This window comes from Catenuloplanes japonicus (assembly GCF_000717135.1).
GTDB lineage: Bacteria > Actinomycetota > Actinomycetes > Mycobacteriales > Micromonosporaceae > Catenuloplanes > Catenuloplanes japonicus.
The window spans coordinates 1-57,671 of record NZ_JNXY01000045.1; the positions used below are offsets into that span (position 1 = coordinate 1).

46 protein-coding genes and 3 pseudogenes (1 of these 49 running past the window's edge) are annotated in these 57,671 nt (G+C 71.8%); 24 read left to right on the forward strand and 25 right to left on the reverse strand.

Going from position 1 to position 57,671, the window contains the following annotated elements:
- The 3 genes and pseudogenes from OP04_RS55125 to OP04_RS56220 form a co-directional block, all read left to right on the forward strand.
- Nucleotides 1-781, forward strand: a pseudogene (locus tag OP04_RS55125) (hypothetical protein); the annotation flags it as partial.
- A 9-nt stretch (nt 782-790) separates the two neighbouring features.
- Nucleotides 791-1,669 carry an LLM class flavin-dependent oxidoreductase gene (locus OP04_RS44670; protein WP_033346136.1) on the forward strand — a complete coding sequence of 293 codons (879 nt, stop codon included), beginning with the start codon at nt 791-793 and terminating at the stop codon, nt 1,667-1,669.
- 1,066 nt (nt 1,670-2,735) lie between these two features.
- A pseudogene (locus OP04_RS56220) lies at nt 2,736-2,981 on the forward strand (hypothetical protein); the annotation flags it as partial.
- 87 nt (nt 2,982-3,068) lie between these two features.
- Here the strand turns inward: OP04_RS56220 and OP04_RS44680 are convergent.
- The gene (locus tag OP04_RS44680) at nt 3,069-3,641 is read right to left on the reverse strand and encodes a TolB family protein (RefSeq protein ID WP_051800021.1); all 573 of its coding nucleotides are present in this window, start codon (nt 3,639-3,641) and stop codon (nt 3,069-3,071) included.
- Between the two features lie 88 nt (nt 3,642-3,729).
- Here OP04_RS44680 and OP04_RS44685 point away from each other — a divergent pair, with 88 nt between their 5' ends.
- The gene (locus OP04_RS44685; protein ID WP_033346137.1) at nt 3,730-4,035 is read left to right on the forward strand and encodes a hypothetical protein; all 306 of its coding nucleotides are present in this window, start codon (nt 3,730-3,732) and stop codon (nt 4,033-4,035) included.
- A 123-nt stretch (nt 4,036-4,158) separates the two neighbouring features.
- Here the strand turns inward: OP04_RS44685 and OP04_RS56925 are convergent.
- A pseudogene (locus tag OP04_RS56925) lies at nt 4,159-4,260 on the reverse strand (TRIC cation channel family protein); the annotation flags it as partial.
- 89 nt (nt 4,261-4,349) lie between these two features.
- Between OP04_RS56925 and OP04_RS44690 the strand changes: the two are divergent.
- Nucleotides 4,350-5,621, forward strand: coding sequence for a multidrug effflux MFS transporter (locus tag OP04_RS44690; protein WP_085067281.1), 1,272 nt, complete (start codon nt 4,350-4,352; stop codon nt 5,619-5,621).
- Between the two features lie 94 nt (nt 5,622-5,715).
- On the opposite strand, the gene OP04_RS44695 is transcribed toward OP04_RS44690, so the two are convergent.
- The 3 genes from OP04_RS44695 to OP04_RS44705 are packed head-to-tail and all read right to left on the reverse strand — an operon-like array spanning nt 5,716 to nt 7,663.
- On the reverse strand, nt 5,716-6,276 hold the full coding sequence (locus OP04_RS44695) for a hypothetical protein (RefSeq protein ID WP_033346138.1): 561 nt from the start codon (nt 6,274-6,276) through the stop codon (nt 5,716-5,718).
- Nucleotides 6,273-7,016, reverse strand: coding sequence for a hypothetical protein (locus OP04_RS44700; protein WP_033346139.1), 744 nt, complete (start codon nt 7,014-7,016; stop codon nt 6,273-6,275). Before OP04_RS44700 ends, OP04_RS44695 begins: the two co-directional genes overlap by 4 nt.
- On the reverse strand, nt 7,010-7,663 hold the full coding sequence (locus tag OP04_RS44705; protein WP_232323984.1) for an ABC transporter ATP-binding protein: 654 nt from the start codon (nt 7,661-7,663) through the stop codon (nt 7,010-7,012). Before OP04_RS44705 ends, OP04_RS44700 begins: the two co-directional genes overlap by 7 nt.
- 154 nt (nt 7,664-7,817) lie before the next feature.
- On the opposite strand from OP04_RS44705, the gene OP04_RS44710 reads away from it, so the two are divergent.
- From OP04_RS44710 to OP04_RS44725, 4 genes are read left to right on the forward strand one after another with little or no spacing between them, the layout of a single operon-like run.
- Nucleotides 7,818-8,687, forward strand: coding sequence for a sensor histidine kinase (locus OP04_RS44710; protein ID WP_051800022.1), 870 nt, complete (start codon nt 7,818-7,820; stop codon nt 8,685-8,687).
- Nucleotides 8,684-9,343, forward strand: coding sequence for a response regulator (locus OP04_RS44715; protein ID WP_033346141.1), 660 nt, complete (start codon nt 8,684-8,686; stop codon nt 9,341-9,343). The genes OP04_RS44710 and OP04_RS44715 overlap by 4 nt, the downstream gene beginning before the upstream one ends.
- 53 nt (nt 9,344-9,396) lie before the next feature.
- The gene (locus tag OP04_RS44720; protein WP_033346142.1) at nt 9,397-9,999 is read left to right on the forward strand and encodes a TerD family protein; all 603 of its coding nucleotides are present in this window, start codon (nt 9,397-9,399) and stop codon (nt 9,997-9,999) included.
- A 26-nt stretch (nt 10,000-10,025) separates the two neighbouring features.
- Complete coding sequence (locus OP04_RS44725; RefSeq protein WP_157241185.1) at nt 10,026-10,481, forward strand: Rv0361 family membrane protein; 456 nt, start codon at nt 10,026-10,028, stop codon at nt 10,479-10,481.
- A gap of 152 nt (nt 10,482-10,633) precedes the next feature.
- Here the strand turns inward: OP04_RS44725 and OP04_RS44730 are convergent, their stop codons facing one another.
- Nucleotides 10,634-14,089, reverse strand: a complete 3,456-nt coding sequence (locus OP04_RS44730; RefSeq protein WP_033346144.1) for a S8 family peptidase — start codon at nt 14,087-14,089, stop codon at nt 10,634-10,636.
- A 112-nt stretch (nt 14,090-14,201) separates the two neighbouring features.
- Complete coding sequence (locus tag OP04_RS44735; RefSeq protein WP_033346145.1) at nt 14,202-14,732, reverse strand: hypothetical protein; 531 nt, start codon at nt 14,730-14,732, stop codon at nt 14,202-14,204.
- 75 nt (nt 14,733-14,807) lie between these two features.
- Between OP04_RS44735 and OP04_RS44740 the strand changes: the two genes are divergently transcribed.
- Together OP04_RS44740 and OP04_RS44745 are read left to right on the forward strand one after the other, a co-directional pair.
- Nucleotides 14,808-16,724, forward strand: a complete 1,917-nt coding sequence (locus tag OP04_RS44740) for an acyl-CoA dehydrogenase family protein (protein ID WP_033346146.1) — start codon at nt 14,808-14,810, stop codon at nt 16,722-16,724.
- Nucleotides 16,725-16,731: 7 nt separating this feature from the next.
- Entirely contained in the window at nt 16,732-18,261 is a 1,530-nt protein-coding gene (locus tag OP04_RS44745) for a family 43 glycosylhydrolase (protein ID WP_033346147.1), read from the forward strand.
- 21 nt (nt 18,262-18,282) lie between these two features.
- Here OP04_RS44745 and OP04_RS44750 read toward each other — a convergent pair whose 3' ends face one another.
- Nucleotides 18,283-19,449, reverse strand: coding sequence for a S8 family peptidase (locus OP04_RS44750; protein WP_033346148.1), 1,167 nt, complete (start codon nt 19,447-19,449; stop codon nt 18,283-18,285).
- A 139-nt stretch (nt 19,450-19,588) separates the two neighbouring features.
- Entirely contained in the window at nt 19,589-20,524 is a 936-nt protein-coding gene (locus OP04_RS44755; protein WP_033346149.1) for an ABC transporter substrate-binding protein, read from the reverse strand.
- A gap of 249 nt (nt 20,525-20,773) precedes the next feature.
- On the opposite strand from OP04_RS44755, the gene OP04_RS44760 reads away from it, so the two are divergent.
- Together OP04_RS44760 and OP04_RS44765 are read left to right on the forward strand one after the other, a co-directional pair.
- On the forward strand, nt 20,774-26,833 hold the full coding sequence (locus OP04_RS44760) for an RHS repeat-associated core domain-containing protein (RefSeq protein ID WP_051800023.1): 6,060 nt from the start codon (nt 20,774-20,776) through the stop codon (nt 26,831-26,833).
- Nucleotides 26,834-26,836: 3 nt separating this feature from the next.
- The gene (locus tag OP04_RS44765; protein ID WP_033346150.1) at nt 26,837-28,030 is read left to right on the forward strand and encodes a hypothetical protein; all 1,194 of its coding nucleotides are present in this window, start codon (nt 26,837-26,839) and stop codon (nt 28,028-28,030) included.
- Here the strand turns inward: OP04_RS44765 and OP04_RS44770 are convergent.
- Both OP04_RS44770 and OP04_RS44775 read right to left on the reverse strand, forming a co-directional pair.
- Nucleotides 28,027-28,797 carry a sulfite exporter TauE/SafE family protein gene (locus tag OP04_RS44770; protein ID WP_198154232.1) on the reverse strand — a complete coding sequence of 257 codons (771 nt, stop codon included), beginning with the start codon at nt 28,795-28,797 and terminating at the stop codon, nt 28,027-28,029. The genes OP04_RS44765 and OP04_RS44770 overlap by 4 nt on opposite strands.
- Complete coding sequence (locus OP04_RS44775; protein ID WP_033346151.1) at nt 28,797-29,708, reverse strand: NAD(P)/FAD-dependent oxidoreductase; 912 nt, start codon at nt 29,706-29,708, stop codon at nt 28,797-28,799. Before OP04_RS44775 ends, OP04_RS44770 begins: the two co-directional genes overlap by 1 nt.
- A 369-nt stretch (nt 29,709-30,077) precedes the next feature.
- Here OP04_RS44775 and OP04_RS44780 point away from each other — a divergent pair, with 369 nt between their 5' ends.
- The gene (locus OP04_RS44780) at nt 30,078-30,521 is read left to right on the forward strand and encodes a GNAT family N-acetyltransferase (protein WP_033346152.1); all 444 of its coding nucleotides are present in this window, start codon (nt 30,078-30,080) and stop codon (nt 30,519-30,521) included.
- Here OP04_RS44780 and OP04_RS44785 read toward each other — a convergent pair.
- Nucleotides 30,514-31,371 (reverse strand): alpha/beta fold hydrolase, encoded by an 858-nt coding sequence (locus tag OP04_RS44785; RefSeq protein WP_033346153.1) that lies wholly within the window; start codon nt 31,369-31,371, stop codon nt 30,514-30,516. The two genes, OP04_RS44780 and OP04_RS44785, sit on opposite strands and share 8 nt — an antisense overlap.
- Nucleotides 31,372-31,591: 220 nt before the next feature.
- Nucleotides 31,592-32,284, reverse strand: coding sequence for an SDR family oxidoreductase (locus OP04_RS44790; protein ID WP_033346154.1), 693 nt, complete (start codon nt 32,282-32,284; stop codon nt 31,592-31,594).
- Between the two features lie 57 nt (nt 32,285-32,341).
- Here OP04_RS44790 and OP04_RS44795 point away from each other — a divergent pair, with 57 nt between their 5' ends.
- Nucleotides 32,342-32,704, forward strand: a complete 363-nt coding sequence (locus OP04_RS44795) for a MerR family transcriptional regulator (RefSeq protein WP_033346155.1) — start codon at nt 32,342-32,344, stop codon at nt 32,702-32,704.
- Nucleotides 32,705-32,778: 74 nt separating this feature from the next.
- Here OP04_RS44795 and fdhA read toward each other — a convergent pair whose 3' ends face one another.
- Both fdhA and OP04_RS44805 read right to left on the reverse strand, forming a co-directional pair.
- On the reverse strand, nt 32,779-34,026 hold the full coding sequence (fdhA, locus tag OP04_RS44800) for a formaldehyde dehydrogenase, glutathione-independent (protein WP_033346156.1): 1,248 nt from the start codon (nt 34,024-34,026) through the stop codon (nt 32,779-32,781).
- 86 nt (nt 34,027-34,112) lie between these two features.
- On the reverse strand, nt 34,113-35,969 hold the full coding sequence (locus tag OP04_RS44805) for an alpha/beta hydrolase (protein WP_033346157.1): 1,857 nt from the start codon (nt 35,967-35,969) through the stop codon (nt 34,113-34,115).
- 80 nt (nt 35,970-36,049) lie between these two features.
- Here OP04_RS44805 and OP04_RS56735 point away from each other — a divergent pair, with 80 nt between their 5' ends.
- Complete coding sequence (locus OP04_RS56735; protein ID WP_157241187.1) at nt 36,050-37,867, forward strand: response regulator; 1,818 nt, start codon at nt 36,050-36,052, stop codon at nt 37,865-37,867.
- Nucleotides 37,868-37,875: 8 nt separating this feature from the next.
- Here OP04_RS56735 and OP04_RS44820 read toward each other — a convergent pair whose 3' ends face one another.
- Nucleotides 37,876-38,526 carry a hypothetical protein gene (locus tag OP04_RS44820; protein WP_051800024.1) on the reverse strand — a complete coding sequence of 217 codons (651 nt, stop codon included), beginning with the start codon at nt 38,524-38,526 and terminating at the stop codon, nt 37,876-37,878.
- Nucleotides 38,527-38,575: 49 nt separating this feature from the next.
- Between OP04_RS44820 and OP04_RS44825 the strand changes: the two genes are divergently transcribed.
- Nucleotides 38,576-38,974, forward strand: coding sequence for a nuclear transport factor 2 family protein (locus tag OP04_RS44825; RefSeq protein ID WP_033346183.1), 399 nt, complete (start codon nt 38,576-38,578; stop codon nt 38,972-38,974).
- Here the strand turns inward: OP04_RS44825 and OP04_RS44830 are convergent.
- The 3 genes from OP04_RS44830 to OP04_RS44840 form a co-directional block, all read right to left on the reverse strand.
- Nucleotides 38,964-39,362: an MmcQ/YjbR family DNA-binding protein gene (locus OP04_RS44830; protein WP_033346158.1), complete on the reverse strand. Its 399-nt coding sequence runs from the start codon at nt 39,360-39,362 to the stop codon at nt 38,964-38,966. The genes OP04_RS44825 and OP04_RS44830 overlap by 11 nt on opposite strands.
- Nucleotides 39,359-40,165 carry an oxidoreductase gene (locus OP04_RS44835; RefSeq protein ID WP_033346159.1) on the reverse strand — a complete coding sequence of 269 codons (807 nt, stop codon included), beginning with the start codon at nt 40,163-40,165 and terminating at the stop codon, nt 39,359-39,361. The genes OP04_RS44830 and OP04_RS44835 overlap by 4 nt, the downstream gene beginning before the upstream one ends.
- Nucleotides 40,166-42,026: 1,861 nt before the next feature.
- Nucleotides 42,027-42,593 carry a TetR/AcrR family transcriptional regulator C-terminal domain-containing protein gene (locus OP04_RS44840; RefSeq protein WP_033346160.1) on the reverse strand — a complete coding sequence of 189 codons (567 nt, stop codon included), beginning with the start codon at nt 42,591-42,593 and terminating at the stop codon, nt 42,027-42,029.
- A 67-nt stretch (nt 42,594-42,660) separates the two neighbouring features.
- Here OP04_RS44840 and OP04_RS44845 point away from each other — a divergent pair, with 67 nt between their 5' ends.
- Nucleotides 42,661-43,920 carry an FAD-dependent monooxygenase gene (locus OP04_RS44845; protein WP_051800025.1) on the forward strand — a complete coding sequence of 420 codons (1,260 nt, stop codon included), beginning with the start codon at nt 42,661-42,663 and terminating at the stop codon, nt 43,918-43,920.
- Here OP04_RS44845 and OP04_RS44850 read toward each other — a convergent pair.
- Nucleotides 43,846-44,955: an alcohol dehydrogenase catalytic domain-containing protein gene (locus OP04_RS44850; protein WP_033346162.1), complete on the reverse strand. Its 1,110-nt coding sequence runs from the start codon at nt 44,953-44,955 to the stop codon at nt 43,846-43,848. The genes OP04_RS44845 and OP04_RS44850 overlap by 75 nt on opposite strands.
- A gap of 221 nt (nt 44,956-45,176) precedes the next feature.
- On the opposite strand from OP04_RS44850, the gene OP04_RS56640 reads away from it, so the two are divergent.
- Together OP04_RS56640 and OP04_RS44855 are read left to right on the forward strand one after the other, a co-directional pair.
- Entirely contained in the window at nt 45,177-45,308 is a 132-nt protein-coding gene (locus OP04_RS56640; RefSeq protein WP_269746747.1) for a hypothetical protein, read from the forward strand.
- Nucleotides 45,309-45,343: 35 nt separating this feature from the next.
- Complete coding sequence (locus tag OP04_RS44855; RefSeq protein WP_033346163.1) at nt 45,344-46,582, forward strand: M48 family metallopeptidase; 1,239 nt, start codon at nt 45,344-45,346, stop codon at nt 46,580-46,582.
- Between the two features lie 822 nt (nt 46,583-47,404).
- Here OP04_RS44855 and OP04_RS44860 read toward each other — a convergent pair.
- Nucleotides 47,405-48,232, reverse strand: a complete 828-nt coding sequence (locus tag OP04_RS44860; protein ID WP_033346164.1) for a helix-turn-helix transcriptional regulator — start codon at nt 48,230-48,232, stop codon at nt 47,405-47,407.
- Between the two features lie 426 nt (nt 48,233-48,658).
- On the opposite strand from OP04_RS44860, the gene OP04_RS44865 reads away from it, so the two are divergent.
- The 3 genes from OP04_RS44865 to OP04_RS55135 all read left to right on the forward strand — a co-directional run bounded on the left by OP04_RS44865 (nt 48,659) and on the right by OP04_RS55135 (nt 53,719).
- Complete coding sequence (locus OP04_RS44865; protein WP_033346165.1) at nt 48,659-52,633, forward strand: SpoIIE family protein phosphatase; 3,975 nt, start codon at nt 48,659-48,661, stop codon at nt 52,631-52,633.
- Nucleotides 52,630-52,929 carry an STAS domain-containing protein gene (locus tag OP04_RS44870; protein WP_033346166.1) on the forward strand — a complete coding sequence of 100 codons (300 nt, stop codon included), beginning with the start codon at nt 52,630-52,632 and terminating at the stop codon, nt 52,927-52,929. Before OP04_RS44865 ends, OP04_RS44870 begins: the two co-directional genes overlap by 4 nt.
- 388 nt (nt 52,930-53,317) lie before the next feature.
- Nucleotides 53,318-53,719: an SRPBCC family protein gene (locus OP04_RS55135; protein WP_198154234.1), complete on the forward strand. Its 402-nt coding sequence runs from the start codon at nt 53,318-53,320 to the stop codon at nt 53,717-53,719.
- 588 nt (nt 53,720-54,307) lie between these two features.
- Here OP04_RS55135 and OP04_RS44880 read toward each other — a convergent pair.
- The 4 genes from OP04_RS44880 to OP04_RS44895 are packed head-to-tail and all read right to left on the reverse strand — an operon-like array spanning nt 54,308 to nt 57,245.
- Nucleotides 54,308-54,871, reverse strand: coding sequence for a hypothetical protein (locus OP04_RS44880; protein ID WP_033346168.1), 564 nt, complete (start codon nt 54,869-54,871; stop codon nt 54,308-54,310).
- The gene (locus OP04_RS44885) at nt 54,868-55,389 is read right to left on the reverse strand and encodes an RNA polymerase sigma factor (RefSeq protein WP_051800026.1); all 522 of its coding nucleotides are present in this window, start codon (nt 55,387-55,389) and stop codon (nt 54,868-54,870) included. The genes OP04_RS44880 and OP04_RS44885 overlap by 4 nt, the downstream gene beginning before the upstream one ends.
- A 15-nt stretch (nt 55,390-55,404) precedes the next feature.
- The gene (locus OP04_RS44890; protein ID WP_332309713.1) at nt 55,405-56,580 is read right to left on the reverse strand and encodes a Gfo/Idh/MocA family protein; all 1,176 of its coding nucleotides are present in this window, start codon (nt 56,578-56,580) and stop codon (nt 55,405-55,407) included.
- Nucleotides 56,481-57,245, reverse strand: coding sequence for a ThuA domain-containing protein (locus OP04_RS44895; protein ID WP_198154236.1), 765 nt, complete (start codon nt 57,243-57,245; stop codon nt 56,481-56,483). The genes OP04_RS44890 and OP04_RS44895 overlap by 100 nt, the downstream gene beginning before the upstream one ends.
- A 73-nt stretch (nt 57,246-57,318) precedes the next feature.
- Between OP04_RS44895 and OP04_RS44900 the strand changes: the two genes are divergently transcribed.
- Nucleotides 57,319-57,671: the 5' portion of a M23 family metallopeptidase gene (locus OP04_RS44900; protein WP_033346184.1), read on the forward strand. It continues 247 nt past the right edge of the window; only the first 353 of its 600 coding nucleotides appear in the window; it begins with the start codon at nt 57,319-57,321; its stop codon lies beyond the right edge, outside the window.

Below are 57,671 nucleotides of genomic sequence, written 5' to 3' on the forward strand. Positions count from 1 at the left end.
CCCCGCCCCCACCCCGTCCACCAGCCCGACCCCCACCCCCGCCGTCACCACCCGTCCCGTCACCCTCTACGACGACACCCCGCCGCAGATCACCGCGTTCCTCTCCCCGCCCGCGAACGCCGACGGCTGGAGCACCCAGCCCACCACCGTCCGTTTCACCTGCGCGGACACCCAGTCCCCGATCCTCTGGTGCCCGGCCGACATCCCGGTCATCGCGGACGGCCCCGACCAGTCCTTCACCGGTCTCGCGATCGACGCCGCCGGTAACCCCGCGCTCACCACCATCACCGTCAACCTCGACCGCACCGCCCCCACCGTCACCGCCACCGTCATCGGCTCCCGTACCGCCACCGGCTGGTACACCTCGCCGCCCCTCGTCCGCTTCACCTGCACCGACGCCACCTCCGGCATCACCGTCTGCCCGCCGGACCGCCGCATCACGTCCGAGGGCGCCGCGGTCACGGTCACCGGCGCCGCCACCGACCGCGCGGGCCACCAGGCCGTCACCACCGTCCGCGGACTCAAGATCGACCTGACGGCCCCGCGGACCACGGTGACCGGTCTGGCGCCCTTCGGTCCGTACCCCCGGCTGATCGGCATTGCCCCCGCCTGCGTGACCACGGATGCGGTCTCCGGTGTCGCCCGCCACGCCACGCTCACCATCGGCGTCGCCGCGGGCGGGCGTCGCACCGCCACCTGCTCCGGCGCGGTCGACCGGGCCGGGCGCACCGCCGCCCCGTTCGTCATCACCTACGTCGTGGAACAGCGTCGGCGCCGTTAGAGTGGGCCGGTGACGGACACACGCATCGGGTTCATGTTCGATCGGGACCGTGCGCCGGAGGAGCTGGCCGGCTTCGCCGCGACCGTGGAGGCGCTGGGCGCGGACGATCTGTGGGTGGTCGAGGACCTCGGCTGGACCGGTGCGATCAGCGCGGCCACGGTCGCGCTCGCCGCCACGCGTACCCTCCGGGTCGGCATCGGCATCGCCCCGGTCGCGCTGCGCAACCCGGCCGTGCTCGCGATGGAGCTGGCCACGGTCGCGCGCATCTACCCGGAGCGGCTGGTCGCGGGCCTCGGTCACGGCGTCACGCAGTGGATGCGGCAGGTCGGCGCCGCGCCGGCGTCCCCGCTGGCGCGCCTGGAGGAGTCGATCGTCGCCACCCGCGGCCTGCTGGCCGGCGACACGGTCACGCTGCTCGGCCGCGAGGTCACCATCGACGGCGTGAAGCTGGTCCACCCGCCCGCGGTCGTCCCGCCGATCGTCACGGGCGTGGTCAAGCCCAAGTCGCTGGCGCTGTCCGGTCGCGTCGCGGACGGCACGATCATCGCCGAGGGCAACGGTCCCGCCGAGATCACCGCCGCCCGCGCCCACATCGACCTCGGCCGTGCCGAGGGTGACCGCCCCGCGCACGAGCTGATCGTCTTCGCCTACCTGCACGTCGGCGACGACCCGGCCCTGGCCGCCGCCGAGACCGGCGAGATGGTCTCCGGTCAGGCGTCCTGGCTCGGCGTACCCCCGGAGTCCCTCTTCACGCTCATCGGCCCCGCAGCCGACATCCCCGCCAAGATCAGCGCCCTGCGCGACGCCGGCGCCACCACGGTCATCCTGCGCCCGCTCGGCGCCGACCCCGACGCCCAGGCCCGCGCCGCCCTCGCAGCCCTGGCCTGACGCCCGCTTCCCGGATCACCGGCGAAACCCACAGATCACATTCATCTTCCCGCTTCCGGCGTGGTCCGGCAGCGCTGCTCCCGCGGGCAAACCTCGCGTCGGGCTCCGCTGGCGCTCCGCTCGTCGCGAGGAGCCGGACCCGTCGCTGGTCCCGGAAAACCCGTGTGCGCCAACCACTGTGCGTTCCGGTAGCGAACCGGCCCTCCGCACCGCCTCGACCCGGTCTGGCAACCCGAGTCCGATATTTCCTGATAAGGCGCTGCGCCTGCCCGCCCGCAACGTCGACCGCGGGCATGGTCGCGAGCCAAAGGATCATTGAGTGCCGCGAAGACCAGGTCAACTCGCGCAGTTGACCTGGTCTTCGCGGCACTCAATGATCAGCTCTCGGTGGCTGTCAGCGTTTCCTCACCACGACAGGGGCCAGCGCCGCGGTCAACTGAGCCACGCTGCCATGATGCACCGCAGGTCGTCTGCCATCATGGTGGCCTCCGGGCCTCGAGGGCTTCGACGATGCGGGGGACGGATGTACCGGCTGGCCGCTGTCGTCGCCGAGGCGGGGATGCTGCGGGATCGGGTGGCCGGGACCGGCCACGGAGTCGTCGCGGTGCTTGGCTGCGGGATGGCGATGGCGCCGGTCGGTGAGGCGCTGTTCGAGGAGTTGGCCGGGCCCGCGCGTGGCGGGCCCTTCTCCGCGCGGATGCCGCCGCCGTTCGCGAAGGTGATGGCCGAGTGGTCCGGGCACGGCCCGCTCGCCTTCGTGCAGGCGAGCTTTCACGGCGGCGACGGATACCAGGCCGCCACGGTGTGGCGCGACGGGACGCCGGCCTGGGGGCCGGTCTTCGACGACCGGTTCGACGGTCCGCGGGAACGGTGGCCGATCAACGCCGCGCTGGCGCAGCTCGGCGTGCAGCCGAGCGGCCGCACGTACCCATGGGATCCGGATCTGCCCGTCGACCTGTTCGACGAGGTCGGGCTGGGCCTCGAACGGGACGTGACGGACTGGCTGGCCTACGGTCGCGCCGGCCTGACGCCCGCCCACATCGAGGCGCGGGCGCAGGAGGCGGAACGCCGCGACGCCGAGCGGGCGCTGGCACGGATCCGCCCGGACCTGGACGGGCAGGCGATCATGTCATTGCTGGGCATCCCACCCGGCCCGCTGGTCGGCGCCGCGATGCGGCACCTGCGGCAACTGCACGTCGCGCACGGCCCGCTGCCCCGCGAGGAGGCCGAGGCCGCCCTGCGCGCGTGGGCTCGGGGGCAGGGCATCGACGTCAACCCGGCTGGACCCGCCGGCGGCGCCCCTCCGGCGTGAACGAGAACGATCCCGGGCAGTCGCGGCGAGCAGCAAGGGCGCCGGGTGCACGCCCTGCGGCCCGGTGCCGGCGACGGTAGTCAGGTTCTACCGGCAGCCGGGGGCGATGGCGAAGATGTCGGGGGCGTCGTTGGTGTCGGCGGGGACGAGGTTGGTGGCCCAGGAGCTGAAGGTGAGCAGCGTGCCGTCGCGGGAGAGGTGGCCGACCCAGCTGCTGTCGTCGGGGTCGTGGCCGATGCGGGTGGTGGTGCCGGCGACGCGGTCGCGGACGAAGACGTCGCGGGTGGTGTTGGTGTCGCCGGGCACGATGTTCGCCGACCGGGAGGCGAACGCCACGTACCGGCCGTCGCGGCTGATCGACGGGCTCGTGGCGCCCTGGTCCGGGTCGGTGCCGTCCCAGCCGATGCTGAGGCGGACGGTGGTGCCGAGCTGCCGGTCGCGCAGGAACACGTCCGCGGTGCCGTTCGTGTCACCGGGCGCGAGGTTGGCCGCGTCGGAGTCGAACGCGACGTACCGCCCGTCGTCGCTGACCGTGCCGTCGAAGCTGAGGTCGTCGGCCAGGACACCGGCGCTGGACACGCTGATCAGCTCGATCTCTCCGGCAGGAAGGACGGGGAACGGAAGCACCGCGGACAACGCGATCGCGACGAGAGCCCTCATGGCACTCCACAGTAGAGACATTGACGCGCGGTGATAGTCACATTGCCGACGGTCACACAGAATCCGATCGACGTTGTACGATCCGGCCATGACCTTCAGGGAACGGCAGGTCACGCTCGTCGGTCCGGACGGTGGCGCACCAGGCCGTCTCGCCTGGATACGACGCGGGGACCGCGACTGGGTGGTGTCACTGACCGGCCCGCCCGGCCACACGGAGGTCACCGGCACCGACCTGTTCGCCGCGCTCACCGCACTGCGCGACAGGTTGGAGCCGCACGGCTGGACCGTCGCGGTGCACGGTTTCCGGCCGGGCGCCCGGCCCAGCGGCGACTATCCCACCCGGGTCGAGGTGGGGGAGCAGATCCGCGAGATGCTGGCGGACGCTCAGGCGTGAGCCGTCACGGCCGCGGCGGCGAACGGGATCAGCGGACAATTGACGTTCGTGAAAGCCGCGGGTGGTGTGCCGCCGATGATCAGGTCGCGCGGGATGCCGCCGCCGAGCGTTGGTGAGCACGGCCAGGACCAGGATGCCCACGACGTCGAAACGCTTCTCGATCGCCATCGGGGCGCCGGAGGTGGCGAAGACGGACAGGCCGACAGGTTCGAGCACGGTGATCATGTCCTGCCCTGTCGCCCGATCGAGTGTGACCGGCGTTACCAGTTGGACCGGACCGGAAGATCCTCGAGGTGAGGTGGCTTGTCGAAGTGGTGGCTGAGACTTCAACCCTGACCCCGCCCGTTTCTCCCGGCGAGCGCCTGCCGTTCGGGCGTCGCTTCCGGATTGTCCTCGTGCTCGGCTTCCTGACCGCGCTCGGGCCGCTCACGATCGACATGTACCTTCCGGCGCTCCCGACGATCACCACCGACCTGCAGACGAACGCGGCCGCGGTACAGCTCACGCTCACCGGCACGCTCGCGGGGCTGGCGTTCGGCCAACTGCTGGTCGGGCCGCTCTCCGACGCGATCGGGCGGCGACGGCCGCTGCTCGCCGGCATCGCGGTGCACGTGCTGGCCTCGATCCTGTGCGTGGTCGCGCCGAACCTTGCCGTGCTCGGCACGCTGCGCGTGCTCCAGGGGCTCGGCGCGGCAGCGGCCGCCGTGGTGGCGATGGCGATCGTGCGTGACCTGTTCGACGGGCTGGCCGCGGCGCGGCTCTTCTCCCGCCTGATGCTGGTCGTCGGCGTGGCGCCGATCCTGGCGCCGACCATCGGCGGCGTGGCGCTGAACTGGACGTCGTGGCGCGGCGTGTTCGTGGTGCTCGCCGTGATCGGCGTGGCGATGCTGGGCGCGGCCGCGTTCGTGCTGCCGGAGACGCTGTCCGTGGCGCGGCGGCGCAGCGGCGGGGTGCTGGGGACGGTCCGCGACTACGGGCGGCTGTTCACGGATCGGGTGTACGTGGGGCTGATCCTGGTGACCGGGCTCGCGATGGCGGCGCTGTTCGCGTACGTGAGCGGGTCGTCGTACGTGTTCCAGGACGAGTACGGGATGAGCGAGCAGCAGTTCGCGCTGATCTTCGCGGGCGGCGCCGTGGGGCTGATCGGGGCGACACAGATCAACGTGCGGCTGCTGCGGCGGTGGACGCCGCAGCAGATCATGAGCTTTGCGCTGGTGGCGGGGCTCGGTTTCGGGCTGGTGCTGCTCGTTCTCGCGGCGACGGAGGCCGGCGGGCTGGCGGCGATCCTGGTGCCGCTGTGGCTCGTGCTGACGATGGTGGGGCTGACGATGCCCAACGCGACGGCGCTGGCGTTGTCGCGCCACGGGGAGGCGGCCGGGACCGCGGCTGCGTTGCTCGGGGCGGTGCAGTTCGGGGTGGGGGCGCTGGCGGCGCCGCTGGTCGGCGTGCTGGGGGTCAGTGCGACGGCGATGGCTGTGGTGGTGTTCGGGGGGATGGTCGCGGCGGGTCTGGTGTGCTTCGTGGTGGTGAGGCCGGGGCGGCTGCCGGTGGAGCAGGGGGAGCCGGTGCTGGCGGTCGTGCATTAGGGCTCGGGAGGAAGCCCTCGTCGCGTCCGGGAAGGATGCGGCGAGGGCTTCTGTGCGTGGTGGGCAGGGCCGCCCCGCAGGCCCGCCGGTGCGGCTAGGCGGCGTCGCGGCGGGGGAAGACGACGGCTGCCACGACGGCCGCGGCCAGCGCCCAGACCGCCGCCGTGGTGCCGGCCCCTGCGGGGTCTCCGGGCAGCCAGTCCTTGCGCAGCAAGGGGGTTGCCACGTAGTAGACCAGCAGCAACGGCAGCAGGGACGTGACCGGGTGCCGTACCACCGCGGTCACTGCCCCGGCCAGCAGCGTGGTCGCCATCAGGTAGCCGGTCACCCGCATTCCGGCGCCGCACAGCAGTGCCGCCGATACGGCCGCGGGCAGGGTCATCAGACCGAGCGCCACGGCCTTGGCGGCCAGCAGCGGCAGCCGGCGTGGCAGGGCCAGCAGCGTGGCGCGGATCTGGGCGCCGGCCTCGAACTCCGAGCCGACGGCCAGGACGCCCGCGATCAGGAAGCCGGCCTGGGTGTAGGTCAGCGGCAGCGGACCGTCCGAGCCCACGGCCCAGCGCAGCAGGCCGGTCGCGGTCATGGTCAGCAGGGCCGTCCGGCGCAACGACGGCAGGGTGGCGAGTTTGAGCAGTTCGGCGCGTACGGATCTCATGCGTCGCGCCGGTGGAAGAGGTAGGCGCCGATTGCCAGGAGGAGTGCGATCCAGGCGGTCATGGTGAGGCCGGCGGCGACGGGGGAGATCGGCTGCGCGAAGGCGCCGCCGCGGATGAACATGCGGGCGCCGACGATGTCGGGCAGGTAGTAGGCCAGGTCGGTGACCTTGGTGAGCAGGTAGGAGACGGAGACGAAGGTGCTGTTGATGATCAGGACGGTGAGCGGGACGATGCCGTTGCGGGTGATCAGCGCGATCGCGAACGAGAAGACGGCCAGCAGGACCCAGTAGAGCAGGGCGGAGGCGATCCGGGCCGGCTCCAGGGGCGGGGTGAAGTCGCCGTGCAGGATCTCGTTGAGGGTGAGGACGGCGGTGGCGACCACGACGGCCTGTGCGAGGACGACCAGGACCAGCGCGAGCAGCTTGGCGGTGAGCAGGCGCAGGCGGGACGGCATGGCGGTCAGCGTGGCGTGGAGCTGGGTGATGCCGGGGGAGTGCTCGCCGGTGGGGGTGTATTCGCTGCTGATCGACACGACGCCCAGGACCATCGGGCCGATCAGGCCGATGCCGAGGTCCATCAGGCCCAGGTCGGCGACGTCGCCGTAGGTGCCGTCGACCAGCGCGGCGTGGGTGTAGCGCGCGTTGATCAGCACGATCAGCGGGGCCAGGAGGGTGCCGATGGCCAGGCCGGCCCAGGCGGTCGGCAGGGCGAGCAGTTTGCGCAGCTCGGCGGTCACCATGAGGCACCCGACTCGGCGGTCAGGGCGAAAAAGGCGTCCTCGAGGGTACGGTGACCGTCCGTCACCTCGGCCAGCGAACCCGACGTCACGATCCTGCCCTTGTCGATGACCACCACGTCGTCGACGGTTTCGGCCAGCTCGCCCATCAGGTGGCTGGAGAGCAGCACGGTGCGGCCCTCGGCGGCGCTGTCGCGCAGGAAGCTTCGCATCCAGCGGATGCCGGACGGGTCGAGGCCGTTGATCGGCTCGTCCAGGACCAGAACCTCGGGGTTGCCGAGCAGCGCGGCGGCGAGTCCGAGGCGGCGGCTCATGCCGAGTGAGTAGCGGCCGGCGCGTTTGCGGGCGTCGGCGGTGAGGCCGACCGTTTCGAGGACCTCGTCGGCGCGGGTGGCGGGGATGCCGTTGCTGGCGGCGACCCAGCGCAGGTGGGCGCGGGCGCTGCGGGCCCGGTGCGCGCCGCTGCCGTCGAGCAGCGCGCCGATGCGGGTGAGCGGGCGCGGGAGGTCGCGGTAGCGGGTGCCGCAGACCAGCGCGGTGCCGGCGTCGGGACGGTCGAGGCCGAGCAGGACGCGCAGCGTGGAGGTCTTGCCGGCGCCGTTCGGACCGAGGAAGCCGGTGACCCGGCCGGGTCGCGCTTCGAAGCTCACATCGTCCAAGATGCGGCTTTTGCCCTTGGTTTTACTGAGGCGATCGATGGTGATCATACGGAGAGTCAACCGCCGGGCCGGAGGCCGCACATCGGACCGGGATCGGAATCGCGGGCACGTCTCAGACCTGGGTCCGAGAACTACAGTCGGTGCGGTGAGACCGCGCCGCACCTCCTCCCCCGCGCTGATCGTCGCGGCCGTGACCGCGAGCGTGCTGGTCATGGCCATGTGCACGGTGGGTGTGGAAGGGCCGGCCGTGTTCGTCGTCCCGCCGCTGATCGTCGGCGGGGCGGTGGGCGCGGCGTTCTGGAGCGTGCGGCGGGCGCGGGCGGACCGGGCCGCGTACGAGGCGCGGCTGACCGCGTGGGCCGCGACCGAGGCGGTGCTGGCCGAGCGGCTGCACATCGCGCGCGACCTGCACGACATCGTCTCGCACGGGCTGGGGCTGATCACGGTGCGCGCGGCCGCGACCCGGCACCTGCCGAAGTCCGGTGAGGTGGAGGCGGCGCTGACGGACATCGAGGAGACCAGCCGGCAGGCGACCGCGGAGCTGCGCCGGATGCTGACCGTGCTGCGCTCGCCGGCCACGCACACGCCGGTGGACAGCCTGGACGACCTGCCGGCGATCGTGGAGAACGCGGCGCGTGCGGGGCTGCGGGCCACGCTGACCGTCGACGAGCTGGGCACGGTGTCGCCCGGCGTGCAGGTGGCGGTGGCCCGGACGGTCCGGGAGGCGCTGAGCAACGCGGCGCGGCATGCGGGGCCGACCGACGTGCGCGTGCACGTCTACCGGGACGGGCCGCACGTGGTGACCACGGTCGCGGACGCCGGACCCGCGCCGGGCTGGCGGGCCACGCCAGGGGCCGGGCACGGACTGGCCGGGCTGCGCGAACGCGTCACCAGCCTGGACGGAGTGCTGGCCGCGGGCCGGGTCGAGGCCGGGTTCCGGGTGTCGGCCCGCATTCCGGACGCGGGCATTCCAGATGCAGGCATTCCGGACACGCGCATTCCGGACGTGGCATGACCAGGGTGCTGCTGGTCGACGACCAGCCGCTGCTCCGGCGCAGCCTCGCCATGATCATCGACAAGGAGCCGCTGCTGGACGTGGTCGGCGAGGCCGCGGACGGCGCGCAGGCCGTCGCGCGCGCCCGCGCCACCCGGCCGGACGTGGTGCTGATGGACGTGCGCATGCCGCACCTGGACGGGCTCGAGGCCACGCGCCGCATCTGCGCGGATCCGGCGCTGACGGCCACGCGCGTGCTGGTGCTGAGCATGTTCGAGCTGGACGAATATGTGTACGAGGCGCTGCACGCGGGCGCGTCCGGGTTCCTGCTCAAGGACGCCCGGCCGGCCGATCTGATCGACGCGATTCACCGTACCCACGCGGGCGAATCGCTGTTCGCGCCGGCGATCCTGACGCGCCTGGTCGCGCACTACGTCGGCGCGCCCAGGCCGGGACGGCCGGTTCCGGCGCTGCGGGCGCTGACCGCGCGCGAGATCGACGTCCTGACGCTGATCGGCGGCGGGCTGTCCAACGACGAGATCGCCACCGCGCTGGTCATCTCCGTCAAGACCGTCAAGACGCACATCACGCACCTGCTGGCGAAGCTGGCCGCGCGCGACCGGGCGCAGCTGGTGATCACCGCGTTCAACGCCGGACTGGTCCGGCCCGCGCCCTGAGCGGACGGGCGGTGGCGGCCCGCTGATTCAATGGGGCGCGGAGGCGGTGCCCGATGGCGATCGAGCTGGAACCCGGACAGACGATGGCGCTGCGCGGAATCCGGGGGAACCCCGCCCGGATCCGGATGGGCCTGGCCTGGACCTCGGCGAGGCCGCCGAACGCCCGCTGGTGGCAGCGGGTCCTCCGCTGGCCTCTGGTCGATCTCGACGCGTCCGCGCTGCTGTTCGACGCGTCCGGCGAACTGGTCGACACCGTCTGGTTCGGCCGGCTGGTCAGCAAGGACGGTGCGGTACGGCACAGCGGCGACAACCTCACCGGCCGGGGCGAGGGAGACCTCGAGTCCATCCGGGTCGACCTGGCCGCGCTGCCCGCCGGCGTGGTCACCATCGTGTTCACCGTCAACTCGTTCACCGGCCAGGCCTTCACCCGGATCGACCGGGCCTCCTGCCGGCTCGTCGACGAGACGACGGGCGAGGAGGAGCTCGGCTCGTTCGACCTGTCCGTCTCCGGCCCGCACACCGCCCAGATCATGGCGAAGCTGACCCGGGCCGACAACTCCTGGACCATGACCGCGATCGGCGCGGCGGCCGGCGGCCGGACGTACGACGCCCTGCTTCCCGCGGTCAGAGCCGAGCTCGGCCGCGCTGACGGGTGATTGCGTGCGTGTCGTACCGTGCGCGCGTGACTGCACAGCCTCTGCCGCACAAGCGCCGCTCCGGACTGCACCCGGCGATCATCGTTGTCCTGGTGGTCGCCGCCGTGTGCGCGGCCGGCACCCTCTTCTTCTTCGTGCGGCTCTTCACCAACCTCAAGGCCGTCGTCGACGAGGAGAAGGCGGTCAACGACGCCACGGCCGCGTACATCGAGGACCGCCGCGACGGGCTCGGCGAGGCCGGTTACGCGGCGCTCTGTGACGAGGCCAAGGAGGAGTACGCTGCCGGGACGCTCGCCGTCGCGCCCGCCGGGGACGAGGCGATCACCGGCTATCAGTTCACGCTGGACACCCACGTGCAGCACGAGCGGGGCACGGCGGACGTGCGGGTCGACATCACGCGCGCGGACGGCTCCACCACCGAGGAGATGTTCTTCCTGGAGCAGGACGGCGACACCTGGCGTCTGTGCGGCCTGCCGTTCTGAACCACGCTGGGGTGTGCGTGAGCACGGCGGAACCGGTGCCCGCGGGAGCATGCGGACCGCCACCACGCCGGAAGCGGGAATATCTGCTTGTGAAGGGTTTGTGAAATGCGGGGCGTCACCCACCGGATGTGGGTGACGCCCCGCTGTCGCACTCAGATGGTCTGGTAGGCCCGGATCACGGTCTGGGTGAGCGTGTTGCCGGAGGTGTCCTTCGCGGTGATGCGCAGCGAGACCGGGGTGCGGCTCGGGGCGACCAGCGCGACGCCGCCGATGACGACGGTCTGGTGCCAGGTCTTGCCGTCGTCCGTGGAGACCTCGGCCTTCAGCGCGGACAGTCGCGTGTCGGCGTCGACGTGCACGCCGAACAGGCCGGGCGTGTAGTCGACGCCGATCAGCGGCAGGCCGGCGGTGCCGGACGCGGAGGTGAACGTCCACTCGGTGTCCGTGCGCGTGCCGAACTGCCAGTCCTCGTCGTTGCTGCGATCGGTGGTGACCTTCAGCCTGTAGGCCGACCGGCCCGGCGTGGTGGTGACGTCCGCGGCCGCGTAGGGCAGCTCCGCGATCGTGACGCCGTCACGCCAGAGCGTGGTGGCGGACTGTGCGGCGTAGCTGCTGGTGTAGTGGCCGTCGCCGTCGACGAACTCGGCCACGCGCAGGCGCAGTACGTCGCCGTCCCGGGTCGAGCCGATGTCGGCGGGGCGGACCACCGGCGCGGCCCAGGTCTCCGCGTCCGTGCCGGCCCGGTAGGTGCGGACCGGCTCGTGCAGGCCGCTCTGGAGCGGGCCGAAGCTGTTCCACGGGTAGGCGTGGTTGACGACGTGCTGCCACTGCGAGTCGCCGGCGGAGACCCACTCCTCGCGGACGGACGGCGTGCGGGCGATGCGGGCGGTGTCGTTCCAGGCGAACTCCTGCCAGGGCCGCCAGCCGAACCGCTGCTCCTTGATCCAGTCCAGGCCGCCGTTGTGCGCGTACCGCGTGGTGATCCGCATGCTGTTCGCGGCCGTCACGGTGTGCACGATCCGGTCCGGGATGCGGTTCGGGGAGACCTGGATGACGTCGTAGAGGTACGGGCTGGAGGTGGTCAGCGTGAGGTCGAGCGGGCCCTGCTTGCGCAGCAGTCGCTCACCGTCCTCGTGCGAGACCTGGATCGTGACCAGCGGCAGCTTCTCGGTGATGGACGGGTCCCAGCCGGTCCACGGGTTGTCGCCCTCGGGCTGGATGAGCACGACCGCGGCCGCGCCCGCCTTGACGAAGCGGGTCAGGTCGTCGGTGTAGTCGTTCTCGACCAGCACGGCCTTGCCGCGCAGGTCCTTGGCGCCCCACGCGGCGGTCTGGTAGCGGCGGGTGCCGTCGTAGACCGGCGAGCGGTTGACCAGGTACGCCCCGACCGTGCCCTGCGAGAACGCGGCCTGCACGCGCGGTGCGACCAGCTGCCAGCGGGAGGAGAACTCGAACGTGCCGGTCTTCACGGCCGGCGTCGGCGAGACGTAGATGTCCTTGGTGAGGCTGAAGCGCATCACGCCGTGCGAGATGGACCGGCCGCTGCCGGTGACCCGGTGGATGTAGTAGCTGATGATCGACGTGGGCTCGGCCGGGCGCGGCGTCTCGATCCTGATGGGCGTGCCCTTGCGCGCGTCCAGCAGCACCGTCATGTCGCCGGTGACCTTCAGCTCCGGGATCGTGACGAAGTTGTCCGAGACCTGGTCCTGCTCCAGCGTGGCGTCCAGCAGGTAGGTGCCCTCCTGCAGTGCGATCGTGGTGCCGCTGCCCGGCCCGGAGACCAGGTGGTCGAAGCGGCCGTCGTCGCCGCGCACGTTGAGCACCGGCATGAACGCGGGCTGTCCGTCGCGGTCGACCGCCTTGATGGTGACCTGGTGGACCGGTCCGTCGACGACCGCGCCGACCGCGGTGGTGACCAGCACGCCACCGGGCGCGGTCGCGGTGAGCCAGCCGGTGAGCCGGCCCGTCTCCCGCCCGGCGAACGTGATGCCGACCGAGACCGCGGCGGTCCCGCCGGCCGGCACCGTCACGGAGGCGGGCCCGGTGAGGAACGACGGCTTGCCGAGCGTCAGCGTCACCGCGGCCGTGCCCGCGTTGTGGTAGGTCACGGTCCGGGACGCGGCCGGGCTGCTGACCGTGTTGCGCGCGAAGTCCGCGACCGGGCTGCCGGTCACCAGCTGCGTGGTGGCGCGGGCCAGGTCGACGCGTCCGGCGCCCTGCGCGTAGACGGACTCGCCGGCGATGGTCTTCGCGGTGCTGACCAGCGATTCCTTGATGCGCTGGCCGGACCAGTCCGGGTGCTGCTGGGCCACGATCGCGGCCGCGCCGGCCACGTGCGGCGTCGCCATGGAGGTGCCGGACGCGGCGGTGTAGTTGTCGTCGACCGGCGAGTCCATCGCGGTGCCGGCGGCGCGGGCGGCCACGATGGCCACGCCCGGCGCGGTGATCTCCGGCTTCAGGCCGAGGTCGCCGAGGCGCGGGCCCTTGCTGGAGAAGACAGCAGTCCTGTCGTCGCGGCCGACCGCGCCGACCGTGAGCGCGGACGCGGCCGAGCCGGGCGTGCCCACGGTGGAGTCGCCCTGCTCGCCGTCGTTGCCGGCCGCGATCACGAAGAGCGTGCCGCTGGCCTCGCTGATCTCGTTGACGGCCAGGCTCATCGGGTCGAGGCCGTCGGTCGGGCCGCCGCCCAGGCTCATGTTCACGACCTTGGCGCCGCTGTCCGCGGCCCACTGCATGGCGTTGATGATGTCCGACTCCTGGCCGTAGCCGTCGTCGCCGAGCACCTTACCGATGATCAGGTTCGCGCCGGACGCCACGCCCTTGCGCGTGCCGCCGGACGCGGCGCCGGAACCGGCGACCGTGGACGCCACGTGCGTGCCGTGCCCGTGCCGGTCGACCACGTCCGGGCTGCTGCTGAAGTTGCGCGCGTCGGCGATCTTGCCGGCCAGGTCGGGGTGGGTGGCGTCGATGCCGGTGTCCAGGATCGCGACCGTGACGCCGCGGCCGTCCAGGCCCTTGGCCCACGCGGCCGGCGCGCCGATCTGCGCGGTGCTGCGGTCCAGCGAGGCCTCGACGCGTCCGTCCAGGTAGATGGTGGTCGCGGACGCGGTGCGGGCGGCGCCGGTCTGCTGCTTCCAGAAGTCGGCGATCGCGGTCTTCGCGGGCGCGATCGCGGTGGCGCCGATGCCGGCCACCCGGGCTCCGGTTACCGTGCCGCCGCGGACGATCAACGGCAGCGTGTCCGTCTCGGCGTCGCCGTAGCCCTGGTCGAGCAGGTGTTCCACGTCGAACAGTTCCGCGTCGACGCGCCCGGCCTGGATCAGCGGGACCGCGTCCTCCGGGATGACCTGGAGGCCGGCCTCGCTCTCGTACGTGTGGAACCCGACGCCCTCCCGGCCGGGGGCGGGCGTGACCGTGGCCGCGAACTTCCCGTCAGCGGCCTCGGCCAGGCTGACCGTGTCGCCGGTGATCAGCGTGAGTGCGCGGGCGGTGTTCCCCGCGGGTACGACGGTGGCGGCCGGGGGTGTGCCGGCAGCGGCCGCGGGTGCGGCCACTATGGGTATCGACGTGGTCCCGATGAGGACCGCGCCGAGCAGACGACCGAGCATGGTGGCTCCTTCACGCGTGTATCGCTGCACGCATGATCGTCGCCCTATGTTTACCGGCGTGTTTCCTCGTCCTGCGTCAAAGTTGACATGGCGCAGGATGGACACACGCCCGTCAGTACGCCGTGAGCGCCAGAATCAGCGAGGTGAGCGCGCCGGCCAGCAGCGACGTGCCCGCGCCGACGCCGGTGACCAGGCTGACCGGCAGCTCGCGGGCCCGTGCGACCGGCACCGCGAGCAGCGACACCGCCGTGACCAGCACGCCGATCACGTGGATCAGCGGGTAGTCGAGCGTGGACGCGATCGAGAACAGGTGCACGCCGACCACGAACGCGACCCAGACCGGGATCCACTCCACCCGCTTGAGCGCGCCGAGCAGCCCGGCGCCCAGCCCGGCCACGGTGAACTCGATGCCGACGATGATGCCGTACGTCCTGCTGGTGTCCGCGTCCGCGAACGCGGTGCTGTCCGACCAGTGCGGAATCGCGATCGCCAGCCCGCCGAGCAGCACCAGCACGCCGGCGGCCACACCACCCAGCAGGACTTTGCGGGTACGCGTCTCCTGCGCCCAGCCGAACCAGACCGTCGTGAAGAAGCCGAAGATCACCGCGGTCATCGCGGCGTCGCGTATGTGTTCTGTGAGCATTTGTGTTCTCCCCGTGAGTGTTGTGGCGGAGAGTATCAGGCATGGTCTCCGGATCTTGGGGGCAATATTGCGGGTATGAGCATGTCGGAGAGCCTGACCGAGATCCTTGACGGACGCTGGGCGCACCTGCGCCGCAACGCGCGCGAGAAGCTGGGGAGCGAGTTCGTCACCGTCCCCGGCGAGACCGGCGAACAGGCCCGCGCGCGGATCAGCCGGCTGGTCCGGGAGATCCCGCCCGAGGTCGGCGTCGCGGCCGGGTTCCCGTCCGAGTTCGGCGGCGCGGACGACCCGGGCGGCTCGATGGTCGCCACCGAGACGCTCGCGCAGGTCGACCTGTCGCTGATGGTCAAGGCCGGTGTGCAGTGGGGACTGTTCGGCGGCGCGGTCTTCTCGCTCGGCACCCGCCGGCACCACGAGGCGTGGATCCCCGGCATCATCTCCGGCGAGGTCATGGGCTGCTTCGCGATGACCGAGACCGGGCACGGCTCGGACGTGCAGCGGCTGCGGACGACCGCGGTCTACGACCCGGAGACGGAGACGTTCGACCTGCACACGCCGTACGAGGCGGCGCGCAAGGACTACATCGGCAACGCGGCGCGGGACGGGCGGATGGCGGTCGTCTTCGCGCAGCTGGTCATCGGCGAGCGGCGGCACGGCGTGCACGCGTTCCTGGTCCCGATCCGGGACGACACCGGTGCCGTGGTGCCGGGTGTCACGATCGGTGACGCGGGTGCGAAGGCCGGACTGCTGGGCGTGGACAACGGGCGGATCTCGTTCGACCACGTGAGCGTGCCCCGGGACATGCTGCTCGACCGGTACGGGCAGGTGGCGGCCGACGGCTCCTACACGAGCTCGATCGAGAACGACACGCGGCGCTTCTTCACCATGCTCGGCACGCTGGTGCGCGGGCGGGTCAGCGTGGGCGGCTCCGCCTCCGCGGCGGCGAAGAGCGCGCTGACGATCGCGGTCCGGTACGGCGAGGTCCGGCGGCAGTTCACGGCGCCGGACTCGGGCGAGGAGGTCGTGCTCAACGACTATCTCGCGCACCGGCGGAAGCTGCTGACCGCGGTGGCGCGCTCCTACGCGTACACCTTTGCGCAGGAGCAGTTGGTCTGTGATCTCTCGGACGCGCTGTCGGCCGGTGACGAGCACCGCGAGCTGGAATCGCGCGCGGCCGGGTTGAAAGCGGCGCAGACCCGCAACGCCACGCGCACGATCCAGCTGTGCCGGGAGGCGTGCGGCGGCGCCGGCTATCTGGCGGAGAACCGGCTGCCCGGCCTGAAGGCGGACACGGACGTGTTCACCACGTTCGAGGGCGACAACACGGTGCTGCTGCAGCTGGTCGGGAAGGGGCTGCTCACCGGTTACCGGGACGCGTTCGGGTCGCTGGACGGGTGGGGCAAGGCCACGTTCGCGGCGGAGCAGGTGCGCGAGATGGTGCTGGAGCGCACGGCCGCGCGCACGCTCATCCAGCGGCTGGTCGACGCGGTGCCGGGGCGCGGCGACACCGTCGGGCTGACCGAGCGCGGCTGGCACCTGTCCATGTTCGAGGAGCGGGAGAAGCACCTGCTGGAGGGCGCGGTGCGGCGGCTGCGCAAGGGCGCGGAGACGAAGCGGGACCGGCCGTTCGACATCTTCAACGACGTGCAGGACCACGTGCTCGCGGCCGCGGAGGCGCACGTGGACCGGGTGGTGCTGGAGGCGTTCGTGGCGGGGATCGCCGCCGCTCCGGACGACGAGGCAAGAGCGCTGCTGGAGAAGGTCTGCGACCTCTACGCGCTCAGCACGATCGAGGCGGACAAGGGCTGGTTCCTGGAGCACGAGCGGCTCACGCCGGCGCGGGCCAAGGCGGTCACCGCGGCCGTGAACGACCTGCTGGTGGAGCTGCGGCCGCGGATGACCACGCTGGTCGACGCGTTCGCGATCCCGGACGCGTGGCTCGACGCGGCGATCCTGCGCGAAGAGTCAGATAGGCAGATTTCCATGCAATGATGCGCTGATGAGACGTCCCCTCCTCGCGCTCGCGGTCTCCGCCGTGCTGCTGGCACCGGCCGCTCCCGCGCACGCCGCCGTCGTCGTCTTCAGTGACACCTTCGACCCGATCCCCGGCTGGAACCGGCAGGGCGTGATCATCGCCCAGTCGCTGCCCTGGGAGAGCTCGCTCATGCAGGACCCGGCGATCATCCGGGACCAGGGCGGATTCAAGATGTGGTACGGCTCGCTGACCAACATCGGCTACGCCACCAGCACCGACGGCGTCTCCTGGACCAAGCGCGCCGACCCCGTGGTCAGCCGCACGCTGCCGACCGAGGGCGGCGCGCTCAACCAGCCCAGCGTCGTCTACCGCGACGGCCGCTGGCACATGACCTACTTCGGTCTCGGTGACGACGGCGTCGGCCGGGTGCACTACGCGGAGGCGACGGATCCGGCCGGCCCGTGGACGAAGTTCGGCCCGGTCGTGGTCCCGACCGCGGCCTGGGAGGACGACTACATCTACAACTCGTCGCTGATGGTCGACAACGGCGTCTGGAAGATGTGGTACACCGCCGGGAAGATCGCCTCGGCCGGCGGCGAGCCCGAGTTCATCTGCTACGCCACCGCCACGTCGCCGCGCGGCCCGTGGACCAAGTCCGCGTCGAACCCGCTGCTCGGGCCCATGAACGACGGCGGCTGGGCCGGCCTCGGCATCGGCGGGCCGAACGTGCGGCGCCTCGCCGACGGCCGTTACGAGATGGTCGTCGTCGGCTGGCAGGCCGACTACCCGTCGCGCGGCGGCCGGATCTACTCCACCGACGGCGTGCGCTGGACGCTCGACCGGTCCGCGATGACGCTCGACCTGGGCGTGGCCGGCGGCGTCGAGGACGGCATGATCTACCGGCAGTACGTGGTGAGCGTGGGCGGCACCGACTGGGTCTACTACAACGTCAAGAACAACCGTCCGGGCTGGAACGAGACGATCCAGCTGGCCCGCTGGGAGTCCGGGCAGCAGATCATCGACCCGTCGAAATGGGCCATGCTGCAGGGCTGGGAGATCCCCAACGGCGCATCCTTCGAGGTACGCAACGGGCGCGCGAACTCCCTCGGCAACGCGCCGGCCGGACGGGTGCAGACGCTGCAGGGCAACCGGATCATCAACGCGTCCGACTACGCGTTCTCCGCGGACGTCACCCCGATGGCCTCCGCGCCGAACGACCGCGACAACGTGCTGTTCGCCCGTTACACCGACCGCGACGACTACTACTACGCGGGCATCGCATCCTGGGGCAACAAGTACGCGATCGGGAAGATGGCCGGCGGCGTGAACACGAAGCTGACCGGCGTGGGTGCTTCCTCGGAGATCGCGGCGGGGACGACGTACCGGCTGAGGATCGTCGTCACCGGGGACCTGATCTCGCTGTACGACAACGGCGTGCTGGTCGCGTCCGCCCGGGACTCGTCGCTGCGGCCCGCGTCCAGCTACGTCGGCTTGCAGACCACGGCATCGACCGGGCACGCCGCCTTCGACAACGCCACGGTGGCGGTCGGATGAGCGGCGTGCCCGGCCTCTACGTCAGCTGACGAACAGCAGGCGGTTCGGGGAACCGGTGCCGGGGCTGGTCACCACGTTCGGGGTGGAGGCGTTGACGATGGCGGAGTGGACGGTCGCCGGCGTGGCCGACGGGTTGGCGGAGAGGTAGAGCGCAGCCGCGCCGGCCACGTGCGGGGAGGAGAACGACGTGCCGGAACCGGTGTAGGTGGCCGTGTCGCTGGTCGCCCACGCCGACGTTATCGAGACGCCAGGCGCGAACAGGTCCAGCACGCTGCCGTAGTTCGACCAGGACGCGCGCGCGTCCGTGTTCGAGGTCGCGCCGACGGTCAGCGCCTGCGTGACGCGGGCGGGGGAGTAGTTGCCCGCGTTCGCGCCGCTGTTGCCGGCCGCGATCGCGTACGTGACGCCGGAGCTGATCGAGTTGCGCACCGCGGTGTCCAGCGAGGTGCTGGCACCGCCGCCCAGGCTGAGGTTCGCCACGGCCGGCTTGACCGCGTTGTTCGTCACCCAGTTGACGCCCGCGATCACGCCGGCCGTGGTGCCGGAGCCGTTGTTGTCCAGCACCCGCACGCCCACGATCGACGCGCTCTTGGCCACGCCGTAGGTGGTGCCGGCCGCGACCGCGGCGACGAACGTGCCGTGGCCGTTGCCGTCCTGCGCCACGTTGTCACCGTCGACCGCGTCGTAGCCGTTGCTGGCCCGGCCGCCGAAGTCCTGGTGCGAGATCCGCACGCCGGTGTCCACCACGTAGATGCGCACGCCACCGCTGGCCGGGTACGTGTACGACTGGTTGAGCGGGAGGTTCCGCTGGTCGATGCGGTCCAGGCCCCAGTTCGGCGGGTTGGTCTGGGTGGCGGTCAGCTGCACGCGCTGGTTCTGCTCGACGTAGGCGACGGCCGGGTCGGCCGCGAGCCGCCGGGCCTCCGACGCGCTGAACCGCCCGGCCAGGCCGCGCAGCGCCCGGTCGTAGACGCGGTCGACCTCGCCGCCGAACTTCCCGGCGATCCCGGCCGGCGTGGCCGTGGTGCCGTCCTTGAGGACGACGATGTAGCTGCCGGCGACGGCGGTGTCGCTGCCGGCCGCGAGGACCTCGCCGTTCGGCGTGCCGGCCAGCGCGGGCGCGGCGAACAGCGCGGTGACGGCCGCGCCGCCGATGGCGGCGAGACCGAGGGACCTGAGTCGTGACATGCGGACTCCTCCGAGAGCGTGTGCGCCGATCTGGCGCCTCTTAAACGCTAGGGAGGATCGATGAATTGACATTTGCCGACGTGTGATCGACTGACAATAAGGTGGTTCCAGTCGTAACGTCTTATTTACGCAACAACCGTCAGCTGCTGACCCCGACGCCCAGTGCCGTCAGGCCCGCGGCCAGGTGCTCGATGCCCAGCACGGTCCGCACGCCGGCGGTGGACTCCTGGCGCGGAAGCGTGACATATCGCTCGTGCAGGACCGCGGTCAGCTCCTTGAGCGTGGCGTCCCCGGCCAGATACGCCTTCTTCTCATCCGCCGGCTCGATCAGCACGATCACGGTCGGGTCCGTGGCCGCGACCGTCGCCCACGCCGACTCCGTCGAGGTGCCGGGCACGGTCGCGGACACGTTCGGCGCGCCGATCGCGGCCATCATCGCGGCCGGCACGCCGCAGCAGGCGCCCACGGCCGGCGTTGCCGTGCCGTCGTCCCACCACATCAGGCGCTCGCGCTCGACCTGGTCCACGCTCGCGGCCGCGGCCGTGATCCGCGCGCGGTGGTCCGCGACCAGCGCGGCGGCCCGCTCCGGCACACCGAAGATCGCGCCGATCTCGGTGATCTCGGCGAGGACGGCGTCGACGGTGAGCGGAACCGGCGAGCAGTCGGCCGGGGAGACGTAGGAGGCGGCATCACGCTTACCCGCGGCGAACGCGCTCACGTGGGAGGCGTAGACGAAGTCCGGGTCCGCCGCGGCCAGCTGCTCCGGCGTCGGGTACTCCGAGGCCAAGACCGGAATCTGCTGGTACGTCTGCGCGTACTCCGGCAGGATCTCGTCGTCGAGGTGGGCGGTGCCGACCATGCGCTCCTGCAGGCCGAGCGCGAGCATCACCTCGGTCGCGGCCTGGTCCAGGGTGACCACGCGGCTCGGCGGCTTCGGCACGCTGATCCGGGTGCCGCAGTTGTCCAGCGCGGCGGGCGCGGACGACGGCGTACCCCCTGATGGTTCTCCCACGGCGGCGCAGCCGCCGAGCAGGACGGCGCAGAGCAGGGCGGGGGCGATGCGGGACCCGCGCATGCGGACCACCTTCCGGCGTTGTGGGGGACGGCGGCCACCTTAACCGCGTCGCCGTTCATCGATCGAAGGCACCCGTTAGTCCACTATGTGTAGTCCTTCATGGACACTCCGTTGACAGTGTGGATCAAGCGCCTTACGCTTCCGCACGCTCATCTATCTCCGGGCGGCCGTAACCCGGATGACATCGGGGGTTCACACATGGCAGATTCCATACCCTTGCGCGCCCAAAAACGGGTACCGACCGCGGGCGTGACCACGATCGCGCTGGTCGCGAGCCTGCTGGCGGTGCTCACCACGCCCGCCCCGGCCGTGGCCGCGCCGGACCGCGGCGACGCCGACCGGCCCGCCTGCCCGGCCGTCAAGCCGGACGAGCTCTCCGCCGCGATCAGCGCCCGCCTCTGCGGCGGCCCGGTCGAGGTCGAGGCGCTGCGCGGCGAGACCGAGCAGGTCTTCGCCCAGCCGGACGGCTCCTTCGACGCCACCGTGGCGGCCGGCGTCGTGCGCTTCCAGGACGAGGCCGGCTGGCACGACGTCGACCTGACGCTGCGCGCCCGGCCGGACGGCTCGGTCGCGCCGGTCGCCCACCCGAACGGGCTGACCATCTCCGGCGCGGTCACCGGCGGCAGCACCGCGCTGGCCGCGGTCGGCAAGGGCGACGACCGGACCACGATGACCTGGACCGGACCGCTGCCCACGCCGGTCCTGGACGGCACCACCGCCACCTACCCGGACGTGAAGCCCGGCGTCGACCTGGTCGTCAAGGCCACCCGCACCGGCTTCCAGCAGCTCTTCGTGGTCAAGGAGAAGGCCGGCCTCGCGCACGTCAAGGACGTGACGCTGCCGCTGAGCGCGAAGAACGCCACCACGCACACCGTCGACGAGGGCGGCACCGTCACGCTCGCGGACGCGAAGGGCCGGGTCATCGCCCGCTCGCCCGCGCCGCTAATGTGGGACTCCGCCACGCCGGACGACGGCCGCCCGGTCACCCGCCGGTCCGTGAACAGCACGAAGACCACGGCGAAGAACGGCGTCAACCTGCGGTTGCGACCGGACACGTCCTGGCTGGAGTCGGCCGACCGGGTCTACCCGATCATCATCGACCCGACCGTGAACCCGCTCTCCACGACGTTCGACACGTACGTCAAGGAGGGGCTCACCGGCGACCACGGCGGCGACAACGACCTCCAGCTCGGCATCGTCGCCGGCGACAAGGCGCGCGCGTTCGTGCACTGGAACACATCCGCGCTGAAGGGCAAGCAGATCACGGCCGCCACCACCTACTTCTGGAACTGGTGGAGCCCGAGCTGCACGGCCGCGACCTGGGAGATCTGGACCACCGGCGCCGCGTCCGCGGACACCCGCTGGACCAGCCAGCCGGCCTGGACGGCCAAGGAGGCCACGTCCACCGCGACCAAGGGCTACAGCTCCTCGTGCAACGACGGCTGGGTCAGCGTCAACTCCAAGACGTTCTTCCAGAAGGCCGCCACCGCGAACCAGGCGACCGGCTACATGGGCCTGCGGGCCAGCGAGACGGACGGCAACGCGTTCAAGCAGTTCCGGTCGCGCAACGCGGACAGTGCGGCGCAGGTGCCGTACTCCGTGGTCAGCTACAACTCGGTGCCGACCGTCGGCGCGCGCAGCACCTCGCCGGTGTCCGCGTGCGTGACCGGCACGACCCGGCCGTACCTGAGCTCCAAGACGCCGAAGCTGCAGTCCGTGGTCACCGACGGTGAGGCCACGCCGGCCACCGTGACGTTCCAGTGGTGGACGCTCACCGGCACCGCCGCGCTCGGCTCCGCCTCCGTCGCGAACGTCGCGTCCGGCGGCACCGCGGCTGCCACGATCTCGGCCGCGCTCACCGAGGGCACCAGCTACAAGTGGCGGGTGCAGGCCACCGACAGCACCGGCACGTCCGCCTGGTCGTCGTTCTGCGAGTTCACGGTCGACACCACCCCGCCGGCCGGCGCGAGCGTCACCTCGACCGACTACCCGTCCGGCGCCTGGAGCAAGGCCGCGGGGCAGGCCGGCGCGTTCGCGCTGAGCACCACGGCCACGGACGCGGTCAGCTACCTCTACGGGCTGGACACGAACCCGCCGGTCACCGCCGTGAACCCGGCCGCGGTCGGCGGCAGCGCCACGGTCAGCGTCACCCCGGCCACGAACGGGCCGCACACGCTCTACGTGCGCACCCGGGACCGGGCGGGCAACGTCTCCGCGGTCACGTCGTACCAGTTCTCGGTCGGCTCCGCGGCCGTCACCTCGCCCGCGGGCGGCGCGCAGTCGCTCGGACCGGTCACGCTCACCGCGGCCGGGCCGTCCACGCTGACCTCGGCCACGTTCCAGTACCGCCGGGCCGCGGTCGAATCATGGCAGGACATCCCCGCGGCCGCGGTCACGAACGGCGGCGCGGCGGTCACCTGGCCGGTCGCGCTGACCGGCGGCAAGTCCGCGGCGCTCACCTGGTCGTCGCTGAGCACGCTCGGCGCGGCCGGCGGCGTGGTGGAGATCCGCGCGGGCCTGACCTCGTCGACCGGCACGTCCTACACCGACCCGGTCCGGATCACGGTCGACCCGCTCGGCGCGGTCGGCACCGTGCAGCAGGTCGGGCCGGGCAGCCTCAACATGCTCACCGGCGACTTCACGGTCAGCAGCTCCGACGTGTCCGGCTTCGGGCTCGGCCTGAGCCGGCACAGCTCGTCCCGTTCCCCGTCCGCGGGCGCGGCCGAGCCGCACGTCGCGCCGTTCGGCCCGCAGTGGACCACGCAGTACGCCGTGGCCGGATCGTTCAACATCGCGTGGCTGCGCCGGTCCGGACCGACCGTGACGATCGGCAACGGCACCGGGTACACCACGATCCTCACGCAGCGCACGGACGGCACGTGGCACCCGCAGACCGGCGCGGAACGGCTCAGCCTGAGCTATGACGCGACCACGGACGTCTACACGCTCAAGGACGTCGCGGACGGGGCCACCGCCACGTTCGCGAAGGTCACCACGGACATGACGGTCTACTCCGTGACCCGCACCCGCACCACGGCGGAGAACTCCACCACCGCCTACGGGTACGACACCGTGCTCGGCACGGACGGCGTGCGCCGGGCCCGGCTGCTGACCGTGACCGCGCCGACGACCGCGGCCACCACCGAGACCTGTGCCGCCACGCCGGCGACCCGGGGCTGCCGGGTGCTGCAACTGGTCTACGCCACGGCCACCACCGGCGGCGACGTCGCCGGGCAGCTGCGCGAGCTGCGGCTGTGGACGACCGCGGCGAACGCCACCGCCTCCACCGCCGTTGCGGTCGCCACCTACGCCTACGACGCCCAGGGCCGGCTCAGCCAGAGCTGGGACCCGAGGATCTCGCCGGCGCTGAGGACCGGGTACACCTACGACGCGGACGGCCGGGTCGCCACGCTGACCCCGCCGGGCCAGCTGCCCTGGACGTTCGGCTACGGCCAGGCCGGCGCCGCCCCCGCCTCCGGGCCGGGCATGCTGCTGACCGTGACCCGACCGGCGCTCGCGGCCGGCACCGCGTCCACGGTGAGCGGCGAGGCGAAGACCAGCGTGGTCTACGACGTGCCGGTCTCCGGTACGGGCGCGCCGTACGACCTGAGCGCCACCACGATCGCCGGATGGGGTCAGCCGAGCGTGCCGGTCCGCGCCGTCGCGATCCTGCCGCCGGACACGGTCCCGTCCGCGCACACCGGGCGGAACACGCTGCCCGCCACCGCCTACCGGCGGGCCGACGTGGTCTACCTGGACGCGGACGGCCGGTCCGTGAACGCGGCCGCGCCGGACGGCGGGATCACCAGCTTCGCGTTCGACCAGTTCGGCAACCAGGTCTTCAGCCTCTCGGCGGAGAACCGGAAGCTGGCGCTGGGGGCGACCGCGGAGGCCGTCGCGGAGCTGCAGGCGCTGGGCCTGGCCAGTCAGCCCGCCGCCCAGCGCGGCGCGATGCTGGCCTCGACCGTCGCCTACAGCGCGGACGGGCTGCGGCAGACCGCGAACTTCGCGCCGCTGCACCTGGTCATCCTCGGTGAGACGCTGCCCGCGAACGGTGCGCTGCCGGCCATCGCGGCCGGCAACCCGGCCGCGGCCCGGCGGCACAGCGTGTTCGCCCACGACCAGGGCCGGCCCGCGAACGCGGTCCGGGTCAACATGGTGACCGGCACCGTCGCCGGCGCGTCCGTGCCGGGCTACGCGGTCGACGTGGACACCAACGAGCTGGCGCTGCAGTACGACTGGACGCTCGGCCTGATCACGGTCAGCACCAGCGAGCCGCAGGGCGCGGCCGCGGTCGAGCGCAGCTACTACGACACGCAGGGGCGGCTGACCGAGAAGCGGCTGCCCGGGTCGAACGGCAACGACGCCGGCACGACGCTCAGCACGTACTGGTCCGCGACCGGCACCGGCGCCTGCAACGGGCGTCCGGAACTGGCCGACCTGCTCTGCCGCACCGCGCCGAAGTCCACCGTCACCGGCGGCGCCGAGGACGTGGACGAGCTGGTCACCACGGTCGCGACCTACACCGGTAACGGCCTGATCGCCAGCTCGCAGGAGACCGCGAACGGCCAGACCAGGACCACCACCACGGGGTACGACCCGGCCGACCGGATCAGCTCGGTCACGGTGACCGGCGGCGTGGGCACGGCGGTGAGCACGGTGCGCACGACGTACCACCCGCAGACCGGTCTGGTCGTCACCACCGGCGACGACGAGGGCCGGCAGGTCCGCAACGAGTACGACGCGCTCGGCCGCCTGATCGCCTACACCGACGGGTCCGGCGCGGTAACCCGGTACACGTACAACCTGCTGGACGACGTGATCGAGCAGGCCGACCCGGTCGGCACGACCACGTTCACCTACGACACCGCGATCGACGCCCGCGGCGTGCTGACCGCCACCACGGACTCGGTCGCCGGTGTGATCACGGCCGGTTACGACGCGGACGGCCGTCTCGTCCGGCAGGGCCTGCCCGGCGGCGTGGTCCAGCAGAACGTCTACGACCCGGTCGGCACCGCCACCGCCCGCACGTACACGGTCGGCGACGCCGTACTGCTGGAGGACACGGTCGAGCTGACCGTGCACGACCAGTGGGTACGCCACACCGGCCTGTCCGAGCAGCAGTTCACGCTGGACGACCTGGGCCGGATCGCCGCGGTTGACGACGTGTTCGACGGGGTCTGCACGCGCCGCACCTACGGGTTCGACGCGAACGGCAACCGGACCAGCGCGTCCTCGGCCACGGCCGCGCCCGCGGAGCCGTGCACCAGCGACGGCGCGGTGGGCACCACGCACACGTACGACGCCGCCGACCGGATCGTGGACGGCGGGTACACGTACGACGCGTTCGGCCGGACCACCACCACGTCGGCCGGGATCGCGGTGGGCTACTACGCCGACGACCACGCCCGGACGCAGACGCTGGACAACGTGCGGGAGACCTGGGACCGGGACGCGGCCCGCCGGGTCACGACCACCACGGTCGAGGTGCAGGAGGACACCGGCGCCTGGACCGCGATCTCCAGCACCGAGAACCACTACCGGGACGACAGCGACACGCCGGACTGGACCGTCGACGACGTCGCCACCGGCGCGGTGACCCGCAACGTGCGCGGCGCCGACCGGGGCTTCATCGCCACCACGGTCGGCTCCGCGGTGACGCTGCACCTGACCGGCCTGCACGGCGACGTCAACCTGCTCTACACGCCGGCGAACCTGTCGGTGGACGTGCGGGAGACCGACGAGTACGGCGTCAACCGCAACGGGCTGGCCACCGGCCGGTACGGCTGGCTCGGCAGCGAGCAGCGCGCCCTGGACGTCCAGGGACGGACCGTGCTGATGGGCGCCCGGGTCTACGATCCGACCATCGGCCGGTTCCTGCAGACCGACCCGATCGAGGGCGGCAACGCCACCGCGTACGACTACTGCTCCGGTGACCCGAACACCTGCGTCGACCTCGACGGTAACGAGGGCTGCCGCTGGAAGGGACGCCTGTGCGGCAAGGTGGTCAACTGGTCCGGCCGGAACATGCGGGCGGGCGACATCACGAACATGAAGAAGGGACCACAGTGGATCTGGGACGCGTGGTGCTGCGGCCGGGTGCACAAGGGCCGGATCCACACGTACCTGGTCCGTCCCGGATACCAGCTCGGCGGCCGGGGCTACGACGTGGACGCGTTCACGTTCCCGGCACGCCGGTACTGGCTGTGGGGCATGCGGGCCAGCGCGAACCTGTACGCCAAGTTCCCGACCGGTGTCGCGATCTACTGCGTCGGCGGCCGCGGCATCTGGGCTCCCGAGTGCTTCTAGTCCATGGTCACGCCTGACCAGCCACCGCGGGGCCGTCGTGCCCCGCGGTGGGTCACCGCGGCGGCGCTGGCCGCCGCGGTGGCGGCCGGGACCGCGCTCGCGCTGCCACCGCACGGCACCACCGGCGGCGGCACCGTGAGCGCGGTCCCGGCCGCGCTCGGGCTGCCCTGGCCGTGGACCCCGCGCCTCGCCGCCGCGCCGCTCGGCGCGGCGGCGGTGATCGTCGGCGGCCAGTCGCTCGCACTGGAGGATCTACAGGACAACGCGTCCGTCGCAGTGGTCGGCCCGGACGGCGACCACCGGCTCCTGCCGCTCGGCGGTCCCGGCTCGGCCGGCGGCACCGTGCTGCTGGCCGCGGACGGGCACTCACTCGCCCACGACGACCGGAACGGCGACCTCGCCGTCACCGCGGTGGACACCGGCGACAGCCGGACGTTCGGCGTGCCGGACGGGTACTACGCCGCGCTCGCGTTCGCCCCGGACAGCGGACGCCTGGCGGTCGCCCGGGTCACCGGCCGCACCGAGCTGGGCCTGCTCGATCTCGGCTCCGGCGCGTTCCTGCGGCTCGGCGACCTGCCCGGGGACTACGCGGCCCGGCCCGGGTTCTGGGCCGCGTTCTCCCCCTCCGGCCGGCACGTGGCCTTCCAGGACGGCGGCACCGTCGTCGTGGCCGGGACCGACGGCGCCCGCTCCGGCACGTTCACGCTCCCGGCCGGCGCCGTGCTCGCCGGGAAAGGCGCGTGGACGCCGGACGGGACCGGGCTGGTGCTCGGCGCACCGACCGCCGAGGGCTGGGCGTTGAGCATCATCGACGCGGTCACCGGCGTGGCCCGCAGCGCGCCGGTGGTGCTGCGGGGAACGCCGGTGGGGGACCTGCTCGGCTGGTCCGGTACCGGCACCATGGTGGTGGCCGGATATGCCGGGGCCGTGGACGTGACCTCGATCGGCCTGGCGTCCGAGGTGGACACGGTCCGGGTGTTGCGCGTCCCGGCCGACGGCGGGCCGGCGGAGGACCTGCTGAGGCTGCCGGACGGCGTGACCTCGGTCGACATCGCGGCGGACGCGATGAACGGCGAAGGTCCGGCACGGCCGGCGCCGATCTGGCCGGTCGACCGGCGCTGGGCGTTCCTGGCGCTGCTTCTGGTGTGGTGGCCGGCCGTCGGCGCGTTGTCCGCGTGCGTCCGCCGCGCCGGCTAGATCAGCAGCAGCACCGCCGCTACGGCCGTGAGCGCGAGCGTCACGTCGCCGAAGAGGCGCAGCGAGATCCGGCGTGCCACCACCGTGCCGATCGCGGCGCCGACCAGCAGGACCGGGATCAGCATCAGGTCCATCAGCAGCGCGTCCGCGCTGAACAGGTGCAGGCTCGCGCTGAACGGGATCTTCGCCACGTTGACCAGCAGGAAGTACCAGGCGCCGGTCCCGAGCAACTGCATCACGGTACGGCCGGAGAGCAGCAGGTAGAGCGTCATCACCGGTCCGGCCGCGTTCGCGGTCATGGTGGCGAACCCGGCGACCGCGCCGACCGCGATCGGGGCCAGGCGCTTCACGGGCGTGCCCGGCGCTTCTGCCTCCCGCGTCTCCGCCTGCTGTGCGGCTTCCCGGCGTCGCCGGGACGTCCAGAGCTGCAGCACCGCCATGATCAGCAGGATGACCGCGATCGAGCGGCGCATCAGCGTCTGGTCCGCCACGTGCACGAACCACGCGCCGAGGAACAGGCCGGGCACCACCGCGGGCAGCAGCCGGACCAGCAGCCGCCAGTCCGCGTGCTTGCGGTACAGCGCGACCGCCAGCACGTCACCCACGATGAGCAGCACGAGCACGGCCGCGGTCGACTCCTTGGCCGGCAGCACCATCGCGAACACGGCCACCGCGACACCGGCCACGCCGCCGACCCCGGTCTTCGCGAACCCGATCAGCAGCGCCGCACCGGCCAGCATGATCCATTCAACGGTGGTGAGATCCACTAGCGCGCTCCTCCGAGCAGAGCCTGGGCCGTCGCGCGGCCGGAGAGCCAGGCCGTCTGCACCCGGGGACGACCGAACGCGTCGCCGCAGAGCCAGACGTCGCCGTCGACGGCGTACCCACCGGATCGGGGTTCGGGTTGTGCGTAGGTCCAGCGGTGCACGTCGATCCGCGCCGGGGCGGGGAGTCCGAGCAACTCGCCCACGGCGTCCGCGATGATCGGGCCGGCCGTGGCGGGGGAGTCCAGGTGCGCGGCGGCCAGCGTGGCGGTCGAGTGCGCGACCAGCACCGGCGCCCGGTCGCCGCGGCGGTCGCCGTCGTCGCAGACCGTGGCCAGCACCGGATGCTCGTTGACGAACGCGCCGCGCAGGTCGCCCCACGCGCGCGACGGATAGGTGAGCACGGCCGCGATCACCGGGTGCCAGGTCTGCGCGGTCGCGGCCGCGACGATGCCCGGCGGCGGGTTCAGGCGCAGCGCCTGCGGGCCGGGCATGGCCAGCACCACCGCGTCCGCGTCTACGTTTGCGTTTACGGGCAGTGCGTCGAGCGAGGTGTTCAGCGCGATGTCCAGGCCGTCGGCCAGGTCGGAGGCGAGCGAGCGCAGACCGCCGGGCGCGGCCCACCGCACCGGGCCGCTGCTCGGCGCGCCGCCCGGATAGACGCGCAGCGTGTCCGTCCACGGCCGGGCCAGCCCGCGCGACTCCCACGACGCGACCTGCGCCTCGAACGCGGGATCGTCCGCGACGAGATAGGCGGCGCCGATGTCCGCGTACCGCCCGTCGTAGCGCTTGCTGGCCAGCCGCCCGCCGACCACCCGCCCCCGCTCCACGACCCTGACCCGCGCACCACCGTCCACCAGCGCGCGTGCGCACGACAGCCCGGCGATCCCGGCGCCCACCACCACAACGTCCATGATCGTGACCCTACGGCGCGGGCCTCCGGCTGACACGATGGCCGGCATGCATCGAGTGATGACGGCCGTGCACCCCCGCCTGCGTACCCCCGTGACAGCACTGCTGGGTGCCGGCGCCGGCCTTGCGATCATGGGCGTCGCCGGTCGCGGGGATCCGAACCTCGACTCCGGAAGATCAGTCAGCTTTCAGGCTCAGCGCGGTAGAGCGAGCCCGACGCCCCCGAGTCGGTCGGGGACCCACCCAGAGCGCATAGCCCGCTATCTCCCGAAACCCCGCCGCACGACCGCCTCCCATTTGTTCGCGTCAGCCCCACCCCTCGACACCGACAGCTCGACAAAAGCAAACACCCTGTTCGCTACGCTCTCCGGGTGTTCCGTGAAGCGGGTGAAGGCGACCTCGACGACATACGCCGCCTGTACCGGCAACTGCATGCCAGAGATCCGGTCGTCCAGGACGGATCGGACGCAGCCGCGTTCGCGCGCATCCTGGCCTCCCCGGACCTGCACCTGTTCGTCCTGGAGGCAGACGGAAACATCGTCGCCACGACCTACCTCAACATCATCCCGAACATGACCAGGGCGGCCTCGCCCTACGCCGTCATCGAGAACGTCGTCGTCGACGAGGCACACCGCGGCACCGGGCTCGGCAGGCAGATCATGGCGGCCACGCTGCAATGCGCATGGGATGCCGGCTGCTACAAGGCGATGCTGATGACCGGCTCGCGTACCCCGGGAACCCACGCGTTCTACCGCGCCTGCGGGTTCTCCCCGGACGCCAAGACCGCCTACCTGGCCCGGCCGCCGGTCAGCTGAGCGCCCCCACGATCGTGTCCGCACGGGCCAGCAGCGACAGGTGCCCCTCACCGGGGAGCAGGTGCGCGTCCGCGCCGGATACGTGCGCCGCGAGCCAGCGCCCATGGTCGAACGGGACCATCCGGTCCTGGTCGCCCTGCCAGATCGCTACCGGAACGCGCAGCTCGTCGAGTCGGAATCCCCAGTCCGTGACGAACGCCAGGTCGTCCTCGCGCCAGCCGGCGATGCCCTCGGCCACCGCGGCCCGGGAGGCGGCGGCCAGGTAGTCGGCCATCCCGGCGCGCAGCGTGCGGGTGTCCACGTCGGACAGCAGGTCGCCGAACGCGGCGATGACCTCGTCGGGGCCGACGTTCACCAGTCCGGCCGCGGCGTCGGTCAGGAACGCGTCGAGCGGCTCGTCACCCCGGAACGCGGCGCCGAACTCGGCCAGGTTGTCCTCGCCCATGCCGGCCAGCCAGTCCAGGCCCGGCGCGCCGAACGGTGCCACGCCCGCGATCGTGGCCGCGCCCCGGCAGCGGTCCGGGAGCAGCGCGGCGCAGGCCAGCGCGTGCGGGCCGCCGCCGGACCAGCCGACGGTCACGAAGTCGTCCGCGCCGAGCGCGTCGAGCAGCGCGGTCACGTCCGCGGCGACGTCGGCGACGCGGCGGCCGGGGTGGCTGGTGCTGCCGCAGTAGCCGGGCCGGTTCGGCATGACCAGGCGCAGGCCGTGCCGGGCGGCGGCGTCGATCAGCGGGCGGGGGAGGACTCCGCCCGCGGGGGTGCCGTGATGGAACACCAGCGGGCGGCCGCCGGCCGGACCCTCGACCAGGTACTCCAGCGTCCGGCCGTCGGAAAGCGCGATCTTCTCCACGATCGTGAGCCTAGCCGCAGCGGCAGAGGTCGATCACCGCGATCGGACAAGGGCGACGATCACAAGCCTGAAAGCGGATTTTCCCACTCACGCGGTGGTCCGGCCCGCATGCTCCCGCGGGCAGCGGTTCGCGCGGTGCCGGTCCAGAGCCGAGACCCGCCCGCGCGGTGCCGGTCCGGAGCCAGGACCCGCCCGCGCGCACCATGGCAGGGCCTGCCGATCATGCCGCGCCGTAGAAGGCGCGCGGGTCGCCGGCCAGGCCGGACTTGACGAAACGGGCCGTGTCGTCCGCCAGGACTTCCCAGTCGCCGGCCTCCAGGCCATCCAGCGCGGTGCGGACGATGTCCTCGGGCGCGCTCAGCAGGTGCGCGGGCACGTCCACGCCGGCGGCCAGGTCGGTGTCGGCGGCGCCCAGGTGTACGGCGGTGACCTGTGTGTTCTGGGCGGCGAGTTCGAGGCGGACCGCGTTGGTCAGGTTCCAGGCGGCGGACTTCGAGGCGGCGTAGGCGCTGTTGCCGGGGGAGGCGGCCCAGGTCAGCGCGGTCAGCACGTTGAGGATCGCGCCGTCGCGCAGGCCCGGGGCGAACGCGCGGACGGTGTGCAGCGGGCCCCAGAAGTTCGTGTCGAACTCGCGGTGCACCTCGGCGAGGTCGCCGGTGACGAGTTCGGTCCAGGTGGTGACGCCGGCGTTGTTGACCAGCAGCGTGACGTCCGGGGCCAGGACGGCCGCGGCCGTGACCGACGCCGGGTCCGTGACGTCCAGCGGGACGAACTCGGCGCCGGGCAGGGTGAAGGGGCGGCGGCCGGTCGCGTAGACCTTGGCGGCGCCGCGCTCGAGGAGCTGGAGGGCGAAATGACGGCCGAGGCCCCGGTTCGCGCCGGTGACCAGGGCAACTGCTCCGTTGATCTGCATGCCGGTACGCTAAAACCTCACATGAATGTGAGCTGCAAGTCGTGTGACGGAGGTTTCATGCGCATCGGCGACCTGTCCGCGCGGACCGGCGTGAGCATCCGATCGCTGCGCTACTACGAGGAGCAGGGGTTGCTCACGGCGGTCCGCAGCGGTGGCAACCAGCGGCACTACGCCGGCGACGCGGTCGAGCGGGTCACGCTGATCCAGGATCTCTTCGCGGCGAACCTCTCCAGCCGCACCATCTGCGAACTGCTCGCCCACATCGACACGCACGCCAGCACGCCGGAGACGCGTGCGCGCCTGGCGGCCGAGCGCGCCAGGATCGACGCGCAGATCACGGCGCTGCTGAGCGCGCGTGACCGCCTCGACCGGGTCATCTTCCACGCGAACGACCCGCGGAGCGGCTGCGCCTACTCCTGACCACCGGTGCGGCCGGACGGCCGATCGTTGTCGCGGCCCCGGCCGTACCGATGGATGATTTTGATCTTGGGGTGTCAGGAACGCGGTGATCCGCACAGGCCGTGCGGGTCGATCACGTATTTCTTGGCGGCGCCCTGGTCGAAGTCCTGGTAGCCGCGCGGGGCCTGGTCGATGGGGATCGGGGTGGCGTTGACGTTGCGGGCGATCTGGACGCGGTCGTGCAGGATCGCCATCATGAGCGCGCGGTGGTACTTCATCACCGGGCACTGACCGGTCACGAACGAATGCGACTTCGCCCAGCCCAGGCCGAGGCGCAGCGACAGCGAGCCGACGCGCGCGGCCTCGTCGACGCCGCCGGGATCGCCCGTGACGTAGAGGCCGGGGATGCCGATCGCGCCGCCGGCCCGGGTGATGTCCATCAGCGAGTTCAGCACGGTCGCGGGCATCTCCGTGCCGGAGTCCGCGCCGTGGCCGCGCGCCTCGAAACCGACCGCGTCCACGGCGGCGTCGACCAGCGGCTCACCGATCGCGGGCGCGGACGGGCCGAGGATCTGCTGCACCTGCTCGGCCGGGTCGCCGCGGGACACGTCCACGGTCTCGCAGCCGAAGCTGCGCGCCTGGGCGAGCCGTTCCTCGTTCAGGTCACCGACGATGACGACGGCGGCGCCGAGCAGCCAGGCCGAGGTGGCGGCGGCCAGGCCGACCGGGCCCGCGCCGGCGATGTAGACGGTCGAGCCGGTGGTGACGCCCGCGCTCACACAGCCGTGGTAGCCGGTCGGGAAGATGTCGGCCAGCATCGCCAGGTCCAGGATCTTCTCCAGCGCCTGGTCACGGTCGGGGAAGCGGAGCAGGTTCCAGTCCGCGTACGGGACCAGCACGTAATCGGCCTGGCCACCGACCCAGCCGCCCATGTCGACGTAGCCGTAGGCGGATCCGGGGCGGTCGGGGTTGACGTTCAGGCAGATGCCGGTTTTGCCCTCCTTGCAGTTCCGGCACCGCCCGCAGGCAATGTTGAACGGGACCGAGCAGATGTCGCCGACCTTGATGTACTCGACGTCGGAACCGACCTCGACCACCTCGCCGGTGATCTCGTGCCCCAGGACCAGGCCCTCCGGCGCGGTGGTCCGCCCGCGCACCATGTGCTGGTCGCTGCCGCAGATGTTCGTGGCCACGGTCCGCAGGATCGCCCCGTGCGGCGTCCGCCGTCCCACGTTGGCCTTGTTGACCCCGGGCCCGTCCCTCATCTCGAACGCGGGATAGTCGATGTCCCGCACCTCGACCTTGCCGGGCCCCTGATACATCACTGCGCGATTGGCTGGCATCGTTGCCTCCTCTACGAGGCCCATGTTTCGCGCACCCGGGAGGTAAAGGAAACCGTCAATACTCTCAAGACCTGCCCATACCGACATCACGCCGCGGGTCGTGGGTTGAAGGCCAGGAGGGCCAGGTTGGCCAGGGCGACAGCACCGAGGATGGCGATCAGTGGGGCGGTCAGGCCGGAGCCGGCGAGGAGGCCGAGCAGCGCGCCGAGCAGGGAGGCGGCCGGCGCGATGATCAGGCCGGTCCTCGGTGGACGGTTCCAGGTCAGGTAGGCGCCGAGGCCCACGGTCAGGCCGACGGCGGGGACGACCACGGGGCCGCCGGCGACGAACAGGCTCGGGGCCAGGGTCCAGGCGACGAGCGCGCCCAGGAACCAGCCGCCCAGGCCCAGCGGCAACGGCGTCAACAACCGCCACCACAGACCCACGCCACCGGTACGGCGCACGCGCCAGACCAGCGCAGCCAGGATCGCCAGGGCGAGCAGTGCGCCGCCGGCCACCACGCCGATCAGGACGGCGGCGATGGTGGACATGTTCAGCGCACCGGGATCGAAGTTGACCGGGCGGGTCGTGAAGGCGGACGAGTCCACGCGGCCGGCGTCGTAGAACGTCAGGAGCAGCTGCTTTCCGGCGTCGGGCTGGTGTTCCCAGAAGTCGGCGGTGTGGCCGAGCTCGGGGAGGATGACCTGGTGGCCGTTGGGGAGTGCGGGCAGCAGCTCGCGGGTGGCCAGCTCGGCCGGGGTGGAGAAGTCGACGCTGCCGCTGACCAGGAGCGTTTCGACCGCGCTCTCCCGGACCGTGCGGTACTCGGCGTTGTCGGGGCTGTCCGGCCACACGTCGGGGAAGCCCCACAGGAACTGGGTCGCGGCGCCGCGCAGGATGGAGCCGGGGTCGGACAGCGCGCGCCCGCCCGGGGCGTCGATCATGGCGAACGACGCGAACTCGCCCCAGACGATCGTGCCGGGCATCTGCAGGTCGGCGAGCACGGACATGGCCCACAGCGCGCCGGGGCCGCTGAGGTAGGCGTCGATCACGGTGGGCGCGTTGACCGGGGCGGAGGCGGCGCCGTTGTGGTGCATGCCGAACATGCTGACGATCCGGACGTTGCCGGGCTTGATGGCGAACGGGCCCCAGCGGGCGGGCGGGTCCGCGGCCACCGCGCGCATGGACGCGGCCAGGTCGCCGGTGCGGGCGGCGCAGCCGGTGTCGGCCGCGCACAGCTCTCCGTACCGCCGGATCTGGTTGTCGGTTATGCCTGCGTCCCAGACCATGTGGCCGGGCGGGTTCACGGACAGCATCGCGGACCGGAAGATCGAGGCCGGGTGGCGCCAGGAGTAGATCTGCGCGGTACGCGTGCCGGCGCTGGAGCTGAGCAGGTTGATCCGCGGGTAGCCGAGCGCGGTCCGGGCGGCCTCGATGTCGTCGACGCGCTGCGCGGGCGAGTATCCGGTCAGGTCGACGCCGTCCTTGGTGAGCCGGTCCGCGCAGGCCTTGAACGGCAGGCTCACCTCGGCCGACAAATCGTCAGATGTCTGTAAATATCCGGTGACCTCGGGGCAGTCGAGCCGCCGCGAACCGTCGATGCCGCGATAGCCCACCAGCACCACGTCATGCGTGTCGGTGAACCGGCTGGCCTGCGGGAACTTCAGGTTCGTGTTGCCGGGCCCGCCACCGAGCCGGAAGATCGGCTCCCGCGACGCCGCTCCGGAAGCGGCCGGAATCCGGACCACCGGCAGGCCGATCAGATCCGAGGAAGGATCGCGCCGATTCTCCGGCACGACCAGCGTCCCGCACTCGGCCGCCACGGTCCCGGCCTCGGTCCTGTACTCACACTCACTCATGGTGAGCGGCCCGGCCTGCACGGTCCCGGACGGACCGGGCCACACCGCGACCGCCGCGAGCACACCGACGGCGACCACGAACGCCGCGATCTTCGCAATTCTCATGCACAGAAACCTATGAACGGGCGCGCGGCCGTTCTTCCCCCCTCGGATAGAGTCGGCCTCCCCCGTGCGAGGGAGGCGGAATGCGGTTGGGCAAGCTGGCCCGCCAGTCGTTGCTGGTCGCGGCCGTGTGCGTGACCGCGGACGTGCTGGCCTTCACGCTCCAGGGTGGCGTGCAGGCAGGCGGCCCCCGGTGGATCGTGGTGCTGGTCGCGATCATCGCGTCCGATGCCGCGCTCGTGACGCGGACCTGCTGGTCCGCCGTGGTCGCCGCGCTCGCGGTCGCGGTCAACGCCGGCGGCGCCGCGCTGCTCGGCGGCCCGGAGTCGCTGGTGCTCAACGAGGCCGGCGTGCTCGTCGCGTCCTACCGGGCCGGCGCCTGGCTGCGCGGCCCGCACGCGGTCGCCGCGCTCGCCGCCGTGATCGGCGGTCTCGTGCTCGCCCATCTCGCGCGCGGACTGCCGTTCGACATCACGGTCGCGGTCGCGGCCGCCAAGATCGGGCTGGTGTCCTGGCTGGTCGGCCGCTACACGACCGCGCGCCGCGCCTACCTGGACGAACTGCGCCGCCAGACCGAGCAGCGCGAACGCGACGCCCGCGACGCGGTGGAGCGCGCGGTCGCGGAGGACCGGGCCGCGATCGCCCGCGACCTGCACGACGTCGTCACGCACCACGTCAGCGCCGTCAGCATGCACGCGGGCGCGGCCCGGCTGCGACTGTCCACCGTCGACGGTGACCCGGCCATGCTGGCGTCGCTGCGCGCGGCGGAGGAGTCCAGCCGGTCCGCGCTCGGCGACCTGCGCGACATGCTCGACGTGCTGCACGGCGTCAAGGTGCCGGACCAGCCCGGACTCGCCGACCTCGACGATCTGCTGCGCGGCTTCCGCGCGGCCGCGATCCCGGTCCGGCTGGAGATCACCGGTGAGCCGCACGCGCTGCCGCCGGAGATCGACACCGCGCTCTACCGGATCGTGCAGGAGATGCTGACCAACGCGCTGCGGCACGGCGGTGCCTCCGGGCCGATCACGGTGACGGTCCGCCACGACGTTGCCGCCATCGACGTCGAGACCATAAACCCGCACACCGCCGTGGGTACGCCTCGCGACGCCGGACGCGGCCTGACCGGCATCCGCGCCCGGGTGTCCGCGATCGGCGGTCACGTCCGCAGCGGGCCCCGCCCGGACGGGCGCACCCTGGAGCACCGCCGTCCACGTCGACCTGCCGGAGCAGCAAGAATGACCATCTCGGTACTGATCGCGGACGACCACGCGGTCTTCCGCTCCGGCCTCCGCGCGATCCTGGACACGCAGCACGACATCGACTGCGTGGCCGAGGCCGGCGACGGGGAACAGGCGATCGAGGGGGTACGCCTGCTGCGGCCGGACGTGGCGGTCCTGGACGTGCGCATGCCGCGCCGGGACGGGCTGGGCGCGACCGAGGCGATCCTCGCGCTGCCCGGCAACACGACCAGGATCGTGGTGCTGACCACGCACGACACGGACGAGAACGTGCACCGGGCGATCACTGCGGGCGCGCGCGGCTTCCTGCTCAAGTCGATGCCGCCGGAGGAACTGATCGCGGCGGTCCGGATCGCGGCCCGAGGCGACGTGCTGATCGATCCGTCCATCGTGCGGCGGCACGCGGGCCGGGTGGCGGCGGCGCTGAGCCCGTCGCCGCTGCCGCCGGAGCTGGACCGGCTGACGGCCCGCGAGCGCGAGGTGCTGCAGTTGCTGTCCCGCGCGTACAGCAACGCGGAGATCGCCCGGCACCTGCACGTCGGCGACCAGACCGTGAAGACACACATCTCCAGCATCCTGCGGAAACTCGACCTGCGGGACCGTACCCATGCGGTGGCCTTCGCGCACGTGACCGGGTTCGCGGACCGGAGCGGGCCGGCGTGACGCCGTGATCAGCGGTGGGTCCGGGCGCGTGGCAGCCCACCAGGGCTCTGGTCCAGGAACGGGCTGAAGTGTGCGGAGACCGTGTCGGCGACCTGCTCCGCGGTGCGGGAGCCGTCGACCTCGATGACGCGGATGCCCAGCTCGCGTGCGGTGCGGATCGCGTCCTGGGCGACCAGGCGGTCCCGGGCCGCCTGGACGGGGGAGCGGGACCGTTCCAGGCGGGTGGCCTGCAGCGCGCGGAACGCGTCCGTCGGCGCCAGCACCACCATCTGGCGTAGGTCGTCGGTCACGGGGGCGACCAGCTCGGGTCGCAGGCCCCAGCCGTCGGCGATCATGCGGCAGGGTGTGATCAGGGCGCGGAGGTCGTCCAGCACCCACTCGAAGCGCTCCGGGAAGCTGGCGATCACGGCCTCGGCCAGCTGGTCCGGGGTGGAATTCTCCCAGTCCACACCGATCGGTGGCGCGTCGATCGGGCCTCCGCGGCGTACCCGTGCGGCTGTCCTTCGATCGTGATGCCCACGGGCGTCGTGGTAGTCGTAGCTGTAGAAGGTCAGCCCGTGCCGCGCCGCGAGCAGCGCGGACACGGTCGTCTTACCGCTCCACTGGCCACCGCCTATCCACAGCGTGCGACGGATCGTCTCGGTCGGGTCCCACGGCATGGCGCTCCCTGCTATGTTGAGTCATCACTCATTTTATGAGGAGGTTGTGGTGTCCCCTCGCGACATCTTCACGCGCCTGCGGCAGGACTGGTTCGGGCAGCCCGGACCGCTGACCGGCGATCTGCTCACCGACGACGTGGTCATGGAGACGCCGTTCGCGCCGCCCGGCCACCCGTCCCGCATCGAGGGCCGCGACGCCTGGCTCGCGTTCGCCAACCCGGCCCGCGCCACGTTCCCCATCCACATCGACGGCAGCGAGGTCACCGCGATCCACGACACCGCGGACCCGGCCACCATCATCGTGGAATACACGCTGACCGGCACGCACGCCGGCACCGGCCGCCAGGCCACCGCACCGTTCATCGCCGTCCTCACCACGCGCGACGGCCGCATCTCCCACTGGCGTGAATATCAGAACCCGCTGGCCATGGCCCAGATCAACGCGTGATCTCGTCCAGCCGGGCCACGCGGCGCTTGCCCGCCGTGAGCCGGTAGCTGGCGTCGAGCAGCTCGGAGATCTCGGTCCAGTCCGTGTCCGCGGTGAGGTCGACGCCGATCCAGCCGGACGGGCCCAGATAGGCCGGCAGGTAGGTGCCGGGCGTCTCCAGCAGCGCGGATCGCTCGTCGGGGTCGGTGAGCACCATCAGCGACTGGTCGTGCCGCCGGTACTCGCCGTCCACCTTGATCGAACCGCCGTAGTAGCCGAAGACCTTGGTCGTGAAGAACGCGGGACGGCCGTGCGACACCTTCTCCGCCGCGTCCGGGAACGCGAGCGCGATCTCCCGGACGCGGTGGAGCAGCGGGTCCGCGTCGTCGAACATGATCGGGTGGCTCACAGGTCCGTCCCCTCGCTGACGGAACGCCACCGGTCCAGCTCGGCGCGCCGGGTCTGCAGCGCGGCCTCCGCGGCCGTGACCGCGTCCGGGCCGAGCAGCAGCAGGCCGGGCAGCTCCGGGGCGTCCACGGCCTCGGCGATCGCCACCGCGGCCTTCGCCGGATCGCCGGGCTGGTTGCCGTTGACGGTGTCGTGCTCCTTGCGGCGGCGGCCCGCGGTCTCCGCGTAGTCGGCGATGGGCGTGGCGGCCTGCTCCAGCGACCGGCCGGCGAAATCGGTGCGGAACGCGCCCGGCTCCACGGCCATCACCCGGATGCCGAGGTGGGCGGCCTCGTGGCGCAGCGAGCCGGTCAGTCCCTCCAGGGCGGCCTTGGTCGCGGCGTAGTAGCCGGAGCCCGGCGGACAGAGCTGGGCGCCGATCGACGAGATGTTGATGATCGTGCCACGGCGGCGTGCGCGCATGCCGGGCAGGACGGCCTTCATCAGCGCGACCGGGCCGAACACGTTCGTCGCGAACAGGCGGCGGACGTCATCGTCGTCGCCCTCCTCGATCGCGGCGCGATAGCCGTAGCCGGCGTTGTTCACCAGCACGTCGATGCCGCCGGACCATTTCTCGGCCTCCGCGACGACGGCATTGACCTGTTCCCTGTCCGTGACGTCCAGCGCGAGCGTCAGCGCGTTCTCCGCGGTGCGGGCTTTCGGGTTCCGCGCGGTCAGCACCACCCGGTCGCCGCGGGCCAGCACCTCGTCCGCCAGTGCCCGGCCCAGCCCCGCCGATGTCCCCGTGATCAGCCAAGTCCTCATCAGGAAAGCCTAGAACGCGGGCGACGCCGTGCGGGGTATGCGCGTGCCCGGCGTGGTTTCCACGCGCGGCTGTCCGCGCGCGGAGGACCGGAATCGCGTTGTGGCGCGCGCCGGGGAGGCGTTACAGATGATGACGTGACTGTGCTGCTTCGTGACCGCGGCCGGTGAGCCGCCGGCGTTACGTCGCCCGGGGTGTTCCCGGCGGCTATCGGATCTGGGACAACAGGGGCCGCCACTGGTGGGGTGACCTCTACGAACTCTGCCCCGACGGCCTGCTCGACGAACTCGACGGCGGCCGGGATCCTGGGAAGATCACCGCACTGCTTACGCGGTATCGGGCGCAGAGGCGATAGGCGAGGTCCCGCCTGCGCGGTGTTCGCGGCCCGCGTGCGACCGCGGTGTTCGCGGGCCGTGTGCGACCGCGGTGTTCGCGGGCCGTGTGCGACCGCGGTGTTCGCGGGCCGTGTGCGACCGAGGTGTTCGCGGGCCGTGTGCGACCGAGGTGTTCGCGGGCCGTGTGCGACTGCGTGTTCGCGGCCTGCGTGGGACTGCGGTGTTCGCGGCCCGCGTGGGACGTTACGCGTACTGATCTCCTGGCGTTGAGGGCCGAGTTGCCGCGATCCGTTGAGGGCGGGAGTTGCCGCGATCAACGGGCACTCCGTGCCCGAAATTTCGTGAAATAGCTGCCTGCGGGGCGGCCGTTGTCTCACGCTGACGGCGAAGGCCGACCGGAAATAGGCCCCACCGCGAACCGAAGCCGAAGGGTTCACACCCGCGAGGCGTCGCCCGACGGTGCCAGATGGACTCAGTGGGCGTGAGTCGCGCTGCCTCGCGGGAGCGGCGGCGGGAATCGCGGCCTTGGGCCGACCCGCGCGAACCGGCTCCGACAGGGGCGGGCAAAGCGGAGCGCAAGCGGAGTCTTTGCCCTCCCCGAGGTTTGCCCGCGGGAGCATGCGGGCCGGACCACGCCGGAAGCGGGAAAATGATCTTCTGGTATTGGGTGTTGAGGTGGAAGCGCGCCTCGATCAACCGGGCGAACCGTGCCGGAAATATCGCTATATGGTGGCTGGGGGTGTTCGCGAGCACTCTGGACGGGCTGCCCGCACGCACATCCGGTGGTGCGGTGGTCTGTCGCGAATGGGTGGCCCGGTCTCCGGGCAGCGGCGGCGCGGCCTCTTGCTGCTCGGGCTGCGGTCGGTGGCGCGCGCATGCTCGCGGGTGAGGTCGGCCGCGGGCGTACCGGCCTCGGAGAAGTCGACGTGCAGCGTGTCGGCGAAGCAGGTGGCGCCGGCCGCGTTCAGGGGCTCGGTTCCGTCAGCTGCAGGCCGACGGCCGGGCGATCCTGTGGTTCACCGCGGCGGCGAGGTGCTGTCCGAGGTGGCCGTGCCGCCGCCGGTGCTGGCGCCGGCCGGGCGATCCCGCGGTTCACCGCCGAGCGGGCGATCCTGCGGTTCAGCGACGGCGACGTTCTCAGGCGGGATCACTGAGTCCTCCTGATACCTGCGGGTGACGCCTCGCGGGTGTGAAATCTTTCGGCGCCGGTCCGCAGCCTATTTTCGGTCAGCCTTCTGTGCGAGGGTGAGGATGCCGCGACCGCCAGGCTGCTATTTCCCGAAATTTCGGGCGCGGAGTGCCCGTTGATCGACGCGGGCCTGGAGCGTGACGCTAAACCCGAGTAAAAGCGACCGGCAATTGGCCGCGGCCCACGAGCTTGCTTCGGTGATCCAGGCGTCCCTCATGCTGTTCTAACAGCATGAGGGACGCCTGGATCACTGGCCGGCGTCGCTCTGAATGCCGAAATTCCGGGTGCGTGCGGCGCCCGGACATCGTGCGGATACGCACCGGTCGGGTGTGGTGGCCGCTATGAGGTCTCGATGCGCCGGATCAGGCCTTCGAGGATGAGGGCCAGGCCGGCCTCGAAAGCCGCCTCGTGATCAACGACGGGCGCGTCGGGCGGCAAATCCGCGCCGGTGCCGGGGCCGGCCTGCTCTTCGAGGACGCTACCGACCGTGAAGCGGCCGGCGGCCAGCATCGCCATCTGCGCGTCGTGTTCCGGGACGCCGGCGGCGACGAGGAACGCCATTTTCACGCGAAGCCGCGCGATGTCGCTGGTGGGTGTGCTGCCCGCGTGGAGGCGGGCGCCGTCGCGGCGCAGCAGCAGCGTGCGCCGGAAGCTGCGGGTGTTGTCGAGGAACCAGGTGCGCCAGTCGTCGCCCGAGACCGGCAGCGGGGCGGTCGCGTGCGGGGCCATCGCCGCCTCGGCCATGGCGGTGAGCAGGTCTTTCTTGGTGCGGAAGTGCCAGTACAGCGAGGGTTGCTCGACGCCCAGGCGGCGGGCCAGCTGGCGGGTGCTGACGGCGTCGAGTCCGAGCTCGTCGAGCAGTGCGAGCGCCTCGGAGACCACGGCGTCGCGGTGAATTTTCGTCACTTGCCCAGCCTATCGCTGATAGATATGCTGCCAAAATCAATCACCGATAGATTTTGGGGTGAGAATCATGCGCATCCTCATCGCGGGTGGCGGCATCACGGGCGAGGCGCTGGCCTACTGGCTGGTGCGCGGCGGTCACCGCGTGACCGTCGCCGAGCGCTTCCCGGCGCTGCGGGCCACCGGCGCCCAGGTCGACCTCCGCGGGCAGGGCATCGAGGCGATCACGCGGATGGGACTGCTCGAGGCGGTCCGCGGGAAGCTCGTGGACGAGGCCGGGGTCGCGTTCATCGACGCCACCGGGCGGGCCAGGGCCACGATCATGGCCAACACGTCCGGGCGCGGCCGGCAGACGCTGACCTCGGAGTACGAGATCATGCGCGGAGACCTGGTGCGCATCCTGCACGACGCGGCAAACGACGCCGAGCACCTGTTCGGCCGGAGCGTGGACGGCTTCACGCAGGACGGGGCGCGGGTCGTCGCGCGGTTCTCCGACGGGTCCAGCGGGGAGTTCGACCTGCTGATCGGCGCGGACGGGCAGGGCTCACGGATCCGGCGCGCGATCCTGCCGGCGGGCGCCGATCCGTACTGGCGGGTCGGCATTCACATGGCCTACTGGTTCGTGCCGCGGATCGCCTCGGACGGCAACATCCGGGACACGTTCATGGTGCCGGGCGGCCGGCAGATCATGCGCCGCAGCCACAACCCGGCCGAGACCCAGGTCTACTTCGTGCTGCGGGAGGCGTCCGAGGAGGCCTCGGCGATCCACCGGCAGCCCGTGGAGCGGCAGCGGGAGTTCTGGGCCGGCCGGTTCCGGGACGCGGGCTGGCAGACCGCGCGGTTCATCGACGGCATGGAGAGCAGCCCGTTCTTCTACTCGCAGGAGGTCGCGCAGGTGCGCATCGGCGCCTGGTCCGAGGGCCGCGTCGTGCTGGCCGGCGATGCGGCGCACTGTGCTTCCCCGTACAGCGGAATGGGGGTCTCGGGTGGTCTTGTGGGTGCGTATGTGCTGGCCCGAGCGATCAATGAACGTCCGGACGACCTGCCGGCGGCGCTGGCGAGCTACGAGGCCGTGCTGCGGCCGTTCGTCGACCGGATCCAGGGTGAGGTGAAGCCGCGGCTGCTGCGCCTGGCGCTGCCGACCTCGCAGCGGGCGATCGACGCGTTCCGCTTCACCACCTCGCTGGCCTGTTTCCTGCACCTTCCGGACCTGGCCGCGCGCCTGGCCACGGAGGACCGGGGCGGCGACTGGCGGCTACCGGGTGGGGTCCACGAGGATCTTGGCGTGCCGGCCGGGCGTGGAGAGCAGGTCGAACGCGGCGGGGAGTGAGCCGAGCGGGATCACGTCGGTGACCAGCGGGCGGGGGTCGAGACGGCGGCGGGCGAGCAGGCGCAGCGCGTCGTGGAACTCCGGCGGCGCGTATCCGGAGCTGAACCGCAGGTCGATCTCCTTGTTGCTGGCCATGGTGGGGCGGAACGTGTCCGGCTGCATGCAGACGCCGACCACGACCACGCGGGACCGGATCGGCGTACGCGTGATGATCTGCTCGATGACGCCGGGCAGGCCCACGCACTCGAAGATCACCGGGCCGCGGGGGTTGGCCGCGCGCATGACCGCCTGCCAGGGGAAACCGGGGATGCGGCGCAGGGTGCGGAGCGCGGTCAGCCCGGCCCGGAACAGCTGCGACGCGTCGGTGGCGAAGCCCAGGTCCGGCCAGGGATCCTCCGGGGCCGAGGTGGCGCCGCAGGCGAGCGCCAGCGCACGGCGCCCGGGAGCGAGGTCGGTGGCGATGATCCGGCGCACGCCGGAGGCCCGCAGCATCAGGATGACGGCGAGGCCGATCGGGCCGCAGCCGATGACGACCGCGGTGTCCCGGCGGGTGATCGCGGCACGGTTGACGGCACGGCGCGCGACGGAGAGCGGCTCGGTCAGCGCGGCGACGTCCGGCGGCACGTGACGCGGGACCGGGAACGTGGCGGCCTCGTCGACCAGGACGTACTCCGCGTAGGCGCCCGGGGCGTGCGCGGACAGTCCGGTCAGGTGCACGTCCAGCCCGTGCTGGATCATCGGGACCGAGACGACCGCGCGACCCCGCGGCCAGCGGCGACGGCATCCGGGGCCGTAGGCGTCGATCGTGCCGGTGAACTCGTGGCCCATGATCACGCGCTGGTCGTGGCGCATGAAGCCGGTGTAGCCGATCTCCGCGGTGGCGTCCGCCGCGGCGTCGGCGTGGTGACGGGCGTGCAGGTCGGAGCCGCAGATGCCGGCGCGGGTGACGCGCAGGCGGATCTGACCGGGGCCCGGCTCGGGGGTGGGGACGTCGGTGACGCTGAGGACGCCCTTCTCGCTGATGACGGCGCGCATGAGGCCATTGTGGACCGCCGTTTGGCATGATCGATTAAGTGCGTGGCAGTTTCCGGGCAAATCGCCGCCGGGTGTCCTGGTTGAGGCTGATTTGCCTGTCGGGACTTTGACTGAATTCGATGCCGGACGTCGGAAGTGCTCAAAGTTCCTCAGGTCCGGCCGGTCGATGCCGATCAACGGACTGCGCGAACCACGCCCGGTGCTCGCCGAAGGAGCGTCCCATGGCCAAGCGATTGACGGCCCTCATCATCCTCGTCCCGCTTCTGGTGCTCGCGCTCATCTGGATGCACGGCAACGAACAGCGCCTCGGCGACCAGACCAGCGAGATGATCTGCTCCCTGCGCCCCTGCTGATTCCGGCTCGGCGGCGAGCGGGATGATGTCCCGCTGTGGAGATCAACTGTCCCCGGTGCGCCATCGCGCTCGTATCGCCCGGCGGCGGCCCGCCCTGGTGCCCGGCCTGCGAGTGGAACCTCGACGCCTACGACGAGCGGCGCCCGCCGGAGCTGGGCTGGCGCTGGCTGGACCGGCGCGCGCACCGGCTGGCCTACCGCCTGACCATGGCCCGGCACGCCGAGTTGCACGCGGACCCGGCCCGGCCGATGCCCGGCGGCGGCCGTACCCGCGTGGTGTTGCTCGTCGCCTCGGTGCTGCTGCTGGCCGTGATCGCCGGGATCGTCGTGCTCGGCGCCTGGATCGTGATCGCGACCTGGCTCAGCCTCGCCACCGTGTTCGGCGTGCTGTTGCTGCTCATCGCGTACGCGGTCCGGCCGCGCCTGGGCCGCCTCGACCGCGACGCCGACCGCCTCGACGAGATGACCGCGCCGACGCTGTTCGCGCTGCTCCGCCGCGTCGCGGACGCCACCGGCGCGCCGATGCCGGACGTGGTCGAGGTCGACGCGGTGCTGAACGCGTCCGCGGCCACGATCGGGCTGCGCCGCACCCGGGTGCTGCGCCTCGGGCTGCCGCTGTGGGCCGTGCTCACACCGCAGGAACGCGTCGCGCTGCTCGGCCACGAACTCGGCCACTTCGTCAACGGCGACACCCGGCGCGGCGCGCTGACCGGCGTGGCGACGCGGACGTTCGGCGAACTGGCGCTGCTGCTGCGTCCCGGGCCGCCCGCCGGCGACACGCTGGTCATGATGATCGCCGACCTGATCACCCGCGCGATCCTGCGGGTGCTCTGCACCGGCGCGGTCGCGGTGCACGTGCTGCTGGTCTGGCTCAGCATGCGCGACGGGCAGCACGCGGAGTACCTGGCGGACGACCTCGCGGCCCGCGCCGCCGGCACCACCGCCGCGGTCTCGTTCCTCGACCTGCTGTGCCGCGCCGAGACGCTGGACATGATCGTGCGCCGGGACGCCCGCGCCGGGCTGGAACCGCCGTTGTGGCGCGCCTCCGTGGACGAGCTGCGGGCCGCGGACCCGGTCGTGCGCCAGCGTGCAATCCGGCAGGAGGTGTCGATGTTCGCCGGTCACCCGCCGTCCGGGCTGCGCGCGCGGCTGATCGAGGCCCGAGCACCGCACGCGCCCGCGGTGGTGCTCGCGGAGAGTGACGACGCCTCGATCGACGCGGAGCTGGCCAAGCGGTACGCGGTCGCCCGGCGGGAGATCGCGATCGGCGGGTAACCGGTCAGCCAACCGGCCGGGTCCACCCGCCGACGCCCTTCGCCGACCGGCCGGGTTTACACCCGCCGACGCCCTTCCGCATCCTGAGAGAACCCTTCCAACATCCGGGACCCAAGATCCTTGCGGCTCTGGTGGCCCTTTCCCGGCCCGAATAAGGGCCACCAGAGCCGCAAGGATCTTGAGCCGCCCCATCGGCCGCCGCCGGACAGGTGTTTCGTCCTTCAAGCGCAAGCACCCACAAAGGTGACCGCCTGGCTGCCCCGTCTGCCATCGACCCGCCCGCAGGGGAGCAGATCATCGGCAGGGCCGCCACCAACGCACCGCAGGCAAACAGCGGAACGCAAGCCTGAACCCGACCACGACGCAACCGGCAGCAGCCCGCCCGACGTAACCCTCAAAACCGGACCACCCGAGAACCGCAGCCCATCAGCGAGAAGCGACCACCCAAACGCGAGAACCACGAAGCCGCCGCCCGGCAGACCAAAGCTGGCGGCCCTGCCGATGATCTGCTCGGCTTGTCCCGGGTCGATGACAGACGGGGCAGACAGGCCGCACGAAACCCGACCACCCGCCTGGATGGCAGCGCAGCTGCAAGGTCTTGGACCCTGCCCCGGAGCCGGAGCGCTCCCGCCGGAGGCCCGCCGGAGGCAAAAACCGCAGCCAGCCCACCCAACGCAACCAATAACACGAAATTTCGGGCGCGCCAGCGCCCCGCTGACCGCCCCGCTGACCGCCCCGCTGACCGCCCCGCTGACCGCCCCGCTGACCGCCCCGCTGACCGCCCCGCTGACCGCTCCTGGACCGGAGCCCAACCCCGAAGCGTCAAGCACTGACCGCAGACAACAACTGCAGCTTCTCGTAACTGTCGGTCCCAGGAACCGCCGTATACACCATCAACACATGAGACTGCCCCGGATCGACCAGCGGCTGGCACGTCAGATCCAACCGCCCGACCAGCGGATGAATGAAGCGCTTACCCTCATCCGGCCGGATCCCGACCTCATGCTCATTCCAGAGCTGACGAAACTCCTCGCTGCGTGGCAACAGCAGCTCGGCGAGCTGCTCCGCCCGCGACCCCGGCCCCCGCAGCGTGACGATCCCGCGCAGTCCGGACGCGAACATCCGGGACAGGAACGCGTGATCCTCCGGCGCGTAGATCTCCCGGCTCGCCGGATCCGTGAACCAGCGGAAGCCACGACTGCGCTCCGGCCCCGTGTAACACGTCGTATCCCCGGTCAGCGCCACCCCGAGCGGCGTCTGCCGGAGCGTCTCCCCGAGCTCGGTGACGATTTCCGCCGGCGTGTCGGTCAGCCGGTCGAGGACCCGCAGCAGCCCCGGGCTGATGTGCTCGCTGACCGTACCCCTGGCCGGTGGTTGATGCCCTGCGAGCCGGAACAGATGGTCACGCTCGTCGAGCGAGAGGTGCAGCCCCTGCGCGATCGCGGCGAGCATCTGGCCGGACGGCTGCGGCCCCCGCTGCCGCTCCAGCCGTGCGTAGTAGTCGGTCGACATGTGGCAGAGCAGCGCCACCTCCTCGCGGCGCAGCCCGCCGGTCCGGCGGCGCAGCCCGCGTGGCAGCCCCACGTCCTCCGGCTGCAGCGACTCCCGCCGACGCCGCAGGAACTCCGCCAGCCCGACCCGATCGATCATCTCTCGTTTCTACCTGCCCGCACCCGGGCCCAGCCACGGCTCGCCGATCCCCCCTTCGGCCGCCGCCGCCGCCGACACGCGCCGCCGCCGACACGCGCCGCCGCCGACACGCGCCGCCGCCGACACGCGCGGTCATCGGGCGAAAAGGTTGGCGCCGACCGTGCACAGCACGGACAGCAGGATCGACCCCAGGATCATCGCCAGACAACCCACGCCGCCGCCCAGTGGTCTGATCTCCCGCATACCGGGCCCCTACCCGGCGTCGGCCCGCGTCAATCGTCGCGGCCTCCCGGTCGAGCGGTCTCCGGGGATCTGTGAGATCTTCAGGGTGACCCTGCGGGGGTAGGCCGATCGGCCTACCGCTGCGCCGTACGCCCCGGAGCTGCGTATCCTCATGGAGATTCCGGACCGGGAGAGCCCAAGACGATGACTGAGCGCGTGCTCGTCGGCGATGTCGGCCGTGACCTCGCCGCGGTGGCATGGGACGGTACCCCGCTGGGACCGCCACAGGGCTGGCCGCAGAGTCTCCGGACCGCGGTCAGCATCCTGTTGTCCTCGCGGTTCCCGATGTGGATGGCCTGGGGTCCTGACCTCACGTTCTTCTGCAACGACGCGTACCGGCGGGACACGCTCGGCCGCAAATATCCGTGGGCGCTCGGCCGGCCGGCCGGCGAGGTGTGGGCGGAGATCTGGGACGACATCGGGCCGCGGATCGACGGCGTGCTCGGCACCGGCGAGGCGACCTGGGACCAGGGCCTGCTGCTGTTCCTGGAGCGGTCCGGCTACACCGAGGAGACCTACCACACGTTCTCCTACAGCCCGTTGCGGGACGACGCGGGCGCGGTGGTCGGCATGCTGTGCGTGGTCACGGAAGACACCGAACGGGTGATCGGCGCGCGGCGGATGGCCACGCTGCGGGACCTCGGCTCGGATCCGAGCGCCATCCGTACCGTCGACGAGGTCCTGACCTTCACGAGCGCCCAGATCGGGCGGAACCTGCGCGATCTGCCGTTCACGCTGACCTACCTGGTCGAGGACGGGGTGTCGCGGCTGGCGAGCGCCACCGGCATCGACCACGGGCTGGAGATCGCGCCGCCGGCCGGCGAGTCGGTGCTCGTGGACCTGGACGGCGAGCTGCCCACCGGCGAGTGGGAGCAGCCGCCCACGCAGGCGCTGGTCGTGCCGTTGCTGCAGCAGGGCGGCGAGACCTTCGGGTTCATGGTCGCGGGGCTGAACCGGTTCCGGGCGCTGGACGACGGCTACCGGGGGTTCGTGGAACTGGTCGCCGGGCACGTCACCACCGGCATCGCGAGCGCGCGCAGCTATCAGGCGCAGCAGCACCGGGCCGAGGAGCTGGCCGAGCTGGACCGGGCGAAGACCGCGTTCTTCTCGAACATCAGCCACGAATTCCGTACCCCGCTGACTTTGATCATGGGTCCTGTGGAGGATCTGCGCGCCCGGCTCGGCGCCGGCGACGCGGACCTCGCGGTCATCCACCGCAACGCGCTGCGCCTCGGCAAGCTGGTCAACACGCTGCTCGACTTCTCCCGGATCGAGGCCGGGCGCATGCAGGCCCGGTACGAGCCGGTCGACCTCGCCGCCGCCACCGCGGAGCTGGCCAGCGTGTTCCGGTCCGCGATCGAGCGCGCCGGGCTGACGCTTGCGGTCGACTGCCCGCCACTGCCGGAACCGGTCCACCTCGACCGCGGCATGTGGGAGAAGGTGATCCTGAACCTGCTCAGCAACGCGCTCAAGTTCACGTTCGCCGGCCACGTGCGCGTCACGGTCCGGGCCGAGGGCGGCTCCGCGGTGGTGACGATCGCGGACACCGGCATCGGCGTGCCGCCGGACGAGATCCCGCGACTGTTCGAGCGCTTCCACCGCATCGAGCACGCCCGGTCGCGGTCCAACGAGGGCAGCGGCATCGGTCTCGCGCTGGTCCGGGAACTGGTCGAGCTGCACGGCGGCACGATCATCGGCGACAGCGTGCTCGGCGAGGGCACCACGTTCCACATCCGGCTGCCGTTCGGCGTCGATCATCTCCCGGCCGACGCGCTGGTCCCGGCCGGTGCCTCAGTCACCTCCGACGCCGACCCGTACGTGGAGGAGGTGTCGCGCTGGCTCCCCACCGTCGACACCGCGGACACCGGTAGCCGGCCGACCGTGCTGATCGCGGACGACAACGCGGACATGCGCGACTACCTGACCCGGCTGCTGGAGTCCGCCGGGCACCTCGTGCAGTCCGTCCCGGACGGCCTGGCCGCGCTGGAGGCCGCCCGTCGCCGCCGGCCCGACCTGATCGTCAGCGACGTGATGATGCCGCAGATGGACGGCCTGCAACTGGTCGCGGCACTGCGTGCCGACCCGCGCACCGCGGGCACGCCGGTGCTGCTGCTCTCCGCGCGCGCCGGCCAGGAGGCGTCGATCGAGGGCCTGGAAGCGGGCGCGGACGACTACCTGGTCAAGCCGTTCTCGTCCGCGGAGCTGCTGGCCCGGGTCCGCGGCAACCTGAAGCTGGCCCGGCTGCGCAACCACCACGCCCGGTGGCGGAGCGCGCTGATCGACTCGCTGCAGGAGGCGTTCTTCGTCAGCGACGAGGACGGCGCCATCATCGAGATGAACTCCACGTTCACCGACATTCTCGGGTACGGCCCGGAAGGGCTGCCCTACCCGCCGGTCCACCCGTGGTGGCCGGACCGGGACGCCGACCCCGAGGGCCACCGGCTGGTCGAGGCCGCGCTCGCGATGCTGCTGGAGCACAGCCGCGGGTCGTACACGATCCCGGTCCGGCACCGCGACGGCCACCGGCTCTGGGTCGCGGCCGCGTTCAACCAGGTCCAGGACCCGGACACCGGCCGCCGCGTCATCGTCGGCACGTTCCGCGACGTCACCGCGGAACACTACGCGGTGCAGCGGGACAGCACGCTCGCCGCGCTCAGCGTGCGGCTCTCCCAGGCGGACAGCGTCGACGGCGCACTGCGCGGCGTGCTCCCCGTGCTCAAGGATCTGTGGCGGGCCACCGGCGTCTACGCGGTCGTCTACACCGACGCGGGCACGCCCACCATGGTCGCCACCGAGCCGCGTACGCTCCCCGAGGACCGCTACGCCCGCCTCGCCACGCTCCGGCACACGCCGCTGCTCACACCGGTCGCCGACGACCTGACCGGCGCCGGCATCACGCTCGAGCACCCGGACGGCACCATGGTCCTCTGGATCGACATGGCCGAGAAGCGGCCGTTCACCCAGCAGGACCAGACGCTCCTCGCGCTCCTCGCCGGCCACCTCGGCCAGGGCCTGCACCGCATCCACCAGATCGACCAGCAACGCGAGACCGCGCTCGCGCTCCAACGCGCCATCCTCGGCCCCGCGCAACTGCCCACCGGCTTCGAGGTCCGCTACGCGCCCGCCACCCGCCCGCTCAAGGTCGGCGGCGACTGGTACGACACGGTCACGCTCCCGGACAACCGGATCGGCATCGTGGTCGGCGACTGCGTCGGCCACGGCCTCGAGGCCGCCACCGTCATGGGCCAGGTCCGCAGCGCCTGCCGCGCACTCCTGCTGCAGAACATGGACCCGGCCGCCACGCTCACCGCGCTCGACCGGTTCGCGGCCCAGCTGCCCGGCGCCATGTGCACCACCGTCTTCTGCGGCGTGCTCGACACCGAGACCGGCGAACTCCGCTACGCCAGCGCCGGCCACCCGCCCGCCATCGTCACCCACCGCGACGGCGCCACCGATCTGCTCGACCAGGGCCGCTCCCGCCCGCTCGGCGTCCGCGGCAACGGCGAACGCCCCGAGGCCAGCTACCGCGTCCCGCCGCGCGCCACGCTGCTGCTCTACACGGACGGCCTCGTCGAACGCCGCCGCCAGGCACTCACCATCGGCATCGACCGGGTCAGCGCGCTCGTCCAGCACGGCCGCTCCGCGCCGCTGGAGGAGCTGGCCACCGACGTCATGGAGAGCATGGCGCCGCCGGCCGGCTACGACGACGACGTGGCCCTGCTGCTCTATCGCCACCCCGGCCCGCTCGACCTCGAGTTCCCGGCCGACGCCACCCGCCTCGCCCCGATCCGCTCCACGCTGCGCGGCTGGCTCGACCGCTCCGGCGTCGACACCGGCACCGCGCAGAACGTCCTGGTCGCCGCCGGCGAAGCCTGCGCCAACGCCATCGAACACGGCCACCGCCAGGTCCGCGGTCTGATCCGCCTGTCCGCGCTGGTCACCGCCCACGACGTGCGCCTCGTCATCACCGACACCGGCCATTGGCTCCCCCCGCGCCCGGCCGAAAACCCCTACCGCGGACGTGGGCTTATCCTGATCCGCGCGTTGATGAACGAGGTCACCATCACCACCGGCACGACCGGCACCGTCGTCGGCATGCGAGCGAGGATCCCGGGATGACCACAGAGCTGACCTTCGCCACGTCAGAGCGGCCGGACGGTGTGCTGGTGCTGGCCGTCGCGGGGGAGATCGACATGAGCAACGCGGAGGCGTTCTCGGTCGCGCTGACCGAGACGCACCGGGAGGCCGGTGCTGGCTCGTTCGTCGTCGATCTGACGCGGATCGGGTATCTGGACAGTGCGGGGCTGGCGGTCCTGTTCCGGCATGTCGAGCAGTTGGAACTGGTGGCGGCGCCGTTGCTGGCGCCGGTGCTGGCTATCGCTGGGCTCGACGACATTACGACGATCAAGGGCTGATTGCATTTTCCCACTTTGTGGGTGGTCGCTTTGGGCATGCTCCCGCGGGCTTGCAGCCCGTGGGTGGTCGCGTTTCACGCGATTTTCGCGACGGCTGAGGTGTGGTCTCGCGGGTTGCGCCGGCCGGGGGCAGCGCGCCGTTGCTCACTTCTTCCAGGGCCGGTTCGGGCGCTGGTGCGCCCGAAATTTCGTGTTATTGGTGGCGGCCCTGCCGATGATCTGCACCCTTGCGTGCGGGTCGATGGCAGACGGGGCAGCCAGGCGGTCACCTGTGTGGGTGCTTGGGTTCCGGATGTCGGAACAAGGTTCTTGGGATGTGGTCTGTTCGGGGCGGAGCCTCGTGGGCATATCGTGTGGCGTCATTCCTGAAATACGGAGGTATTTGGATATGTCGTCGTATGACGTGCGTGCGCGGTCGGCTGCTGCACCCGCGGTGGTGTTCGGGGTGCTGGCGGATGTTGCCTCCTGGCCGTCCTGGCAGCAGATCAGCAAGATTCGTGCGGAGGGGGAGACGTGGGTGGTGGGGGACCGGCCGAGGACGGTCGTTCAGGTCACGGATTCTGTGCCTGACCGGAGTCTTACCTATGTCGAGATCTCCGAAACGCTGTGGCGTGGGTACCGCTCCACGATCGACCTGACGCGGTCCGTGGACGGCGGCACCGACATCCGCTGGCACTGTACGTTCCGCAGCCGGCCCCCGTTCCTTGATGGCTTCTGGCGCTGGTACCTGCAGAAAGAGATGCAGAAGAACGTGGACGCGCTCGCGCGGAAGGCTGCCGCCGGACGCTGATCGAGATGTCAGATGTCGAGCGGCGGGCTGTGCTCGGTTTCGCTCTCCCAGCTGCGGTCTCCGTAGCCTCCTGGTCCGGTCGGGCCGATGTGTTGTGCATGAGGTACTCCGAGGGAAGGCGTTCATCGCCGGGGGAGGCGGAGGGTGCAGGTGAGCATGGGGAGGGGTGAAGGTGCCGGTGGCGGATGCCGGGTGGCTGGAGAGGAAGGTGCGGATGCGGGTGAGGGTGTCGGCGCGGGTGCGGGACGGCATGACCAGGAGGCCTGCGCGGGTGGCGAGAGTGGCGGTGAGGGACGTGGCGGTGCGGCGCTGACCGTGGGGGAAGGTCGCGGTTTCCGGCGGGGCGAAGAGGTCGAGCGTGCGGGCGCGCTGGTCGCGAACATGCTCGGCGACGGTGTGGATCTGGCCGGGCATCCGCTGGACAAACCGCTCACCTCGGACTTGGTGCCGGATCTGGCCGCGATCAACCGTCGACGCGGCCGGGCCGAGATCTTCGGCGATCTGATCCGGCGCGGCGACACGCTGCGGGTCCTGGTCCCAGTGGGCCACGCTGCCCGGCCGTCCGATCGCCACCGGAGGAGCCGCCGGTCAGAACGCGGCGTCGAACATCTCCGGGAGGCCGGGCGTGGTGGACTCGCCGCTGTAGCCGCAGATGAGCATGGCGCCGGCGGCGGAGGAGACCAGGTAGTCGCGGCCGGTCTCGAAAGCGCCGGAGCCGAGCAGCGTCTCGGAGGCGCCGCCGGTCTGGGCGACCTCGACCTCGGTAACGGGCTCGCCGCGGTAGACCCGGGTCACGTGCAGCGTCACCACGTCGCCGGTCACGGCCGTGACCGTGCCGGCGAAGGCGAAGTCGGCGCGCTCGGCCAGCGTGGCGGCGGTGGGTTCGACGCACTTCGCGCGTACCCCCGCGGCAGTGATCGTGGTGGTGCTCGTCTCGGCCGGGCGGTTCAGCACCCAGCCGGCGATGCCGGCGCCCGCCACCACCAGCGCCAGTGCGGCAGCGGCCGCCAGCAGCACCGGGCGGCGATTCGTCGTGGTAGCAGCCATTGTTTCCTCCATGAGCCGGTCGATCCGGGCGGGAGGCAGCGGTGGCAGTCCCGCCGCCGGGTCGGCGTCCCGCAGCCGCGCGCGCAGATCGTCGTCGTCGGTCATGGGCGTCTCCCTTCTCCCGGCTGCTCATGTCCGGCCGGCGTGCCGGTCTTTCGGAGTTCGTCGCGGAGTTTCTGCTTGGCGCGGTGCAGGCGGATCGAGACCGCGTTCGCCGAGACGGACAGGACCACGGCGATCTGTGCCGGCGTCAGGTCTTCCCAGGCCCACAGGCGCAGCAGCTCCGCGTCCTCGGTGCGCAGCCGGGACAGCGCGGCGTCGAGGTCGTCGTCCGGCACGGCGGGCGCGTCCGCCACGGCCGTCGGCGGGTCGAGCGCGGCGATCCTGGCGGCCAGGCGGCGACGGCGGCGGTGCGCGCGTTCCGCGTTGGCCAGGCAGTTGCGGGCCACGCCGTACGCCCACGGCAGGTGCTCGTCCGGGATCTCCCCGATCCGCCGCCAGCAGATCAGCAGCGTCTCGGAGAGCACGTCGTCCGCGGTGGCCGGGTCCGTGCGCCGGGCCAGGTAGCGGCGCACGGCGTCGATGACGTCCGGGGCCAGTGCCTCGAATCGGGCCGCGTTCACAGGGTCCACCCTGGTTCATGTCCGGAAGCGGGTGGAACCTTTCAGCGTTTCGCGCACGGAGGTCCAGGAGTGCAGCGCGTCACGGACGTCGGCGCGGGGCTCGTCCGATATCGCCCGCTCGTAGGCCTGTTCCAGCACGTCGTCGATGCGCACGCGGGTGCCGGTGGACGCGGACCGGACCGCGGCCTCGACCATGACCAGGCTCATCACGTTCTCGTGGACCTCGCCCATCGGGGGCTCGCCGGTGCGCAGCGCGCGGGTGAACGCGCGTAGCGAGCCGGCGATCTCGAAGCCGGGGTCCGTTCCGGTCGCAGCTTGATCACTTGACGACACCGGCGCGTCGTCGCCGTTCCAGACCGCGCTGCCGTGCTCCGCGGAGAGCCGCCATGCGCCGTTCCAGGACGTCTCCAGGCCGGGCGCGCACCAGCTGCCGGTGTAGACGTAGCGGACGCCGCCGGTCATCTCGAACATCGCGGTCGCGGCGGCGTCGCCGGCGTACCAGCTCCAGGACGGGTTGTGCTCCTCGCAGTAGACCGAGACCGGCTCCTCGCCGAGCACGAACCGCGCGGAGTCGAACGGGTGGATCGCCATGTCCAGCAGCAGCGGGTGGTCCATCGCGTCCCGGAAGCCGCCGAACCGTGGCGCCTTGAAGAACTCCGTGGTCAGCTGGCCGGCCCGGCCGAGCGCGCGGGCCTGCGCGCGCAGCGCCCACAGCTGCGCGTTGTAGCGGCGGGACTGGCTGACGACGAACAGCTCGCCGGTCACCTGCGAGGCCGCGACCAGGGACAACGCCTGTGCGACGGTCTCCGCGACCGGCTTCTCGCCGAGCACGGGCAGGCCGGCGAAGAGCGCCTCGGTGGTGACCGGGTGGTGTGCGGCGGGGACGGTCACGTTGATGATCGCGTCGGCGCCGGTCTCCTTGGCAAGCCTTACTCCGTCGACGCCGGTAGGGACGCGGCCCTCGACCGCCTCGGCGGCGGCTCTTTCGTCGAGGTCCGCGACACCCACGAGATCAACGTCAGGATCGTCCTCGACGGTACGGATCCACGCGCGGCCCATCCCGCCCGCGCCGATTATTACGACTCGCAGCGTCACAGCGCGCCACCGTACCCGTGGCCGTTGAAGAAGTCGTTGGTCTCGTAGCGCAGCAGCGTGGGAGTGGCCCGCTCCGGGCGCAGCGTGACCGCCCACTCCACCGCGTTCGCGATCACCTTCTTTACGTCTTTATGGTGATATGTGGGGTAATCCTGGTCGCCGGGCCGGAAGTAGAAGATCTTGCCGTGGCCGCGCGTGAACGTCAGGCCGGACCGGAACACCTCACCGCCGGAGAACGACGAGATGAAGACCAGCTCGTCCGGCGCCGGGATGTCGAAGAACTCGCCGTACATCTCGTCCTCGTCGATGATCAACGGGTGCGGCACGCCCTGCGCGATCGGGTGGGTCGGGTTCACGGTCCAGACCAGCTCGCGATCGTGCGCCGAACGCCAGCGCAGCGTGCACGTCGTACCCATGAGCTTCATGAAGATCTTCGACCAGTGGCCGGAGTGCAGCACGATCAGGCCCATGCCGGCCAGCACGTGCCGGTGGACGCGCTCGACGACCTCGTCCGACACGTCCGCGTGCGCGGCATGCCCCCACCAGGTCAGCACGTCCGTCTCGCGAAGCACCTCCTCGGTCAGGCCGTGCTCCGGCTGCTCCAGCGTGGCCGTGCGCACGATCACCCGATCGCCCAGGTTCTCCGCCACACCCTGTGCGATCGCGCCGTGCATCCCGTCCGGATAGCGGGCTGCGACGGCAGGTTCGCGCTGCTCATGGACGTTCTCGCCCCAGACGGTGACACGGATCGGTCGACTCACGGACACTCCCTCGATCGTTTGTTCCACCCTGCCATGTTCGTCGATGGTGGTGTTCGCCTGGCACGATCGGACGGTGATAGCCACTCGTGTCCGCGTTCTCCTGTCCGTCGTGGTGGTGCTGGCCCTGGCCGGTGCCATGGCGATGTTCGCCGAGCGGCGGATGCGCCCGCCGGGCCCGCGACCCGCGTTCCAGCTGCCGGTGGCGTGCGGCGAGACGTGGCGGCTGAGCACCTACCCCGGGCACGACGACTTCGACGTCGACTTCTACCCGACGTCCGGCGAGACCTACGGCCGCCCGATCCTGGCGGCCGCGGACGGCACCGTGACCCGGGCCGGCACCAACGGCCGCCTCGGCGACCGCAACCCGGACAATCCGACCGGTCCGATGGGCCGCGGCGGCGGTTACTGGGTGAGAATCGACCACGG

Bases quoted from the DNA above. Each gene is read 5' to 3' on its own strand.
- OP04_RS44865 (WP_033346165.1), top strand. From the start codon at position 48,659: ATGACTGAGCGCGTGCTCGTCGGCGATGTCGGCCGTGACCTCGCCGCG.
- OP04_RS56735 (WP_157241187.1), top strand. From the start codon at position 36,050: ATGCGGTTGGGCAAGCTGGCCCGCCAGTCGTTGCTGGTCGCGGCCGTG.
- OP04_RS44720 (WP_033346142.1), top strand. From the start codon at position 9,397: ATGGCGATCGAGCTGGAACCCGGACAGACGATGGCGCTGCGCGGAATC.
- OP04_RS44860 (WP_033346164.1), bottom strand. From the start codon at position 48,232: ATGATCGATCGGGTCGGGCTGGCGGAGTTCCTGCGGCGTCGGCGGGAG.
- OP04_RS44695 (WP_033346138.1), bottom strand. From the start codon at position 6,276: ATGAGATCCGTACGCGCCGAACTGCTCAAACTCGCCACCCTGCCGTCG.
- OP04_RS44775 (WP_033346151.1), bottom strand. From the start codon at position 29,708: ATGGACGTTGTGGTGGTGGGCGCCGGGATCGCCGGGCTGTCGTGCGCA.
- fdhA (WP_033346156.1), bottom strand. From the start codon at position 34,026: ATGCCAGCCAATCGCGCAGTGATGTATCAGGGGCCCGGCAAGGTCGAG.
- OP04_RS44685 (WP_033346137.1), top strand. From the start codon at position 3,730: ATGACCTTCAGGGAACGGCAGGTCACGCTCGTCGGTCCGGACGGTGGC.
- OP04_RS44745 (WP_033346147.1), top strand. From the start codon at position 16,732: ATGAGACGTCCCCTCCTCGCGCTCGCGGTCTCCGCCGTGCTGCTGGCA.
- OP04_RS44845 (WP_051800025.1), top strand. From the start codon at position 42,661: ATGCGCATCCTCATCGCGGGTGGCGGCATCACGGGCGAGGCGCTGGCC.
- OP04_RS44735 (WP_033346145.1), bottom strand. From the start codon at position 14,732: ATGCTCACAGAACACATACGCGACGCCGCGATGACCGCGGTGATCTTC.
- OP04_RS55135 (WP_198154234.1), top strand. From the start codon at position 53,318: ATGTCGTCGTATGACGTGCGTGCGCGGTCGGCTGCTGCACCCGCGGTG.
- OP04_RS44805 (WP_033346157.1), bottom strand. From the start codon at position 35,969: ATGAGAATTGCGAAGATCGCGGCGTTCGTGGTCGCCGTCGGTGTGCTC.
- OP04_RS44870 (WP_033346166.1), top strand. From the start codon at position 52,630: ATGACCACAGAGCTGACCTTCGCCACGTCAGAGCGGCCGGACGGTGTG.
- OP04_RS44820 (WP_051800024.1), bottom strand. From the start codon at position 38,526: ATGCCGTGGGACCCGACCGAGACGATCCGTCGCACGCTGTGGATAGGC.
- OP04_RS44790 (WP_033346154.1), bottom strand. From the start codon at position 32,284: ATGCAGATCAACGGAGCAGTTGCCCTGGTCACCGGCGCGAACCGGGGC.
- OP04_RS44755 (WP_033346149.1), bottom strand. From the start codon at position 20,524: ATGCGCGGGTCCCGCATCGCCCCCGCCCTGCTCTGCGCCGTCCTGCTC.
- OP04_RS44700 (WP_033346139.1), bottom strand. From the start codon at position 7,016: ATGGTGACCGCCGAGCTGCGCAAACTGCTCGCCCTGCCGACCGCCTGG.
- OP04_RS44835 (WP_033346159.1), bottom strand. From the start codon at position 40,165: ATGAGGACTTGGCTGATCACGGGGACATCGGCGGGGCTGGGCCGGGCA.
- OP04_RS44880 (WP_033346168.1), bottom strand. From the start codon at position 54,871: ATGACCGACGACGACGATCTGCGCGCGCGGCTGCGGGACGCCGACCCG.
- OP04_RS44715 (WP_033346141.1), top strand. From the start codon at position 8,684: ATGACCAGGGTGCTGCTGGTCGACGACCAGCCGCTGCTCCGGCGCAGC.
- OP04_RS44730 (WP_033346144.1), bottom strand. From the start codon at position 14,089: ATGCTCGGTCGTCTGCTCGGCGCGGTCCTCATCGGGACCACGTCGATA.
- OP04_RS44795 (WP_033346155.1), top strand. From the start codon at position 32,342: ATGCGCATCGGCGACCTGTCCGCGCGGACCGGCGTGAGCATCCGATCG.
- OP04_RS44750 (WP_033346148.1), bottom strand. From the start codon at position 19,449: ATGTCACGACTCAGGTCCCTCGGTCTCGCCGCCATCGGCGGCGCGGCC.
- OP04_RS44850 (WP_033346162.1), bottom strand. From the start codon at position 44,955: ATGCGCGCCGTCATCAGCGAGAAGGGCGTCCTCAGCGTCACCGACGTC.
- OP04_RS56640 (WP_269746747.1), top strand. From the start codon at position 45,177: ATGGCCAAGCGATTGACGGCCCTCATCATCCTCGTCCCGCTTCTGGTG.
- OP04_RS44740 (WP_033346146.1), top strand. From the start codon at position 14,808: ATGAGCATGTCGGAGAGCCTGACCGAGATCCTTGACGGACGCTGGGCG.
- OP04_RS44680 (WP_051800021.1), bottom strand. From the start codon at position 3,641: ATGAGGGCTCTCGTCGCGATCGCGTTGTCCGCGGTGCTTCCGTTCCCC.
- OP04_RS44765 (WP_033346150.1), top strand. From the start codon at position 26,837: ATGGTCACGCCTGACCAGCCACCGCGGGGCCGTCGTGCCCCGCGGTGG.